The sequence below is a fragment of the Anaerococcus hydrogenalis genome, assembly GCF_002871895.1.
In the GTDB taxonomy this organism is placed as follows: Bacteria; Bacillota; Clostridia; order Tissierellales; family Peptoniphilaceae; genus Anaerococcus; species Anaerococcus hydrogenalis.
Genome location: NZ_PNHP01000002.1, coordinates 230,686 through 288,356 on the forward strand (window position 1 = coordinate 230,686; position 57,671 = coordinate 288,356).

At 28.7% G+C, this 57,671-nt stretch carries 58 protein-coding genes, 1 pseudogene and 1 other annotated feature (2 of these 60 only partly in view); of the genes and pseudogenes, 12 read left to right on the top strand and 47 right to left on the bottom strand.

Translation table 11 applies throughout. The annotated features are described in order from the left end of the window. Together CJ192_RS04075 and CJ192_RS04080 are read left to right on the top strand one after the other, a co-directional pair. Positions 1-907, top strand: the 3' portion of a protein-coding gene (locus CJ192_RS04075) for a sensor histidine kinase (protein WP_004815075.1). Its footprint begins 410 nt before the window's first position; the window shows 907 of its 1,317 coding nt (coding positions 411-1,317); the start codon falls outside the window, past its left edge; its stop codon occupies positions 905-907. Between the two features lie 45 nt (positions 908-952). Beyond that, positions 953-2,350 carry a hypothetical protein gene (locus tag CJ192_RS04080; protein WP_004817359.1) on the top strand — a complete coding sequence of 466 codons (1,398 nt, stop codon included), beginning with the start codon at positions 953-955 and terminating at the stop codon, positions 2,348-2,350. 36 nt (positions 2,351-2,386) lie between these two features. On the opposite strand, the gene CJ192_RS04085 is transcribed toward CJ192_RS04080, so the two are convergent. Both CJ192_RS04085 and CJ192_RS04090 read right to left on the bottom strand, forming a co-directional pair. Continuing rightward, positions 2,387-3,460, bottom strand: coding sequence for a TIGR04086 family membrane protein (locus tag CJ192_RS04085; protein ID WP_004815069.1), 1,074 nt, complete (start codon positions 3,458-3,460; stop codon positions 2,387-2,389). A 136-nt stretch (positions 3,461-3,596) separates the two neighbouring features. Beyond that, complete coding sequence (locus tag CJ192_RS04090) at positions 3,597-4,529, bottom strand: HEPN family nuclease (RefSeq protein ID WP_004815067.1); 933 nt, start codon at positions 4,527-4,529, stop codon at positions 3,597-3,599. Between the two features lie 159 nt (positions 4,530-4,688). Here CJ192_RS04090 and wrbA point away from each other — a divergent pair, with 159 nt between their 5' ends. Further along, a complete protein-coding gene (gene wrbA / locus CJ192_RS04095; RefSeq protein ID WP_004815066.1) occupies positions 4,689-5,279 on the top strand; it encodes an NAD(P)H:quinone oxidoreductase in 591 nt (196 codons plus the stop codon). Between the two features lie 33 nt (positions 5,280-5,312). Here the strand turns inward: wrbA and CJ192_RS09520 are convergent, their stop codons facing one another. Both CJ192_RS09520 and CJ192_RS04100 read right to left on the bottom strand, forming a co-directional pair. Continuing rightward, positions 5,313-5,441: an LDCC motif putative metal-binding protein gene (locus CJ192_RS09520; protein ID WP_004815065.1), complete on the bottom strand. Its 129-nt coding sequence runs from the start codon at positions 5,439-5,441 to the stop codon at positions 5,313-5,315. Between the two features lie 74 nt (positions 5,442-5,515). Beyond that, positions 5,516-6,007: a macro domain-containing protein gene (locus tag CJ192_RS04100; protein ID WP_004817407.1), complete on the bottom strand. Its 492-nt coding sequence runs from the start codon at positions 6,005-6,007 to the stop codon at positions 5,516-5,518. Positions 6,008-6,178: 171 nt separating this feature from the next. On the opposite strand from CJ192_RS04100, the gene CJ192_RS04105 reads away from it, so the two are divergent. After that, complete coding sequence (locus CJ192_RS04105) at positions 6,179-6,451, top strand: YkvA family protein (protein ID WP_004817334.1); 273 nt, start codon at positions 6,179-6,181, stop codon at positions 6,449-6,451. 23 nt (positions 6,452-6,474) lie between these two features. Here CJ192_RS04105 and CJ192_RS04110 read toward each other — a convergent pair whose 3' ends face one another. From CJ192_RS04110 to CJ192_RS04140, 7 genes are all read right to left on the bottom strand, one after another. Next, positions 6,475-8,106, bottom strand: coding sequence for a hypothetical protein (locus tag CJ192_RS04110; protein WP_102197867.1), 1,632 nt, complete (start codon positions 8,104-8,106; stop codon positions 6,475-6,477). Continuing rightward, positions 8,099-8,854, bottom strand: coding sequence for an ABC transporter ATP-binding protein (locus tag CJ192_RS04115; RefSeq protein ID WP_102197868.1), 756 nt, complete (start codon positions 8,852-8,854; stop codon positions 8,099-8,101). Before CJ192_RS04115 ends, CJ192_RS04110 begins: the two co-directional genes overlap by 8 nt. 330 nt (positions 8,855-9,184) lie before the next feature. Continuing rightward, on the bottom strand, positions 9,185-9,826 hold the full coding sequence (gene pcp, locus CJ192_RS04120; RefSeq protein WP_102197869.1) for a pyroglutamyl-peptidase I: 642 nt from the start codon (positions 9,824-9,826) through the stop codon (positions 9,185-9,187). A 53-nt stretch (positions 9,827-9,879) separates the two neighbouring features. Beyond that, positions 9,880-10,887: an alpha/beta fold hydrolase gene (locus CJ192_RS04125; RefSeq protein ID WP_102197870.1), complete on the bottom strand. Its 1,008-nt coding sequence runs from the start codon at positions 10,885-10,887 to the stop codon at positions 9,880-9,882. Position 10,888: 1 nt separating this feature from the next. Next, entirely contained in the window at positions 10,889-11,089 is a 201-nt protein-coding gene (locus CJ192_RS04130) for a cold-shock protein (protein ID WP_102197871.1), read from the bottom strand. 2 nt (positions 11,090-11,091) lie between these two features. Continuing rightward, complete coding sequence (locus CJ192_RS04135) at positions 11,092-11,820, bottom strand: class I SAM-dependent DNA methyltransferase (protein WP_102197872.1); 729 nt, start codon at positions 11,818-11,820, stop codon at positions 11,092-11,094. Beyond that, on the bottom strand, positions 11,820-14,447 hold the full coding sequence (locus CJ192_RS04140; RefSeq protein ID WP_102197873.1) for a valine--tRNA ligase: 2,628 nt from the start codon (positions 14,445-14,447) through the stop codon (positions 11,820-11,822). The genes CJ192_RS04135 and CJ192_RS04140 overlap by 1 nt, the downstream gene beginning before the upstream one ends. A 427-nt stretch (positions 14,448-14,874) precedes the next feature. Here CJ192_RS04140 and CJ192_RS04145 point away from each other — a divergent pair, with 427 nt between their 5' ends. Beyond that, the gene (locus tag CJ192_RS04145) at positions 14,875-15,696 is read left to right on the top strand and encodes a pyruvate, water dikinase regulatory protein (RefSeq protein ID WP_004815046.1); all 822 of its coding nucleotides are present in this window, start codon (positions 14,875-14,877) and stop codon (positions 15,694-15,696) included. Next, a complete protein-coding gene (ppdK, locus tag CJ192_RS04150; RefSeq protein ID WP_102197874.1) occupies positions 15,689-18,319 on the top strand; it encodes a pyruvate, phosphate dikinase in 2,631 nt (876 codons plus the stop codon). Before CJ192_RS04145 ends, ppdK begins: the two co-directional genes overlap by 8 nt. 58 nt (positions 18,320-18,377) lie before the next feature. Here ppdK and CJ192_RS04155 read toward each other — a convergent pair whose 3' ends face one another. The 3 genes from CJ192_RS04155 to CJ192_RS09525 are packed head-to-tail and all read right to left on the bottom strand — an operon-like array spanning position 18,378 to position 20,359. Beyond that, positions 18,378-19,331: a TlpA family protein disulfide reductase gene (locus tag CJ192_RS04155; RefSeq protein WP_102197875.1), complete on the bottom strand. Its 954-nt coding sequence runs from the start codon at positions 19,329-19,331 to the stop codon at positions 18,378-18,380. Then, positions 19,321-20,217, bottom strand: coding sequence for a 4Fe-4S binding protein (locus tag CJ192_RS04160; protein WP_102197876.1), 897 nt, complete (start codon positions 20,215-20,217; stop codon positions 19,321-19,323). Before CJ192_RS04160 ends, CJ192_RS04155 begins: the two co-directional genes overlap by 11 nt. Then, on the bottom strand, positions 20,204-20,359 hold the full coding sequence (locus tag CJ192_RS09525; RefSeq protein ID WP_276772359.1) for a CD1871A family CXXC motif-containing protein: 156 nt from the start codon (positions 20,357-20,359) through the stop codon (positions 20,204-20,206). The genes CJ192_RS04160 and CJ192_RS09525 overlap by 14 nt, the downstream gene beginning before the upstream one ends. 104 nt (positions 20,360-20,463) lie before the next feature. Here CJ192_RS09525 and CJ192_RS04165 point away from each other — a divergent pair, with 104 nt between their 5' ends. Together CJ192_RS04165 and CJ192_RS04170 are read left to right on the top strand one after the other, a co-directional pair. Next, positions 20,464-21,138, top strand: a complete 675-nt coding sequence (locus CJ192_RS04165; protein WP_102197877.1) for a response regulator transcription factor — start codon at positions 20,464-20,466, stop codon at positions 21,136-21,138. Continuing rightward, positions 21,135-22,259, top strand: coding sequence for a HAMP domain-containing sensor histidine kinase (locus CJ192_RS04170; protein ID WP_102197878.1), 1,125 nt, complete (start codon positions 21,135-21,137; stop codon positions 22,257-22,259). The genes CJ192_RS04165 and CJ192_RS04170 overlap by 4 nt, the downstream gene beginning before the upstream one ends. A 136-nt stretch (positions 22,260-22,395) precedes the next feature. Here CJ192_RS04170 and CJ192_RS04175 read toward each other — a convergent pair whose 3' ends face one another. The 24 genes and pseudogenes from CJ192_RS04175 to hpf form a co-directional block, all read right to left on the bottom strand. After that, positions 22,396-23,082 carry an IS3 family transposase gene (locus CJ192_RS04175; RefSeq protein ID WP_102197879.1) on the bottom strand — a complete coding sequence of 229 codons (687 nt, stop codon included), beginning with the start codon at positions 23,080-23,082 and terminating at the stop codon, positions 22,396-22,398. 258 nt (positions 23,083-23,340) lie between these two features. After that, positions 23,341-23,583, bottom strand: a complete 243-nt coding sequence (locus CJ192_RS09555) for a helix-turn-helix domain-containing protein (protein WP_342352380.1) — start codon at positions 23,581-23,583, stop codon at positions 23,341-23,343. Beyond that, the gene (locus CJ192_RS09460; protein WP_244897280.1) at positions 23,556-23,702 is read right to left on the bottom strand and encodes a transposase; all 147 of its coding nucleotides are present in this window, start codon (positions 23,700-23,702) and stop codon (positions 23,556-23,558) included. Before CJ192_RS09460 ends, CJ192_RS09555 begins: the two co-directional genes overlap by 28 nt. Positions 23,703-23,860: 158 nt before the next feature. Then, the gene (locus tag CJ192_RS04185) at positions 23,861-24,676 is read right to left on the bottom strand and encodes a Cof-type HAD-IIB family hydrolase (RefSeq protein ID WP_102197880.1); all 816 of its coding nucleotides are present in this window, start codon (positions 24,674-24,676) and stop codon (positions 23,861-23,863) included. A gap of 14 nt (positions 24,677-24,690) precedes the next feature. Beyond that, positions 24,691-25,308: a dihydroxyacetone kinase subunit L gene (locus CJ192_RS04190; RefSeq protein WP_102197881.1), complete on the bottom strand. Its 618-nt coding sequence runs from the start codon at positions 25,306-25,308 to the stop codon at positions 24,691-24,693. Between the two features lie 6 nt (positions 25,309-25,314). Beyond that, a complete protein-coding gene (locus CJ192_RS04195) occupies positions 25,315-26,328 on the bottom strand; it encodes a dihydroxyacetone kinase subunit DhaK (protein WP_219721368.1) in 1,014 nt (337 codons plus the stop codon). Between the two features lie 5 nt (positions 26,329-26,333). Then, positions 26,334-26,996, bottom strand: a complete 663-nt coding sequence (locus CJ192_RS04200; protein WP_102197882.1) for a class II aldolase/adducin family protein — start codon at positions 26,994-26,996, stop codon at positions 26,334-26,336. Positions 26,997-27,005: 9 nt separating this feature from the next. Next, positions 27,006-28,358, bottom strand: coding sequence for a PTS galactitol transporter subunit IIC (locus CJ192_RS04205; protein ID WP_102197883.1), 1,353 nt, complete (start codon positions 28,356-28,358; stop codon positions 27,006-27,008). Positions 28,359-28,370: 12 nt separating this feature from the next. Next, positions 28,371-28,652 (bottom strand): PTS sugar transporter subunit IIB, encoded by a 282-nt coding sequence (locus CJ192_RS04210; RefSeq protein WP_102197884.1) that lies wholly within the window; start codon positions 28,650-28,652, stop codon positions 28,371-28,373. Between the two features lie 3 nt (positions 28,653-28,655). Then, complete coding sequence (locus CJ192_RS04215) at positions 28,656-29,123, bottom strand: PTS sugar transporter subunit IIA (protein ID WP_102197885.1); 468 nt, start codon at positions 29,121-29,123, stop codon at positions 28,656-28,658. 55 nt (positions 29,124-29,178) lie between these two features. After that, a complete protein-coding gene (locus tag CJ192_RS04220) occupies positions 29,179-31,269 on the bottom strand; it encodes a BglG family transcription antiterminator (protein ID WP_102197886.1) in 2,091 nt (696 codons plus the stop codon). A gap of 224 nt (positions 31,270-31,493) precedes the next feature. Then, the gene (locus CJ192_RS04225; protein ID WP_102197887.1) at positions 31,494-31,823 is read right to left on the bottom strand and encodes an IS3 family transposase; all 330 of its coding nucleotides are present in this window, start codon (positions 31,821-31,823) and stop codon (positions 31,494-31,496) included. Beyond that, positions 31,820-32,011: pseudogene (locus CJ192_RS09585) on the bottom strand (IS3-like element IS1296 family transposase); the annotation flags it as partial. The pseudogene CJ192_RS09585 and the gene CJ192_RS04225, both read right to left, overlap by 4 nt. A 248-nt stretch (positions 32,012-32,259) precedes the next feature. After that, complete coding sequence (locus CJ192_RS04230) at positions 32,260-32,775, bottom strand: helix-turn-helix domain-containing protein (protein ID WP_102197888.1); 516 nt, start codon at positions 32,773-32,775, stop codon at positions 32,260-32,262. 65 nt (positions 32,776-32,840) lie between these two features. Next, positions 32,841-34,091, bottom strand: a complete 1,251-nt coding sequence (locus CJ192_RS04235) for a dicarboxylate/amino acid:cation symporter (RefSeq protein WP_102197889.1) — start codon at positions 34,089-34,091, stop codon at positions 32,841-32,843. Between the two features lie 135 nt (positions 34,092-34,226). Continuing rightward, positions 34,227-35,324 (bottom strand): tryptophan--tRNA ligase, encoded by a 1,098-nt coding sequence (gene trpS / locus CJ192_RS04240; RefSeq protein ID WP_102197890.1) that lies wholly within the window; start codon positions 35,322-35,324, stop codon positions 34,227-34,229. Between the two features lie 45 nt (positions 35,325-35,369). Next, a complete protein-coding gene (gene prfB / locus CJ192_RS04245) occupies positions 35,370-36,479 on the bottom strand; it encodes a peptide chain release factor 2 (protein WP_102197891.1) in 1,110 nt (369 codons plus the stop codon). Further along, complete coding sequence (secA, locus tag CJ192_RS04250) at positions 36,480-39,194, bottom strand: preprotein translocase subunit SecA (RefSeq protein WP_102197892.1); 2,715 nt, start codon at positions 39,192-39,194, stop codon at positions 36,480-36,482. It lies immediately after the preceding gene. Positions 39,195-39,314: 120 nt separating this feature from the next. Beyond that, positions 39,315-39,746 (bottom strand): type II 3-dehydroquinate dehydratase, encoded by a 432-nt coding sequence (gene aroQ / locus CJ192_RS04255; protein ID WP_004818527.1) that lies wholly within the window; start codon positions 39,744-39,746, stop codon positions 39,315-39,317. Continuing rightward, positions 39,727-41,214 (bottom strand): shikimate kinase, encoded by a 1,488-nt coding sequence (locus CJ192_RS04260; protein ID WP_102197893.1) that lies wholly within the window; start codon positions 41,212-41,214, stop codon positions 39,727-39,729. Before CJ192_RS04260 ends, aroQ begins: the two co-directional genes overlap by 20 nt. After that, a complete protein-coding gene (gene aroA, locus CJ192_RS04265) occupies positions 41,215-42,444 on the bottom strand; it encodes a 3-phosphoshikimate 1-carboxyvinyltransferase (protein ID WP_102197894.1) in 1,230 nt (409 codons plus the stop codon). Continuing rightward, a complete protein-coding gene (gene aroB, locus CJ192_RS04270) occupies positions 42,431-43,462 on the bottom strand; it encodes a 3-dehydroquinate synthase (protein WP_102197895.1) in 1,032 nt (343 codons plus the stop codon). Before aroB ends, aroA begins: the two co-directional genes overlap by 14 nt. Continuing rightward, positions 43,462-44,268 (bottom strand): prephenate dehydrogenase, encoded by an 807-nt coding sequence (locus tag CJ192_RS04275; RefSeq protein ID WP_102197896.1) that lies wholly within the window; start codon positions 44,266-44,268, stop codon positions 43,462-43,464. The genes aroB and CJ192_RS04275 overlap by 1 nt, the downstream gene beginning before the upstream one ends. 103 nt (positions 44,269-44,371) lie before the next feature. Further along, a complete protein-coding gene (gene hpf, locus CJ192_RS04280) occupies positions 44,372-44,905 on the bottom strand; it encodes a ribosome hibernation-promoting factor, HPF/YfiA family (RefSeq protein ID WP_102197897.1) in 534 nt (177 codons plus the stop codon). A gap of 115 nt (positions 44,906-45,020) precedes the next feature. Here hpf and CJ192_RS04285 point away from each other — a divergent pair, with 115 nt between their 5' ends. From CJ192_RS04285 to CJ192_RS04300, 4 genes are read left to right on the top strand one after another with little or no spacing between them, the layout of a single operon-like run. Beyond that, the gene (locus CJ192_RS04285) at positions 45,021-46,931 is read left to right on the top strand and encodes an alpha/beta hydrolase family protein (protein ID WP_102197898.1); all 1,911 of its coding nucleotides are present in this window, start codon (positions 45,021-45,023) and stop codon (positions 46,929-46,931) included. Next, positions 46,928-47,803 carry a YihY/virulence factor BrkB family protein gene (locus CJ192_RS04290; protein ID WP_102197899.1) on the top strand — a complete coding sequence of 292 codons (876 nt, stop codon included), beginning with the start codon at positions 46,928-46,930 and terminating at the stop codon, positions 47,801-47,803. The genes CJ192_RS04285 and CJ192_RS04290 overlap by 4 nt, the downstream gene beginning before the upstream one ends. Then, the gene (locus tag CJ192_RS04295) at positions 47,803-48,495 is read left to right on the top strand and encodes a radical SAM protein (RefSeq protein ID WP_102197900.1); all 693 of its coding nucleotides are present in this window, start codon (positions 47,803-47,805) and stop codon (positions 48,493-48,495) included. Before CJ192_RS04290 ends, CJ192_RS04295 begins: the two co-directional genes overlap by 1 nt. Continuing rightward, a complete protein-coding gene (locus CJ192_RS04300; protein ID WP_102197901.1) occupies positions 48,495-49,031 on the top strand; it encodes a 5-formyltetrahydrofolate cyclo-ligase in 537 nt (178 codons plus the stop codon). The genes CJ192_RS04295 and CJ192_RS04300 overlap by 1 nt, the downstream gene beginning before the upstream one ends. A gap of 272 nt (positions 49,032-49,303) precedes the next feature. Here CJ192_RS04300 and serS read toward each other — a convergent pair whose 3' ends face one another. The 9 genes from serS to CJ192_RS04345 form a co-directional block, all read right to left on the bottom strand. Then, a complete protein-coding gene (gene serS, locus CJ192_RS04305) occupies positions 49,304-50,593 on the bottom strand; it encodes a serine--tRNA ligase (RefSeq protein WP_004816226.1) in 1,290 nt (429 codons plus the stop codon). A gap of 38 nt (positions 50,594-50,631) precedes the next feature. Continuing rightward, positions 50,632-50,796, bottom strand: a binding site (T-box leader). A gap of 35 nt (positions 50,797-50,831) precedes the next feature. After that, positions 50,832-51,494 (bottom strand): NAD(P)H-hydrate epimerase, encoded by a 663-nt coding sequence (locus tag CJ192_RS04310; RefSeq protein ID WP_102197902.1) that lies wholly within the window; start codon positions 51,492-51,494, stop codon positions 50,832-50,834. A 9-nt stretch (positions 51,495-51,503) separates the two neighbouring features. Continuing rightward, positions 51,504-52,463, bottom strand: coding sequence for an ATP-binding protein (locus CJ192_RS04315; protein WP_102197903.1), 960 nt, complete (start codon positions 52,461-52,463; stop codon positions 51,504-51,506). Beyond that, the gene (locus CJ192_RS04320) at positions 52,463-53,221 is read right to left on the bottom strand and encodes a DnaD domain-containing protein (RefSeq protein ID WP_004816247.1); all 759 of its coding nucleotides are present in this window, start codon (positions 53,219-53,221) and stop codon (positions 52,463-52,465) included. The genes CJ192_RS04315 and CJ192_RS04320 overlap by 1 nt, the downstream gene beginning before the upstream one ends. After that, the gene (locus CJ192_RS04325) at positions 53,211-53,774 is read right to left on the bottom strand and encodes a GNAT family N-acetyltransferase (protein WP_102197904.1); all 564 of its coding nucleotides are present in this window, start codon (positions 53,772-53,774) and stop codon (positions 53,211-53,213) included. The genes CJ192_RS04320 and CJ192_RS04325 overlap by 11 nt, the downstream gene beginning before the upstream one ends. A 1-nt stretch (position 53,775) precedes the next feature. After that, a complete protein-coding gene (gene dnaB, locus CJ192_RS04330; protein WP_102197905.1) occupies positions 53,776-55,101 on the bottom strand; it encodes a replicative DNA helicase in 1,326 nt (441 codons plus the stop codon). Beyond that, positions 55,101-55,541 (bottom strand): 50S ribosomal protein L9, encoded by a 441-nt coding sequence (rplI, locus tag CJ192_RS04335; protein WP_102197906.1) that lies wholly within the window; start codon positions 55,539-55,541, stop codon positions 55,101-55,103. The genes dnaB and rplI overlap by 1 nt, the downstream gene beginning before the upstream one ends. After that, a complete protein-coding gene (locus CJ192_RS04340; protein WP_102197907.1) occupies positions 55,522-57,528 on the bottom strand; it encodes a DHH family phosphoesterase in 2,007 nt (668 codons plus the stop codon). The genes rplI and CJ192_RS04340 overlap by 20 nt, the downstream gene beginning before the upstream one ends. Before the next feature lies 1 nt (position 57,529). Further along, positions 57,530-57,671 carry the final stretch of a DUF2232 domain-containing protein gene (locus CJ192_RS04345; protein WP_102197908.1) on the bottom strand. 743 nt of this gene lie beyond the right edge of the window, so the window shows 142 of its 885 coding nt (coding positions 744-885); the start codon falls outside the window, past its right edge; it ends in the stop codon at positions 57,530-57,532.

A 57,671-nucleotide genomic window follows, 5' to 3' on the forward strand; every position in this document is an offset into this window, starting at 1 on the left:
GCTTATAACAAATATTAAAACTTCGATTTTTATTGCCATTTTTCTTTCTATTTTTATAGGCCTTATTATAGCCTTATATCTATCAACCAAAATTACAAATCCTATAAAACAAATTTCAGATGCCACCCTTAAAATTAAAGATGAGGATTATGATATTGATTTAAAAGATAGCAAAATTATAGAGCTTGAAAATTTACAAAATAATATTAAATACTTATCTATAAATTTAAAAAATCAAAAATATGTAAGAAAACAATATGCCCAAGATATTTCTCACGAGCTTAGGACGCCAATAACCAACCTTCAACTTTATATAGAAGCTATAAAAGATGGGGTCATAGATGTTGATGATCAAACGCTCAACTCTCTATTGGAAGAGATCCATAGGCTTGAAGGTCTTGTTGTAAATTTAAATAAGTCCTTTAATGATAATTCTGAATATTTAAAAATTAATAAAAAAGAATTTGACTTATCCAATCACATTAAATTAATTTTAAATACTATAAAACCAAGACTTAACAAGCTTGATATTTCTTTAATAGAAGAAATAAAAGATGGTATTATGATTTATTCTGATAAGGATAAGATTAGTCAAATAACCCAAAATTTAATTTCTAATGCTATAAAGGCAATTAAAGATGATGGATTAATTAGAGTAAGTCTTAGTGAGGATAAAAATAATATTTATCTTGTCGTAAAAGATAACGGCGTAGGCATAAGTGATGAGAAAAAAGAAGTAATTTTTGAAAGATTTTATAGGATAGATGATGCTAGAAATACAAAGATAAATGGCCATGGTTTGGGATTGTCTATTACTAAAAATTTTGTCGAAAGTTTGGGTGGAAAAATCAAATTAAAATCGAAGCTTGGAAAGGGATCCACCTTCTCTGTTATTTTTCCCAAATAATTTTGTTTAGGTCCTATTTTTTGATATATTATAATAAGGTGGATTATGAAAAGTAAAAAAAATAGATTAAATAATAAAAATAGGTCTGGATCAAGACACAAAAATACAAAAGTTAGAAAAAAAGATATAAAAATCAGGTCAAAAGATTCAAATATAAGAAAAAGATCGAAAAAAAGACGTAAAAATCAAAGATTAATTTATATGAGAAGGAGAATTATTCTTCTTCTCTTGTTGATTTTTATAATAATTTTTCTTGTAAGTGCAATAAGCAAAAGATTAAATAGATATAAGTCAGATTCTTATCCAAAATTTAGAGACCAGGTAATGGATTCACTTACCAAGGATATTTTTGTAACAAATACAGAAAATAGGTCTCTTACAAGTGCTGAAAAAATATCTGATTTTAACAAATTAAATGATTATATAATTAGAAATTATGCAATTGACAATAATAACGAGGAAAATTATAAAAATTTAATTGACCAAACTGATATCTACAAAAAAAGAGTTAAAAATTCCAAATCTGATCAAGAATTTTATGATATTATTTCATCCTACCTTTCTATATTAAAAGATAATAGGACAAAAATACTTGATAAAAAAACTTACCAACTAACCTTTCCTTACTATAAGGAAAAAAATAAGTCACCTAGAGCAAAAAATTTGGGCGATGCTCAAGTTGTTAATAGGTACAAGAGACTTTTAGGAAGAAAATTAGAAAACACAGGATTGGAAATAAAAGAAAATAAAAATACCTTAGAGATTTATTGGCCAGACTTTGATACGAACACCCTCAATAAAGATAAGGAAAAATTAAAAGAAGTTTTGCAAAAAAATCAAAATATACAAAATATTTTTATAGACTTATCTAATAATGATTCAATAGATGATAAGTATGCAAATGAAATTCTTCCCCTACTAATCCATGAAGATTATACATTAGAAAAGGTGGTTTTTTATAGGGGAAATTTATTAAAACAAAGTTTATCTTATATGAAAAATAATAAGGATAGGCTAAATACTAGGTCATCTTTCATGCAAAATCAGTCTATAAAATTTCCAGAGGAAACAAAGGAAATCAACAAAGATTATTATATGTATTATGATCAAATAAGAATCGATATAAAAAAAGATAAGGATATTGGAAATAAAAAAATATATATTCTAACAAACGATAATACGAAAAATGATCCTATAAGATTTGCTAGTATTTTAAAGGCAAATGCTGATGCTTATATAGTAAAAAATGGCTTTGAGGGAGATCAAAATCAAAACGAAATAATTTATAATTTAAGGTCAGATATATTCAAATTAGATCATTCTGGATTTTTAATATCAATTAATTCTTCAAAAAGTTTAAATGAAGATGATAAATTTATAAAATATAATCAAACAATAAACTCCTCTGACCCCCACAAAGAAGTTTTAAATATGATAAAATAAAAAAATCTTGAGAAAATTTTCTCAAGATTTTTTATTTTATAAACTATTTACGTATCTTTCTCCTATTCTTGCACAATAAATTTCTATTGCAAGACCAACAAGAAGGAATAAAAATACTAAAACAGCTCCTGCTGATGCTTTATTAGTAGCAGATTCTGCCCCATCTTTTGCATCTTTAACCATTTTTTTAGCATCTTTTTTAGCATCTTCTAAAGAATTTTTAGCATTTTCAATTTGCTTGCTAGCTTCTTTTGATGCCTTATCCATTCCATCATAGATATTATCTACAGCCTTGTCACTTTCTTCAGCAGAAAGGGATGAATTTTTGTAAACTTCATCTTTTATTGTCTTCTTATCAACTGAGTCAGTAATATCTTTTGCTTTTTTCTCTAAAGATTTTGATAAATCATCAAAAATCTTGTCAGAATCTTCAGGGTTTGTTAAAAGTTTCTTTCCTGCTTCTAAAACTTCATCCTTAGAATCATCTAATTGAGATTTTAAATATTCTGGTTGTAATTCTTTAACATCAGTCTCACTTAAAGTATCATTGATATTTTTTTCAAGTTCTTTTGTGTCAACTCCACTAATAGAATCAGCAACGCTTGAAAGAACATTTCCTGCCCCGTCAGCTGTTGTACTTGCTACAGTTCCTACAGCATCTCCTGCAGTATTTGCTACAGCTTTTGTTGCAGAACCAACAAGTCCAAGTGCAGATGAAACCATACTAGTTACTAGACCAAATAATAAAATAATTGATAAAGCCCAGCTCATAAATCCATGAAGTAAAGATTGTCCTTTTGAAAAAGCTCCAGAAATAAATCCAGAAACTCCAAAGGAAATAATAAGAATTATAACTGTTGAAATTCCTACTCCTATTCCCATTGATGAAATAGGATTTTCATTATTTGGTGAAAATATTCCAAGTCCTAAAGCTGCAACAATTAAACTTAAAACTGTAAAAACAGCTGCAAAGGAAACAGCCCCAGCTATGATTGATCCCCAAGATATTGTATTATCTCTTGAAAAATCATCTTTGTACCTTTCTCTTCTTTTTTCTCTTATTTCACTAGAGTTTTTTCTAGAATTTTTTTCATTATACTTTTCTGTCATTTTTCCTCCTAAATTTTTATTACATTAGTAACTATACTACGATTCATTTATAAATCAATTTTTTTAAAAATAATATTAAATAATTTGAGAACTATAATTTAAAAATTTAATTTTATATCTTTAATATTTTATAAAATTAAATTTTATTTTTATATTTGTACAAAGTTTGAGCTTGTTCTATTTCACGTATCATATCCCTTCCCTTTAACATTTTTTTGATATTTTTAACATCCAAAATTAAAACATCATAGGCAATTAACTCATTTTTTGATTCTTCTTTTAAAAATGAAGTGTTGATTACAAGAACAGGCCTCACTCTTTCATCTTTTAAATTTTTAAAATTATGGGCAAGCTCTCTGGCAAAGCCCTTGTCTATATCTTTTTTAGACTTATAATTTCTAATTTCAATGGCATATTTTTTCTTATCTTTTTTGGCAAATAAATCAAATTTATTGCTTCTTTCGAAACCTTCTTGGTAAGGTTCCACCCAATATTTTGTATTTTTTAAAGCCTTGGCAATAAGTTTTTGGTTGGTTAAATCTTCATTTAGCATTTTTAGAGCATTTAATAAATTTTTTGGCTTTATCTTAAAAATTGCAGTTGTCTTACTTAAATCTTTACCTACGATTTTTTCATCAAAACCAACCATAAGATCCTCTACAATATTAAAAGATCCATGAGCTATAGCATTTCTTATATGCCTTAATAAAGATTCTGTTTTTGTTTCGCCATCAGACTGTGTCAATATTAATTTTTGTGAATTTGTGCAAATCTTTTTTTTATATTCATCAGCAAGTTTTTCATCAATTTTATCTGTAAATAAACAATCTTCATCTTTTAAATCCATATAGGTCATTATTTCAATAAAAGTATAATAATCGTATTCCATATTTGAAATAAGTTCGTTTGATTTTGATTGGATTGAAGAAATATCTGGCACATACCACAACAAATAAGAAATTGCCTCCCACATATCCCCTGGCATTTTAATAGGAATTTCTTTATGTATAATAGAATATTCTACAGGATTTTTGCATTGGTCTTTTTCAAATTTTTCAGTTAATTCCATATAATCCTCCTTTTCTTTTTATTAATTTACCCAAAAAATAAAATGATTTACTTTACTTCATTAAATAAAGAAGTTAAATAAAAAGTAATTGTTTAAGTTTGTTTGTAATTGGTTATATTTCTAGAGACGATGTAGAAATAAAAATTAAAGGAGTAATAGATGAAACTTGCAATTATATATTATTCACAAACCGGACACAATTTCCAGATGGCTAAATGGGCAAAGGAAGAAGCTGAAAAAAACGGAGCTGAGGTTAGACTTTTAAAGGTTAAAGAATATCTTGATGAAAGTGGAGCCGATAACAATCCTGCTTGGAAAAAATATTTAGAAGATTCAAAAGAAATAAAAGAGGCCACATCTGATGATTTAATTTGGGCTGATGCAATAATTTTTTCAGCACCAACAAGATTTGGAAATATTCCTTTCCAATTAAAGGCCTTTTTAGACGGACAAGGAGGAGTTTGGGCTAAAGGTCTATTGACAAATAAGGTAATTTCTGCAATGACTTCTGCTCAAAATAATAACGGTGGACAAGAAGGAACCATAAAAACAATTTATACAAGCGCTGCTCACTGGGGAGCAATAATTGTTCCAGTTGGATACACTGATGATGCAATTTATGCTCAAGGTGGAAATCCTTACGGAGCAAGTGGAACTGCAACAAATGAAGGGTTTGCAAACCAAATTGAAAATGCAGTCAAAGCTCAAGCAAGAAGAGTAGTAGAAGTTACAAAAAAACTTGTAGATTAAGACACTAAAAAATGACCCACACGGGTCATTTTTTTATTTATATTCTTTTTTGTTCATTGTACAACAATCTAATTTTTGGTCTCCAAAAGATTTTTTATTTTCTTCTGCTAAATTTTTTAAAAACTTCTCCCACCTATTTTTAATTGCTTTAAAAATTTTCATTTAAAAACTCCTAACCTAAATTTTGTAACTTTTCTACACTAGTATTTATACTAGAAGTAAATAAAAAATTCAATCTATCCCATTATTAAAGAAAGCATATCCTTCCCATATGTAGATAAGTAAATATCCATTTTATTTTCTTTCAAAAATTCATCTATAGTATTTTTTGCAATCATAAAAGCCTCCCTGTCGGGATATCCATAAATTCCAGCTGAGATTAAGGGAAAAGCTATAGAATTTATTTTATTTTTCTTTGCAAGTTCTAAGGCATTTTTATAGGCATCTTCTAAAATTTTTTGGCAAGCTTCCTTGTAAATTTCATTATAAATTGGTCCTACTGCATGAATAATATATTTTTGGTAAAGATCAAATCCATCTGTAATTACAGCCTGGCCAGGTTTTATTGGGGATAATTTTTGGCAAGCCTCTTTTAGTTTATCCCTTCCTGCCCTTTCAAAAATTTGTCCACAGATTCCTCCGCCTTCTATCAAATCAACATTTGCTGCATTTACAACTGCATCAACTTTTAATTTTAAAATATCAATATCAACTACTTGTAATGTCATAAAAACTCCTTTATAATATTATAACTTGAAATTTAAAAAAATCATAATATACTAATCTTGTAAGATTTTTTTAAAATTAACTTTAAGATATTTAATTTACAAACAGAGATTTTCTAGTATAATTAAAATGAAAGTTAAAATAATTAATATAAAAAGAAAGTAAGGGAAATAATGAAAAATAAATTTTCAAAAATTACAAATTTTATACCAGTATATTTTAGGGCTATGAAAGATAAAAATACTCCAAAACTTGCAAAACTTTTAGGCCTTGGAGCAATTTTATATGCAATAATGCCTGCTGATTTGATAAATGATATGATTCCATTTTTAGGAATTTTGGATGATGCAATCGTCCTTCCATTTTTAATTTATATAACAAGCAAAATGATTCCTGATTCTGTAATGAATAAAGAAAAATTTGAATATATAGAAGAAAATAAATAAAAAAAGACCCAACGGGTCCTTTTTTATTGCTTAATTTTAAAAGTTTTTGGTGCAAATTTATATATTAAAAAACTTGCAAGTCCTACAAAGGCTATTATAAAAATTGAAATTATTAACATAAATTTAATCTCTCCAATTTTTGTTGCCAAAGCTGGAAGTCCAAATATAAATATATAATACAAAAACATGTTCATTAAAACTAAGACTACAGATTTTTGTTTTCCTTCCTTATCAAAGGGTTGGATTATATAATATTGAAACAAGGGCAAAACTGTAAAAAATATAGCATTTAACAAGATATAAAAAATCGGTAATGTTAAATTTAAATCAGTTTTTGTCAGAAATTTTATTGCAAAGCCTATATAAATTATAAACATGGCTCCCATAGGAATAGACATTAGTTTAAAAATCGAATTAAATCTTAGCCAAAACATTTTCAATAAATTCTTATCTTCCCTATAAAAATTGTAATACAAGAGTGAAGAGTCACAGTTTTTATAAAATGCCATTAGTATTAAATCTTGTTTAAATAAAATATATGAAATTATTGGTATTGCATATATTAAAATTTTATAAAGCTCATTTGCCTTCATTGTTAGACTTGATAAAATAAAAAATCCACCAATTCCAAGGGCAAAAAAGATTCCTGATTTTATTAAAGTTGGTTTTAAAAGATGTCTTTTGTGCCTTTTAAAAAATAACTTATTTAAATAGACAAAGCCTTCTCCCTTTATTTTTTCATTTTTATTTATATCCTTGTTTTTAATTTTTACAACATTATTTTGCACATCTTTTGAATCTTCTACCGCTAGTTTATATACCCTTATTGTTTTTTCAATTATTTTATCATATCCCTTGAAATTTTTAAAATATTTCACAACAAAGGGAAATAAGATTAAATTTATAAAGAAATATCCAAGGCTTAAAACTTTAAAATCAAGTTTTATTATTAAAACTAATAAACTTATCGCCAAATCCAAAATTAAAATCAAAATAATTTGTAAAAATGGTCTATCTTCAAAAAATGGTTTTTCTCTTTTTTCATATATTTTTGTCCAAAATCCCGTAATATTTATATTATAAAAATAAATACCAAGGCTAAATAAAAATGTGTAAATAGGATTTATATTTGCAAAAATTTTACCAAAAATCACAAATCCCAAAGTCCTTCCAATAAAAATTAAAAAAGGCTGTAAATACAAAAATATATGTGCCAAGTCATTTGGAAAAAAATTAAAATTTTTACTCAAATCAGAAAAAGCATTCCCATTATCTGTTAATAATGATGATGTTATCATATTTGTAATATAAAAACTAAAAGGAATACAAGTTAGAAGAACTGCTCCAAGGCTTAAGTCAAAATTTTCCCTAAAAAATAAGGGAGATTTATCAGAAATTTCAAATAAAAATTTCAACATTGTCCTTGAAATAAAAATCGCAAAGCCAAAGGTTAAAATTGATTTTATAAATTGCCAAATTATAGAAAAAATAGGAACAAATGTATTTATGATTTCTTTTAAATCGTAAAAATAATACTTATCTCCCAGGTGCTTTCCAATTAAAGGAATTTTTCTTATTCCATAAACTATCCCATTAAAGACTTTGGTAATTTTTATTCTTTCAATTAAAAGAAATTTTAAAAAATACTTATTCATCTTTATCACCATAATTTTCATAATCTAAATTTATGTCAATATTTTCAACATTTTTACTTGTCAAAAGCCTTATAATTTTATCTTCAAAATACTTATCTTCTGAAACCATCTTATCAACTTTTTGTAAATTTTTATCGTGGAGAAGAACAATATCATCACAAATATCCTTTGCAAGTTGTAAAATATGGGTTGAAAAAATAATTATATGGTCCTTGTGAATATCCCTAATTATTTTTTTCATTTCAAGTTGAACAACTACATCAAGGCTTGTAAGAGGCTCATCCATCAAAATTACCTTTGGTCTTAAAATCAAAAACATAAGCATTTGAAGTTTGTTTTTCATCCCTGTTGAATAATCTTGGATAAGCCTGTCAGCATCTTCCATATCAAAATCTACAAGGGAAAAATATTCTTCTATTGATTTTTCATTCTTAATATTTTCCTTATTGGCCTCTAGGAAAAATTTTATAAATTCTCTTCCTGTTAGAAATTTAGGAAGGTCTGGCTCTGCAACCATGAAAAATACGTCTCTAAAATCAAGTTCTTTCTTTTCGTTTTCATCAATAAGATAAATATTTCCAGAATCTTTTTTAATTTGTTCACTAATCAAAGAAAAAAGCGTAGTTTTTCCAGCACCATTTCTTCCCAAAAGAGCATAAACAACCCCTTGGTCAAAAGTGTAATCTATATTTTTCAAAACTTCTTTTTTTCCAAATTTTTTGGAAAGATTTTTTATTTCAAGTTTCATAAATCCTCCTTTAAGAAAATTTATATTTATTTTATGAATAATATTATTTATTTCATCATTAATATTTTTTATTATAACAAAAAAATAAGCAAGTACAAAACTTGCTTAAACTTTTGACAAAGTATACAAATCCTCACGCTAAGAATATCATACGTAAAAAATTAATTTGATTTCAAATTTGAAAATTCGTCAAAAATCGCACTGTTTGAGCGTTAGCGAGTTTGCGATTTTAGAATTTTGAAATTTAGAAATCAACAATTTTTGAAGTCAGATATTCGTGCTTGAGGGTTTGTATATGCTCTGAGCAAATACAAAACTTGCTTGTAGAATTTATGAAATTTTCCCACCAGAAATTTTTACATCTTGACCATCATAGTTAATTATTGTTTTTATAGCAATATTAATTGCCTTTAAAGAATTTTCCAAATCCATTGAAGGAGTATTTGCCTTATTTATAACTTGTTCTGGCAAATATGGAATGTGAATAAATCCCGCCCTTATATTTTTATATTTTTTTGCCAAATACAAGGACTCATACATCAAATGATTACAAACAAAAGTACCTGCCGAATTTGAAACTTCTGCAGGAATTTTTTCCTTTTTAATTTCCTCTACTATTTTTTTAATTGGTAAATTTGAAAAATAAGCATTATCTCCATCATCTCTTATTTTCTCATCAATTGGTTTTTCTCCTAGATTATCAGAAATTCTAGCATCGTCAATATTAATTGCAATTCTTTCAACAGTAATAGAAGATCTTCCGCCGGCTTGACCTATACACAAAATTACATCTGGTCTTATTCTTTTGATATTTTCTTCTAAAATTTCCCCAGATTTTTTAAAAACTGTTGGAATTTCTAATTTAAAAATTTCAGCATTAGAAATTTTTCCCTCAACTTTTTTTACTAGCTCAATAGATGGATTAATCTTATCTTCTCCAAAAGGATCAAAACCTGTAAGTAATATTTTCATTTTTTCTTCCTCTTATAAAATTATAAATTTACATTAAAAAAATGAGCCTAGGCTCATTTTTTAAAAAACATTTCAATATCTTCAAAAACTTCTAACCTATTATCTTCATTTAAAACATCATGTTTCATATGATCATAAGTTTTAAAATATAAATTTTTATAACCAATAGAAGATAAGATTTTCTTAGTATTCATAAGCCCCTTATCTGATCCAGTTACATCATCATCGACACCATTTAAAGATGCAATTGGTAAATCTTTATTTCTTAATTTAAATTTGTTATTTTTATTTAAATTATTTACAAGATTAAATAAACAAACATTACTTCTTGCCAAAAATCCATCAAGTCTCATTGGATCATTATTTTTAATCCTTACATTTTCCTCATTATAAGAAATCCATGATGGATCTTTTCCTGTTATTCCCGAAAGCGTATCTAAAAGATGAGATCTTCTTTTTTCTCCTAGATAAAAAGTTACTATATTACCAATAAAAATCCCCAACTTTGCAATAGGAATATAGGCTACTGTTCCTGTCAAAACTAACTTATCGATTGTATCATCATATTTTTGTAAATAATTTCTACAAATCAAAGAACCCATAGAATGACCCAACATAAATACTTTTTTGTCCTTATAATACATTCTTATATATTTATTTATTACAAATTGGTCATCAACAAGCTCATCTTTTTCCTTTATAAATCCAGAGGGATGATTTTCAGAAATAGATTTTCCATGTCCTCTATTATCAGAAATAATAACAGCATATCCTCTATCATTTAAAAATTTAATAAATTGTAAATAATTTAGGGAATGTTCAAGCATACCATGGACAATTTGAACAACAGCCTTTGGATTTTCAACATCAAAACGGTTAGCATATATATCAAAACCATCAGAATTTGTAAGAATAACTTTACATCTATTATCATTTATAAAACTTTCTTCTTTTATAAAAAATCTTGAACCATTTTTTATATCTAGATAAGATTTTTTTCTATACAAATAATAAATTTGAGGAAGAAGAATTATAAATAAAATCAAAATAAAATATTTCATCTTAACTCCTTTTTTTCACATTAAAGGCAGTATCTCCCCTGCCCAAATCTTTCACATCAAATTCTACCCTTGCTCCATTTTCAATAGTTTTATAATCCTTATCAGAAATTATCTCAGAATAATGAAAAAAATAGTCACCACTTTCTGATTCAATAAAACCATATCCTTTTTTGTTATCAAAAAATTTAACTTTTCCTTCCATATTCACTCCTTTTTAGCCTTAAATAAAATCCTCAAAGTATCATCTTTGATATCTTGCATTGTATCTTCATCAAAAATTTCAATATCAGAAAAATTATTTTCTTTTAAAATATTTTTCATAAAATCTACAGAATAATATCTTTCAACTTGATTTTCAATAATTCTTTGGTATGACCCATCCTCATTTTCAACAAAAAAGTTTAACTCCATATCAATAATATCATCATCTTTAATATTATCCCAAGTATAAAAAATATCCTCATATTCATAAACATAAGATTTTGAACCAAACACTTCTTCCATTTTATATTCTGAATTTATATCAAAAATTAAAAGTCCACCCTTTTTTAAATTTTTAAAAGAATTTTCTATTAATTTTTTTAAATCATCTGCATCTAAAATATAATTTATAGAATCAAGTAAGATTACAATTAAATCATAGGAATTTTCATTTTCAAAATCTACCATATTATAATTATACAAAGATACTTTTTCTTCTTGAAATTTTTTTGAAAAAACTTCAAGCATAGACTGTGATAAGTCCAAAGCATCAATTTTTTCAAAAAAATCGAAAAAATGATTGGTTAGCATGCCTGTTCCACATGCTAACTCCAACATATTTTCTCTTTTTATATTATTCTTTTCGACTAAATTCTTGATATTATTTGCATATTTTTCATAATCAAGGTCAAAGGATAATTTATCATAAATATAAGCAAAATCTTTATACATTACTTATCTTCTATTTCCTTAAAAGATTCTTGTGTTTTTACAAGTAAGTCTTTATATTTTTCTAATTTTTCACGTTCTTCATTTACAACAGCTTTTGGTGCTTTTGAAACAAAACCTTGATTGTTGAGTTTGCCCTCTGCTCTTTTTATTTCTGATTCTAATTTTTTGATTTCATCTTTTAATCTTTTTCTTTCCTTATCGTAATCAATTAGATTTTCTAAAGGAATATAAATTTTAAAATCATTAAAAATCAAAGATACTGCATCTTCAACTTCTTTATCTTCACTTATAATTGAAATTTCTCCAGATTTTGAAAGATTTACAAATTGACCCTTTAAAATTTCTAGGAATTTTCTAGTATTTTCATCTGATGAATAGATTATTAAATTTTGTCTTGTTTTTGATCCAAGATTTAAAGTTTGTCTTTGATTTCTAATGGCTTTTATAGCCTCAATTGCTCCATCAACAACTCTTGCCTCATCATCAAAATTAAAATCTTCCATAACTTGTGGCCAAGATTCAACTATAAGCATATCTTTTTTATTTGGCAATTGCTTATAAATTTCTTCAGTAATAAATGGCATAAATGGATGAAGAAGTGAAATCATATCCTTTAATACATAAAGTAGAACTTTTTTAACTGTAGATTTTTTATTATTATCATCAGAATTTAATCTTTCCTTTGCAAATTCTATATACCAATCACAAAATTCTTCCCAAATAAAATCTTCAATTCTACTTGCAGCAAGACCAATTTCATATTTATCTAAATTTTTAGAAACCTCCTCAACTACATTATTTAATCTTTTTAAAATCCACTTATCTTCAAGACTTAAATCTAAATCTTTAAATTCGATATCATCATTTTCATCAATATTCATCAATACAAATCTTGTTGCATTCCATAATTTGTTGGCAAAATTTCTGCTTGCTACTATTCTTTTTTCATCATAGCGCATATCATTTCCTGGTGAATTTCCAGTAATTATTGTAAATCTTAGGGCATCTGCTCCATATTTATTTACAACATCAATTGGATCAACTCCGTTTCCTAGAGATTTACTCATTTTTCTTCCTTGAGGATCTCTAATTAGACCTGTGAAAAGTACATGGTCAAATGGTGTTTTATTTGTATTATAAAGAGAAGAAAATACCATTCTTATAACCCAGAAAAATATGATATCATAACCTGTTACAAGAATATCTGTTGGGAAAAAATATTTATAATCTTCAGTTTCTTCTGGCCAACCCAAAGTTGCAAAAGGCCAAAGAGCTGATGAAAACCAAGTATCTAGTGTATCTTCTTCTTGAGTAACTTTTTTCCCATTTAAATATCCATTTTCATCTGGATCATCTTCTGAAACAATAATCTCTCCATCTTCTGTGTAGAAAACTGGAAGTCTATGTCCCCACCATAATTGTCTAGAAATACACCAATCTCTAATATTTTCTAGCCAATTCATGTAGGTTTTTCCTAAAGAATCTGGAATTAAATTTAAATCTCCATTTTTATAAACTTCGATTGCATCTTTTGCCAAATCTTCCATTTTAACAAACCATTGTTTTGAAATTAATGGTTCAATTACAACATTTGTTCTTTCACTGTATCCAACTGCATGTTCAATTGTTTCAGTTTTTACCAAAAGATTTTCTTTTTGTAAATCTTCAATCATTAATTTACGAGCTTCATACCTATCAAGTCCAGAATATTTTCCATATCCTTCCTTTATATTAGCAGATTCATCAATAACTACACATTGGCCAAGATCATGTCTTTTTCCAACTTCAAAATCATTAGGATCATGAGAAGGAGTAATTTTTACACAGCCTGTACCAAATTCCATATCAACATAAGAATCTTCTATCAAAGGAATTTTACGTCCAACAAGTGGTAAAATTAAATTCTTCCCAATTTTATCTTTAAATCTTACGTCTTCTGGATTTACAGCTACTGCCAAATCTCCAAGCATGGTTTCTGGTCTTGTTGTAGCAATAGTTATATATTCATCACTATCTTCAAAGAAATATTTTATATACCATAAATGACCTTCTTGGTCTTTGTGGTAAACTTCTGCATCTGAAAGGGCAGTTTTTGCTTCAGGATCCCAATTTACAATCCTATTTCCTCTATATATTAATCCCTCATCATACATTTTTTTGAAAACTTTTCTTACAGCTTTTGTAAGATTTTTATCCATTGTAAAGGAATCACGATCCCAATCGCAAGAAACTCCAACAGTCCTTAATTGTTTTTTAATTGTTCCACCATATTCTTTTGTCCAATCCCAACATTCTTCCAAAAATTTATCTCGACCTAGTTCATCTTTAGATTTTCCTTCACTTTTTATTTTCCCTACAACTTTTGCCTCTGTAGAAATTGATGCATGATCAGTTCCTGGAATCCAACAAGCTTCATAACCTTGCATTCTCTTATATCTTATAATAATATCTTGAATTGTATTATTTAAGGCATGGCCAAGGTGTAATTTTCCAGTAATATTTGGTGGTGGCATAACTATAGTAAATGGTTTTTTATCCTTATTTACTCTAGCTTTAAAATAACCACCTTCTTCCCATTTTTTATAAATTTCTTTTTCAAATTTTTGTGGTTCATATTTTGTTTGCATAATTTCTCCTTAATTTCAAAATAAAAATTAAAAATAAATAATAAAAAAAGTAATACAATTCTCAAGGACGAGATTATCGCGTTACCACCTATCTTCCTTTTTATTAAAAAAGGCTCTTATTTGCATATATGCATGCTACATTAAACTATTTCAAAACAACCTTCATAGGATTAATTTAAAGATTTTCACCAACCATCTTCTCTCTAATAAATCTCCCCTACTACTCCTTTTTGTCAAAGTTTTATATTCATTTCTTTTATTTATTATATTTTAAATAATATTTTTGTCAATTAGGTTAAAGTTTGAAATTTCAAATTGTAAATTAATAATTATTAGTTTAAATGAGTGAAAAATGTTTTCGAGTCTTGGATTTTTATTAAAAGGTGCTATAATATAAGTAGAATCTTATATAAAACGAGGTGATGGAATGAAGCTTAGTGTAAACATTATTTCTGATACTAGTGGATTTGCAACAGAACAAATTGTAAAAGTATCCCTAAGTCAGTTTGATGTTGAGACAATTACAAATATATATCCAGATGTAAGAAATTTAGATGCATTAAAAGATATATTAAATTTTATAATTGAAACTGGCGATAATTTTATGATCTATCACTCCTTCCAAGATTCAAGGATGAATGTTTATATCAATAAATTTTGTGAGCTAAATAATATTAGCTATGTTGACATTACTGGTTATTCAATTAGGACTATTGCTGAAAAAGTTGGCTTAGAACCAAAAAATACTTTTTCTAGTGAATCCCTATATGAAACTGACCATTTTAAAACATTAAATGCCCTAGATTTTGCCATAAAATATGACGACGGCAAAGATTTTAGGTCACTCAAGGTTTGTGATATAGCTTTAATTGGTGTATCTCGTTCTTCAAAAACACCCTTATCAATTTACATGGCCAGCAGGGGCTATAAGGTATGTAATATTCCTTTACTTTTAAATGCAAGCCTACCAGATGAACTTTTTGAAATTGATAGCGATAAAATTATAGGCCTTACTATCGATAAAAATATTTTAAAATCTTTTAGAGATGAAAGACTAAAAAGTTTGAATTTGTCTGGGAAAAGTCAATATTCAAACCTTAATATTATTCAAAAAGAACTTGACCATGCAAAAGAGATTATGGATGATTTAGGATGTGTGATAATTGATGTTACAAACAGATCTATAGAAGAAACGTCTGATATTATTATCAATCATATTAATAGTAGGAAAGGGGAAAAAAATGACTGAAAAATATGTTTATAATTTCAATGAAGGAGACAAGGAAATGCGCTCTTTGCTTGGTGGTAAAGGCGCAAACTTAGCAGAAATGACAAATATGGGAATTAATGTTCCATATGGCTTTACAGTTACAACTGAGGCTTGTGCAAGATTTTATGAAGAAGATAAAAAATTATGGAATGATTTAAATGATGAAATCACAAGTCATATTAAAGATTTAGAAGAACACAATAAGAAAACCTTTGGATCAACTGAAGATCCTTTACTTGTTTCTGTAAGAAGTGGTGCACCAATTTCTATGCCAGGAATGATGGATACAATTTTAAACCTTGGTTTAAATGATGATGCAGTAATAGGACTTAGCAAAAAAACAAACAACGAAAGATTTGCTTACGATTCTTACAGAAGATTTATTCAAATGTTTGCTGATGTTGCAATGGGAATTAATAAAAACAACTTTGAAAAGGTTCTTAGTGCTAAAAAGGCAGAAAAAAATGTAGAAGAAGATACTGCCCTTGATGCAAACGATTTAAAAGATGTTGTTGAAAGCTACAAAAAAGTTTATAAGGAAATCCAAGGAGAAGATTTCCCACAAGATCCAAGAGACCAATTAGATAAGGCTATTACTGCTGTATTTGCATCTTGGAATAATGAACGTGCAATTTTATATAGAAGATTAAATGACATAGATGATTCTATGGGAACTGCAGTAAATGTTCAATCAATGGTTTTTGGAAATATGGGAGATAATTCTGGTACAGGTGTAGCTTTTTCTAGAAACCCTGCTACTGGTGAAAATAAATTATTTGGTGAATACTTAATGAATGCTCAAGGTGAAGATGTTGTTGCAGGAGTTAGGACACCAAAAGAAATTGCTACTTTAAAAGATTCAATGCCTGATGTTTATAAACAATTCCATGATACTTCAGAAAAACTTGAACAACATTATAAAGATATGCAAGATATGGAATTTACTATCCAAGAAGGTAAATTGTTCTTACTACAAACAAGAAATGGTAAAAGAACTGCTCAAGCAGCTGTAAAAGTTGCTGTAGATTTAGTTCATGAAGGTTTACTTGATGAAAAAGAAGCAATTTTAAGAGTTGATGCAAAAGACCTTGATGGAATCCTCCACCCTACTCTTTCTGAAAAATCTAAAAAAGAAAATCAACCTGTAGCTAAGGGACTTGCAGCAAGTCCAGGTGCAGCTGTAGGTTATATTGCCTTTACTGCAAAAGAAGCTAAGGATAGAGCTGCTAAAGGAATTAATGTAATTCTTGTTCGTGAAGAAACTTCTCCAGAAGATCTTGAAGGAATGGTTTCAGCTTCTGGTATTCTTACTGCAAGGGGTGGTATGACAAGTCACGCTGCTGTAGTTGCTAGAGGAATGGGTAAATGTTGTGTATCTGGTGCTCATGATATTTATGTTGATGAAATCGAAAGATTTGTAAGAATTGATGGCAAAAAATATACTGATAAAGATACAATTTCTATAGATGGTTCTACAGGAAATATTTATATAGGATCCCTTGAAACTGAAAATCCAAAACTTGAAGGAGACTTCGGTGAATTTATGGGCTGGGTTGATAAGTATCGTGATATGAAAGTTAGAACTAATGCCGATACTCCTCATGATGCAAAACAAGCCTTAGAATTTGGTGCTGAAGGAATTGGTTTATGTAGGACTGAACACATGTTCTTTAAGGCTGATAGAATTTTCCAAGTTAGAAAAATGATTCTAGCTCACAACTCTGAAACTAGAAAAGAAGCTCTAGATAAAATTCTACCAATGCAAGAAGATGACTTCTATCAAATTTATTCTCTAATGGGAGAAAGACCTGTTACAGTTAGACTTCTAGACCCACCTCTTCACGAATTTTTACCAAGAGGACAAGAAGAAATTAGAACCTTGGCTGAAGATTTAAATATGGAAATTTCTGAAGTTAAGAAAAGAATTTTAGACCTTGAAGAAGTAAACCCAATGCTTGGATTTAGAGGTCTTAGACTTGGTGTTAGATATCCAGAAATTTCAAAAATGCAAGCTCGTGCAATAATTCAAGCTGCTATGCATTGTCACGAAGATGGAATAAAGGTTGTTCCTGAAATTATGATTCCATTATCATCTGATGTAAAGGAACTTGCTTATGTTAAATCTAAAGTAAGAGAAGAAATTGAAAAAGTTTTTGAAGAAAAAGGAAAGAAAATTGACTATTTATTAGGAACAATGATTGAAATTCCTAGAGCTGCAATTACTGCTGATGAAATCGGTGAAATTACTGACTTCTTCTCTTTTGGAACAAACGACTTAACACAAATGACCTTCGGTCTTTCAAGAGATGATGCCGGTAAATTCTTAGGACTTTATTTAGATAAGGATATTTTTGCAAAAGATCCTTTCCAAGTTTTAGATCAAAAAGGTGTAGGCTTCTTAGTAGAAACTGCTGTAGAACGTGGTAAAAAATCAAATCCAAATCTTCATTTGGGAATTTGTGGAGAACACGGTGGTGAACCTACAACTGTAAAATATTTATATAATGTAGGACTTGACTATGTTTCATGTTCACCATATAGAGTTCCAATAGCAAAACTTGCTGCAGCCCAAGAAGCTATCGAACATCCAAGAAATAAATAATAACTACAAAAATACCAGAGTTTACGCTCTGGTATTTTTCATTTCAAGAAGGATATTTTTATATTTCATCTTTTATTATTTTTTCTATCATTGTCTTTACTTTGTTATAAGTATCTTTTTTGTCTATTGCTCCAACTATTGGATCGCCGACAATATTTCCATCGCTATCTACAAGAACTGATGTAGGATATGACATTATTTGTTCAGCATATTTTCCAAGCTCACTGTCTGGATCAAGGCTTATATTTTTATAAGTTGCCCCTTGTTTTTTTAAGATTTTTTTAGCTTCTTTTATTATTTCTTCATCGCCAACTTTTGCTTCTGTATTTATTCCTATTACTTGTCCACCCATTTTTTCTATTTCATCATTTAATTTTTGTAAATGAGGAATTTCTCCAACGCATGGAGCACATCCATTAAACCAGAAATTTACTAGGGTTAATTTTTTGTCTTTGAAAATTTCCTTTGTTACTTCATTTCCATCAAAGTCTTTTGATTTAAATTCTGGGAATAATTTTAATTCTTTGGTTGAAGCTGATTGTTTTTTCTTACCCTTATTAAATTGCTCATCTATCCCCTTTTTCTTATTTATTATTTTTTCAATTTTTCCAATTTCTTCTACATCCTTTCTTAATAGGTCATAATCTTCTTTTGAAAGTTCGTCTTTTGATTTTTCTACTAAATCTAGGAGATAAGCATCATAAGAGACATCTGGTTCTCCTGCAATTTTGCTCTTATCAGCTTTTGAAAATGCAACTTGCCATTGTTTGTCATGTTTTTGTAAGATATCATTTTGTTTTTGCATTAAATCATCTACTGATTGATCATTTGAATCTGTTGAACTTTTATCAGATGATAAATTGTCTTTTGCATTTTCCTTATCATTTACCTTACTTTCTACACTTGTCTTATTGCTTGTAGAATTTTCTGAATTTTCCTTTTTTCCACATCCTACGAAGGTAAATGCCAAGGCCAATACTAGAGCTGATATTTGTAATTTTTTATTTTTCATTTTTTTCTCCTTTAATTTCTTTTGTCTTATCTAGTCCAAATTCATATTTTAGTGCACAAGTTGGACAAGCCTTGATACACATTCCACACCTTATACATTCAGTGTGGTTTTGATCTTTTCTAACATCTACGTCCATTTTACAAGCTTTTTTGCATTTTTTGCAAGAAATACACTTACTATTATCAAATATTATTTTAAATAGGGATATTTTATTAAATAAGGCATAAAATGCACCCAAAGGACATATCCACTTGCAAAATGGTCTGAAAAATATTATAGAAAGTACTATACTTATTATTAATATTGTTAATTTCAAATTGAATAAGGATCCCAAACTTGCCCTTATTGATGAATCTACAAGAGAAAGTGGTATGGCCCCTTCCAAAACTCCAGCAGGACAAATATACTTACAAAAGTATGGATTTCCCATGCCAAGATTATTTGTAAGAAAAACTGGTAAAATTATAACAGCTACGAGAAGGATTATGTATTTTAGATAGGTTAAAATTTTTAGTTTTTCTGTGGAGAATTTTTTCGTTGGAATTTTATGTAATATTTCTTGGAAAAAACCAAAAGGACATAAAAAACCACAGACTACTCTTCCTAGCATTACCCCAACAAATATTAAAAATCCAGATATATAATATGAAAATTTAAATTTTGATGAGCCAACTACAGCTTGGTAGGCCCCTATCGGACAAGATCCAGCAGCTGCAGGACATGAATAACAGTTTAGACCTGGTACGCAAATCTTTTTAAAATTTCCTCTGTAGATTACTCCTTTCAAAAAATTTGGAAGGTGGATGTTTGTAAGAAGGGTTGCAATAATTTGAATTACAGTTCTATACTTTGCTAAAATAATAGATTTTATTTTACCCAATTCCAACACACTCCAAACATAAGTTTATTGCCTTTGAAAAGACTGTATCAACTTCCCCCCTAAAAGCACCAAGGATTATAAAACAGACTCCCAAAAGCAAAAATCCTATTTGTAAATTTTTCTTTTTTCTAATTTCTATACCAATCACCCCTTTACAAAATTATGATAACAGATTAGGTATAAATTTTCTGTTAAGATTTTCTTAACATCTATTTTATTTTGATTTGATATAATACATATAAAGGAGAAAAAATGAAAATTTTAATTGTAGAAGATGAAAAAATATTAAATGATACCATAAATAAATCCTTAAAAAAAGCAGGATATGAAGTCGAGTCTGCTTTTGATGGGATTGATGCTATGGAAATGATTGAAATTGAATCTTATGATTTGATAATTTTGGATTTGAACCTTCCCCATATGGATGGGATGGAAATTTTAAAAAATTTGAGAAAAGAAGATGAGGAAACCAAAGTTTTAATTCTTTCAGCCAGAAGTCAAATAAAAGATAAGGTTGAAGGCCTTGATGCTGGTGCCAATGATTTTTTGCAAAAACCCTTTCATTTGGACGAATTAAAGGCAAGAGTTAGGTCGTTAACCAGAAGAAATTTTATACAAAATCAAACAAATCTTACTTTTGACAAGATTAAATTTGATAGCAAAAAAAGAACTACCTTTGTTGATGAAAAAGAATTAAAATTAACAAGAAAAGAATCTGGAATTTTAGAATACTTGCTTTTAAACCAAGGTCGTCCTGTAAGTCAAGAAGAATTGATTGACCATGTTTGGGATTCTAGCGTTGATTTGTTGAGTAATTCCATAAGAGTTCACATTTCAGCCCTTAGAAAAAAATTAAAAAGTGAGCTTGGTTATGATCCAATTGAAAATAGAATTGGCATTGGATATCTTTTGAGGAAAATAAAATGAAAAAAATTTCATTAAGGTTTAGAATTGCCATTTTAACAAGTATTTTGATTGCTATTACAAGTTTAACCATGAATTTTTTTATGAACAAAACCGCCTATTTTTATATAGATTCTCTAGGTGGTTATGTTGATAATATAGAAAATAAAAAAGATTTATATATAAATATTGATAAGGATAAAATTGATGATTTTCAAAATACTTTTTCAGACCAAGTGACAAGTTCCAAAGACAATTTTTCAAAAAAAGCCTGGCTTATTACAAGTCTAGTTACTATTTTTGGAGGAATTATCTCATATTTTTTAAGCGGGAAATTTTTGGAACCCTTGGATAAATTTTCCAGACAAATTGAGCAAATCAAGCTTAAAAATATTACAGACTACGAAGTTAAAGAAAATCCAATAAAAGAATTTCAAAAACTAACTACATCATTTAATCAAATGCTTGAAAGGTTAAACGAATCATATAAAAGTGAAAGAGAATTTACAGCTAGAGCCGCCCATGAACTTAGGACTCCCCTTACTATAATTAATTCTCAAATAGATTTATTTGAAGAAAAAAATATGGAGGAAAAAGAAGTAAATGACCTTATGACAATGATAAAAAACGAATCAGATAGGCTATCAAAGCTTGTAACAAGTCTTTTGAATTTAAGCGAATTAAGGTCAGTTTCTAGAAACGAAAAAATTGAGCTTTCATCTTTAATTGAAGAAGCAATTCAAGATTTATCCTTTATTTCCGATAAAAAAGACATAAAGATAGAAAATAATTGCAAGGAAATTTATATAGAAGGAAGCGATATTTTAATTTATAGGGCCTTTTATAATCTAATTGAAAATGCTATAAAATACAATAAAGAATGTGGCTATATAAAAATATATTCAAAAATAAAAGGTGATTTTGCAGAAATTTTTGTTGAAGATAATGGAATTGGGATAGACTTCAAAGAAAAAGAAAATATATTCAAAGCATTTTATAGGATAGAAGGAAACGAAGAAAAAGGATCAGGCCTTGGCCTATCCCTTGTAAAAGAAACAATAAAAATCCACGGAGGAGAGATACAAGTTTTAAATAAAGAAAAAGGCTGCTTAATAAAAGTAAGCTTGCCAATTTCAAATTTATAAATTTATTTAATTTAAAGACAAAAAAACTAGGCACTGACCTGAACCCGTAAACACGGAACAATTTAATAATATTTTAAGCGGAATGTAATCTGTACATAACAGGGGACATTCCGTTTAATTTTGTTTTAATCCTATCCTAATTGTACCATTTGATATATTTTTCGATCTCATTTCTCAAATGATCATAACTATTAAAATATTCTCCATAATACATTTCTTGTTTTAATATTCCAAAGAAGTTCTCCATTGGAGAATTGTCTAGACAATTGCCTTTTCTTGACATACTTTGCCTACTATTCATTTTTTCTAGTTTTTTAGTCCAAGTACTATGTTGGTAATGAAATACTTGGTCTGAGTGTATAGTTAAATTTATAATGTCTTTATTTTCTCCTAATGCTTTTTCTAACATTGTATTTGTTAATTCTAATGTTGGGTGATTGCTTATGGTATAACTTATTATTTCGCTGTTGTATAGGTCTAATATTGGTGATAGGTATAGTTTTTCTTCTTTACCTTTAATTCTAAATTCTGTTACATCTGTTAACCATATTGTATTTGGTTTAGTTTCTGAAAACTGTCTTTTTACAATATTATCTGCTAATTTACCTATTTGTCCCTTGTATGATGAATATTTTCTTGATCTAGTTTTAAATTTAGAGCATAGCAAGGATTCTTCTCTCATTATTCTTAAGACTTTTTTATGATTGATATTAAATCCTTTATTTTTTAATATCATGGTCACTCTTCTATAACCATATCTACCTTTTGATTCTTCTATTATGGTTTTAATTTCATTTTTAACTTCTTTGTTTTTATCTTCCATTCATAGTATGATGATTTTGGTAATTTAGCTATAGCTAACTATTCATTTACTTTGCTTTTATGGTATTCTTTTTGTAACTTGAGGATTATCTTTGTCTTTTCCTTGCTTCTGATTCCTCTTCCATCAGCAAGGCTTGTAGCTTTTTTTCGTATACTATCTTCATTTTGAGAAGTCTATTTTCTTCTCTTAACCTTATTAATTCTTCTCTTTCAGTTTCGTTTATTGGATTATTAAGTTTAGACTTTTTATTTGATTTGGTCAGTCTTTTTTAGGCCTTCCTCTTTTATCTTCCAGCCCAGATAGACTATGTTCTTGATATGCTTTATCCCATATGTATACCATAGATTCATTTACAAGGTTGAAGTGCTCTGCAGGATCTCTAAGCGTAGCATTATTGATTTGCCTATATTGTATTACAGATTGTTTAAATTCACTAGTGAATTTATCGTTTTTTAACTTATTAGATAAGCTCTCTAAACTTCCAGAATTATATATATCCAGTTCCTAAAGGTTGAATGTGGAATATCATATTTTTTAGCTACTCTTTCTTGACCACCTGATTTACCTAATAAGTATTCTAGCACTAATTTTATTTTAAATTCTTTTGTGTATTTTGGCATACAAAAACCCCTCCATCCGTATTCCGGATTTTGGGGTTCAGGTCATTTCCCAGAGCTTTTAAGTTTTTAATCTTCCTCTATCTTTTCAAATACATAATAGGCTGTTTGTTACCTTTACTTTTGAAATATTTTAACTTGTATAAAGATAAGCAGGGAGCCTAATTCATTAATTCAAAGTAATCTATTAAAAACCTTGCTACACCGTCTTCTGAATTAGCTTTAGCTATATAGCCAGCCTTGGATTTAAGGACGTCTTTTCCATTTCCCATAGCAACAGAAACACCAGCGTATTCTATCATTTCTAAGTCATTGACGTTATCTCCAAATGCCATTATTTGATTTCTGTCAATATTTAAATATCTGCTTAGAAATTCTAAGCCTTTTCCTTTACTTGAGTTTCTATTTAATATCTCATAACTAAATATTTCATTCCTCATTGTGGAATATTTCTTCTCGAGAGTATTTAAATTCTCTTTTTGAAAATTATCTAGTAAATCTTCTGGCCCCATTACATTTATTCTACATATAGGTTCATTTTTGTAGGAACCAACATTTTTGCTATCCATCCTCAAGATGTTCTTGTCATGAATAAATGCTTCGTTAGGGCAAGGCTCATCAATGTATAAATACTCATCAGTATAAAATGCTACTTGGAGATTATTATGGTTAGCTGTTAGATTTTTTATGAATAAATAGTCATTTAAATCCATAGCATTGAGTTTAATATTCCCTTCATCGATATTTTCTCTTATAATAGAGCCAGTATTTGTTATTGAATAGTTATCTTTACCCAATGTACCTAACTGTGCTAAAAATCTACTGAATCCAGCATAAGGTCTACCTGTAGCTATAACTATTTTTATACCTTTTTTTATTAACTTTTTTATAGTTCTTATATTATATTCTGATAATTCTCTATTTTCGTTTAATAAGGTCCCATCCAAATCAAAAGCTATCAATTCAATGTTTTTCATCTTATCTTTATATCTTACTTATTGTAATATTTATCTAGAGCTTCGAATAGAAGTTTACCTACATAAGCCCCACCATCCATGTGTCCTAGAGTTTTTTCACCATGGTAGGATGCTCTTCCATGTTTGCTTATCATGTTTTTAGTTTCTTCAGCACCCTTATCAGCCTCTTTGGCCATAGCAGCAGCTAGTTTTTCAATACCTTCAGATTTTACACCCTCTGTATTTTCTACAGCCGAAATTAAAGAATCTAGTATAGTTTTTTCGCCTTCTTTAGATCCCGTTTTACTTACTATATTATCAACTCCTGCTTTAATGGCATCATAAAGTTCTTCGCTTGATAAATTTTCTTTTCCTTTGGTAGCCTTAGCCATTCCAATCATCCCAAAGGATAAAATAGTACCTAGTGACGAAGGAGCACTTTCATTAAAATCTCTCCCCATTTTTATAAAAACTTTTCCAATATCGCTTTCATCACGATTAAAATTTTCAAGAAGTCCTCTAAATCCTTGACACATTGAGATACCAAGATCTCCATCTCCGAACAATTGATCTAATTCTATCAAATATTCCTTATTTTCAATCATCAGTTGTTCAATTATCTCATTTATTTTAAGAATATCTTTAGTATTCATATTAACCTACCTATTATAATTTGTATAGAATGGAGTATTTGAAACTTCTAATAATAATTCTTTTAACTCCTCATCTAGTTTAAACAATGTTATTGAAAGACCAGCCATTTCCATTGAAGTTGCAAAGTTACCTATGTGTGGTTGGATTATATTTATATTTTTCTCTTTTAATGAATCATATAATCTATTGTATACAATATACATCTCATCTAGTGGTGTTGATCCCAGTCCATTAATCATGATAGAAATCTCATCATTTTTTTCAAGTTCTACTTCTGTTAAAAGTTTTTCTAGTAATAAATCTGCTACCTCATCAGCTGTCATCATTTTTTTTACATCAATTCCAGCTTCACCATGGATTCCCATTCCTATCTCGATTTCATCTTCATTAATAGAAAATGTTGCTTTTCCTGCTTCTGGGACAACACAAGCACTCAATGCTACACCCATAGTTCTTATATTTTCTAAGGCTTTATTTGTTATTGATGCTACTTTTTCTAAATCATAACCTTTATCAGCCGCAGCTCCTGCTATTTTATAAGCATATACTATTCCGGCTACACCTCTTCTTGTATCTCTTTTTTCATAAGGTGCACTGGCAATATCATCCTTAACAGCAATTTTAACGGTCTCGATGTCATCAAAATCTGTCATTTCGGTCGCCATATTAAAGTTCATATTATCTCCGCCATAGTTACCATATAAACACAAAACGCCTTTACCAAAATCACATTCTCTAATTAAATCTTCCATTTTAGAGGCAGCTGGAGATGCAAAAACATTACCTACTGCACATCCGTCAAGCATTTTTTCACCAACATATCCTAGGAATAACGGAAGGTGTCCACTTCCGCCAGCTGTTACTATACCTACCTTGTCTTTTTTAGGATTATCCTTGCGGATAAGCATTCTGAAGTCGTCATTTAATAAAGCATATTTATCAGAGTGGGCTTTAACAATACCATCCATAAACTCTTTTGTATAGTCTTCTGGTTTATTAATTATTTTTTTCATTTTCATTAGTTTTAGCCCTCCAAATCTAATTTTTCTGGATATTTCCAAATGTCAAAGTCTTCTTGTTTAAATGAATCTGGTTCTTTTCCATTATTTATCATTAGTACATTAAAATAGATATGAGCGATATCCTCTAAATATTGCATGTTTAGATATGCTTTTTCCAAATCTTCACCTATACCAACAGCTCCGTGTTTTTCCATCAAAAATGCATTTGAAATTTTGCATGATTCTATGACTGTTTTGGCTAATTCTGGTGTCCCTGGAGTTGCAAATGGAGCTACTGGAATTCTTGCTTCTTTAAGTCCCATAGCAGCTAACTCATAGACTATTGCTGGAATTTCTTTACCAAGAACAGCGAAGCTAGTCGCATATTTAGAATGTGTATGGGCTACACCGTTTATATCATCTCTTGTTTTATAAATTTGAAGATGCATCATTGTTTCACTTGAAGGTCTTCTATCATTTTTAGCTTCTATTATATTTCCATCTAAATCAACAACTACAATATCATCAGTTGTTAGTTTCATCCTATCTACTGTTGCAGGTGTTACGACTACATATCCTGTTTCTCTATCTTTTTCACTAAAGTTTCCAGATCCTGGTTGACATAGTCCTTTTAATTGTGCATCTTTTGATATTCTTATAACGTTATTTTTTAATTCTTCTAACATAATATTCTCCTAGTTATTTTCTTCTTCAAGCTGTTTTTTACTCATAGCTTTTTTTACGTATACTATAAACAATCCGACAAACGCTACAAACGAAACAATTCCAACTAAATTGAAAGCAAAAGCTTCTGAAATTGCCCATCTAAATATTGGAGCCTCAACCCCAAAGTAAGTTATAAATTGACCTGCAGGTATATCTATAGTTCCTACCTGCCTTGCTAATGCTGTTACAGCTTCAGCAAATCTACTTGAAACCAATAGATATGTTGGTGTGAAAAGAATTGATAGTATTATCATTTTGATTATATCGCCATTTGTAACTATTAAAGCCGGTACTACTACAATAACATTTACAATTCCTGCTAGTGGTAAAACTGAAGACCATCCAAGCTTAGCAAATAAAAATGCCAAAGCTATTTCAAGTGGTACAAGTATAATTGATACCACCCAAATTTCAGATCTTCCTGCCATAAATGGCCAGTCTAAACCAATTTGAATTTCTCTATCTTTGTATTTGTTTTTCATGTAATTACTTGCATAATCTGATATTGGTTGAAGTGCCTGCATAAACAATTTCGCAACCATTGGGAATAGCACTAGAGATGCTGAAACTTTAATACCTACATTCAATGTATCTGAAACACTATATCCAGCTATTACAGCTAATAATATACCAACTAGAAGACCCATTACACTATTCTCTCCAAATATACCTATTCTATCTTTAAGTCTATTTGAATCTAGTGACTTACCTCCTAAGCCTGGAACTTTATCTAATAGTTTGCTTATAGGCGCCATTAAAGTGCACTGAAATGTCATGTAGTGAGTGCAAGTTACTCCAGGTATGCCTGTTAATTTTTGAATTCTTTCGTGGTTTGCATCAGCCATTTTTAATTCAAATACTATTTGTATAATGGCTGCGACGAAACCAAATATTAAGCTCCCAGATATTGCGTTTACCATGGTAGCTGTAAATATTTTTCCCCAAACATTCCACATATCTACGTTTAGTGTATCTGTCCATTTAAAACCTATGAGCAATAAATTTACAACTATTTGAATAGGAAACATTAATAAAGCATATGGCCACGCCCAAGCAATCGCACTCATTGGAGTCCAACCGACGTCTACAGCATTTAGTTGAAGACCTGTTCTTTCTACTAGAGCTTGCGCTACTGGACTTATTGTCCCAAACATAAAGTCTAATACCAAGCTCATTCCTGTGAATGCTACACCAAGAGTAATACCAGAAATTATAGCTCTTTTAGCAGGCATCTTGAATATCAATCCAATAATAATCATAATTATTGGTAAAAATATGGCTGCCCCTAAATTTAAAATGTAATTAATTATTTGACCTAACATTTTTTATGACCCCTAACTATTTATATATCCTTTTAATTTTTCATATTCTTCATCCATACCCATACCTGTCAAGAATGCTATCCCATTAATCTTTGGTACATTTTCATAATTTTTACCACCTGGCATTATTGATACGTAAACGTCTACTGTATCTATAATGTTCTCAAGTGACTTTATATCTACAGCTTCTACAGTTGCTCTGATTCCATCATCCTCTAACATATTGTTAATTTTAGATGCAACAGTTTGACTTGTTGCTACACCTGAACCACATGCTACTACAATTTTTTTCATTTATTACTCCTTTATTAATTCTTCTAAAATTTGTTTTATTTCATGTTTTGTTTTTGAATCTTTTATTTTTTTTAATAGTTCTTTGTCACTAAATACGCCCATCAATTTAACAAGCAAAGGTACCTGAGCTTCAGGGTTTGCTACCGCTAACATAAATACTAGATCTACATCAATATTTTGATTGGGATCTTCCATATTTTTAAATTCCACTCTGTTTTTTAGTGTTGCTACTGAAATTCCTGCTGAATTGACATGGACTGGATCTGTATGAGGAATTGCAACTTTAATATCTCCTGTATTCAAACCAGTTGGATATATCAATTCTCTTTCAAGTACAGCATTACAATAAGTATCTTTTACTTTACCAACATTCATCATTTGATCAGATATATATTTAATCAACTCTTCTCTGCTATCGCAGTCTAAATCGATAAATATTAGATCTTCTCTTACTTCAATTTGACTTTCCATAACTACCTCCTTTCTGTTTTCATCTATTACATTGTTTACTTAAAAGCATTTTTAACTAATTAAAAATTCTATTATATTTTATTATTTGATTTCTGACTTCTTCCTTTGTTCTGGCCAATTCTAAAGCTCTTTTAAATTCATCTATTTTTAATAAATTAATTAATTCAAATAAAGCTTTTAAATGATCTTTGTTTTCATCAACCGCTAATATACAAACAAACTTAATAGGATCAAAAACTGGAGATCCAAAATTAACAGGATTCCTTAATCTAGCTAAGGCCATACTGGTCTTATTAACTTTTGAAGAAATTTTCCCATGTGGTAAAGCAAAATTTTCACTAATTACAACATAAGGTCCAAATTGTTCTATATTTTCAATCATTTCACTTACATACTCTTGGCTAATATTTTTTTTATTTAATAAAACTTCTGAAGCTGTTTTTATTGAATCTTTCCAATCAGATGCTTCAATATCTAGCACGATATTATCCTCAATAAGGAAGTATTCCAAACTATTACCTTCCTCTGAATTCATTTTTTCTAAAAATATATCCTGATCTTTATAATTTTGTTTTTTTGATTTGTTTTCAATAAAATCAAGGTCATAACCCTTGATTATAGAGCTAGATTTTTCATACACATAATCAGATATTTTTTTATAATCATATTCATTTATTAATGGAGATACTTTTATATACTCTTTATTAATATTATATAAATCAACCGTAGTAATTATGATATCAATATCATCTAAGTCCATATTTCTCAATTGATGGCTTGTTGTGCATCCTACTATCTTAAACTTAAACAATTCTTCCAATTTATGATTTAATAATTGACTAGTTCCTATGCCTGAATTACATACAACAATTGATTTCAATCTCCTGCATGCTCTATCAATCATTCTTTCTAATGATGCATAGACGTATATAACAATATATGATATTTCTATGTCATATATATCTCTATCAAAGTAACTAGATAGTACTTCAGAGTGTTTTTTAACTTTTTCAAATAGGTCTTTCTTTTCATTTGCTATAAGTCTAAGTTCTGGATAATTAACGATATCTTCTATTTTATACTGTTTCATTCTTTCTATGTGTAATGAAAGACTCTCAAATAACTTATAGTCTAAGAATAAAGGAATAGATAATTCTCGTGATAATGAGTCAATTAATTCTCTAGTTATAAAATTTATACTTATTGAATCATTATCATTAGCTCCTACTATTCTGAACTGGAGGTTTAATATTAGTTTAGAAAGATATATACATTCGTCTATATAGTAATTATATTCAAAATGTTCAATGAGCTGTTTATACAAGCTATATGCTATATCTTTATCTAAATTATCTGATATAAAGTCAGATTCTTCAGTAATTTCATAATCGTAAGTAGAACTTAACGACAACATCAATAAATAGTTTGATAAGATATCAAAAGACTTTTCAGAGAATATAACACTATTCCTATATTCAGATTCTCCAATAATGTTAAATATAGTTTTTTTATTTTCCTCAATTCTAAAAGCTATATTTTCATATAAGTTGTTTACAGAATTTATGAACATATTTATAAGGTAATAATTATCACTAACAAGCTCTATTAGAGCCTCTCTTTTATGCTTATGTGACCCATCGATATACAATCCTTTTCCCGGTTTTGTAACAAGCGATATATTTTTTTGTTTTATAAAAATTGCTAAGTCATCAATGTCGGAAGTTACAGTCGATCTAGATGTAAACATAATATCAGCCAATTCTTTTTTTGTAGCATACTCTTTTGATATAAGCAAAATTAAGGTCTCCACGTTTAACCTTTCAGCTTTGTTAAGAGTGTAATCATAAAAGTTTAAGCCAGATAAAAAACTTTTAATCATTTTTTTATCTTCTAATATTATTTCACTATCTCTAACATCAATACTAATACCAGAATACTTAAGCAGATGATTATTTATTATCTTTACATCGTCATTTATAGTTCTAAGACTCACTTTGAAATTTTTCTTCAAATAATCTATTGGTACAAAATCATTCTCATTTAATAAAATACATAAAATTTCATATCTTCTCTTGTTTATACTAACCCTCCTTTCAGTTAAATAGTACAATATAAATAGATTTACAACAAGTTCAAATGTTTTCATAGCTATGAAGAGAAATGTACCATCCTAACAATTAATAGAATTTACAAATTTCTAATCATGTAGAATAAATTGCCCTACATACATAATTTTGAAAATATACATAGTATTTAGGGAATAATATAAAAATATTGTTTGATAATTATACATATAAAATTATATTTATCGAATAAAGTCTAATATAAAAAAGAGCAAAGTTTCCTTTACTCTCTTTATCCGATATATGTTTATTTCCTCTTTTCCATATCTATATTTAAAATTTTTAAAATAAAAAAATCCGCAGACTGTATCTGACCTGAACCCGTAAACACGGAATAATTTAATAATATTTTAAGCGGAATGTAATCTGTACATAACAGGGACATCCCCTTTAATTTTGTTTTAATCCTATCCTCATTGTAGCATTTGATATATTTTTCAATCCTACTTATCAAATGGTCATAACTTTTAAACTCTTCTTCATAAAACATTTCTTGTTTTAATATCCCAAAGAAGTTCTCCATTGGAGAATTGTCTAGACAATTGCCTTTTCTTGACATACTTTGGGTTATGTTCAAATTTTCAACTTATTTGTCCAACAACTGTGTTGGTAGTGGAATCCTTGGTCTGAATGTATTATTAGTTCGCTTGTGTCTCTTGTTTTGCTTAAAGCTTTATCTAGCATAGTATTGGTTAAGTTTATTGTTGGGTGATTACTTAACGTATAGCTAATTATTTCGCTGTTGTAAACATGTAATACTGGTGATAGGTATAGTTTCTTTTACTCACCTTTAATTCTAAATTATGTTATATATGTTAGCCATAATTGATTTGGTTTAGTAGCTGTAAACTGTCTTTTTACAATATTATCGGCTACTTTACCTATTTGTCCCTTGTATGATGAGTATTTTCTTGATCTAGTTTTAAATTTAGAGCCTAACAAGGATTCTTCTCTCATTATTCTTAAGACTTTTTTATGGTTGAGGATTATCTTTGTCTTTTCCTTGCTTCTGATTACTCTTCCATAATCAAGGCTTGTAGCTTTTTTTCGTATATTATCTTCATTTTTATAAGTCTATTTTCTTCTCTTAACCTTATTAATTCTTCTCTTTCAGTTTCGTTTATTGGATTATTAAGTTTAGACTTTTTATTTGATTTGGTCATATCTTTTTTAGGCCTTCCTCTTTTATCTTCTAACCCATATAAACCACGCTGTCTATATGCTCTCTCCCAATTACATATTATTGATCCATTGCTTATATTAAAGTGCTCTGCGGTTTGTCTGAATGAGATATTATTGATTTGCCTATATTGTATTACAGATAGCTTAAATTCACTAGTGAATTTGTCTTGATTTTGCTTTTTTGATAGGTTATCAAATCCACCTGATTGATATTTGATTATCCATTTTTGTAATGTACCTTCGGGTATATCATATTTTTTAGCAACCATCATCCTGCCACCACTAGATTCCCCTGATAAATATTCCATTACTAGTTTAATTTTAAATTCTTTTGTGTATTTTGGCATAGAAAAACCCCTCCATCCGTATTCCGGATTTTGGGGTTCAGGTCACACAGGGCCTAGTTTATTTATTAAATTTCTTTAGCATTTATAATTTCATCATCAAAACCGTCTTTGTAGTCATTATTTTTAACTATATGTTTATTAAATATCTTATCTATACCAACTGAGATTGCTGTATCTCCTGATATATTTGCTGCAGTTCCAAATGAATCTTGTGTTAGATAAAGTGTGATCAATAATGATGCAAGTTCCCCTTCTGAAGGAATTCCTACAACTGGTAAAAATGGTAGGGCACTCATTACAGCTCCACCTGGCGCTCCTGGTGCTGCAACCATAGCTATTCCCAAAATTGCCATATATCTTAACATTAATAAGTAAGAATGATCCATTCCATACATGGTTAAAATAGTAAATGTACAAGCAGTGATTGTAATCATAGAACCTGGCATGTGAACAGTAGCTCCAAGAGGAATAACAAAGTCTCTTATTCCCTTACTAACACTGTTTTGCTTAGCACATTCTAAGTTTACAGGAATTGTTGCAACAGATGATTGGGTTCCAACAGCTGTTAAGTATCCTTTTATTTGGTTTTTGATTAAAACAAGAGGATTTTTCTTTGTATAAACACCATTTATTATAAATAAAGCAGATATATATAATAAGTGAAGGGCAATTACACATAAGAAAATTTTCCAGAATATTGATAAAACTGCAAAAACAGATCCTGTAAAGGCCATTTTTGAGAAATTACCAAAAATGAAAAATGGCAATAATGGAACAATTGCTGTTGATAAAACTTTAGTAATTATTTCATTAAATTCTCCAATAAGACCATAAGAAAATTCTCCTTTGCCGTGTTTTCTTAACCAAGAAATTGAAATTCCCATCATAAAGGCAAAAATAATTGCTGATGTAACATCAAAAAATGGTGTGATAGGCACTTCAAAAAATGGATTAACTTCAATCTTACTTGAAGCTTGAATTTTAGAAACTTGGTCTTGGCTTATAAAAGCTGGGAAAATATTTGAACTCATCAAATAAGATAAGGATCCACCAACTATTGTTGAAGTGTATGCTATAATAACTGTTACTGCAAGTAACCTTCCAGCTCCCTCTCCAAGATCAGCTATTCCTTTAGTAACAAAAGCGATAATCATAAGTGGTATAACAAAGTTTAAAAATGCACCAAAAATAGATGAGAATGTAACTGCAATTCTTACAAACCATTCTGGTAAATATAAACCTGCTAGAGTACCCAAGGCAATCGCTATCAACAATTTAGGTATTAAACCTAATTTTTTCTTTTCAGATTTACTCATGTTTATTTAAATACTCCTTTTTTCAACTATACTATTATGTAAAATTTATATAGCTTTTTTCATGACTACCTTTTCATTATAAGACAAAAAATAAAAAAGTGCAAATAAAATCGCACTTTTTTAACAATTTTTAATTTAATTATTATATTCTTGATCATATTTTTTTTGAAGTTCAGAAGTTAAATTTTTATCATCAAAATAATTTATCCCCATAGCTTCTTTTACTTGTTTTAATTTATTTTGACCATAGGCACTTGCTTCTTTTGAACCATTTTCCATAATTTCAAATAGTTTAGAAATATCTTTAGCGTAATATGCTCTTCTTTCTCTAATTGGTTCTAGAAAATCTTCCAAAACTTTATTTAAGAATTTTTTGATTTTTACATCACCAAGACCACCTTTTCTATAGTGATCTTTCAATTGATCTAAATTTTTATATTCTGGCAAATATTTTTCAAAATGATAATCTTCACAAAAAGCATCAAGATAAGTAAAGACAGTATTGCCTTCAACTTTTCCAGGATCAGATACCTTTATATGATCTGGATCTGTAAACATAGACATTACTTTTCTTTTCACTTCTTTTTTGGAATCTGACAAGTAAATACAATTGTCTAAGGACTTACTCATTTTACTAGATCCATCAATTCCTGGCAGTCTCCTACAAACTTTATTTTCTGGAATAATAGCCTTAGGCTCCCTAAAAATTTCCTTATAAGTATGGTTAAATGACCTAACCAATTCCCTTGCTTGTTCAAGCATTGGCTCCTGGTCTTCTCCTACTGGAACTATATTTGAATCAAATAAAATAATATCTGATGTTTGACTGATAGGATAAATTAAAAATCCAGTTGGAAGACTTGTTTCAAAATTTTTAGATTTTATTTCAGTTTTTACAGTAGGATTTCTTTCAAGTCTTGATAAGGTAACTAAATTAAGTAAATAAAAAGTTAATTCTGTAAGCTCTTTTACATATGATTGAACAAAAAATGTTACCTTATTTGGGTCAAGTCCAATTGATAAGTAATCAAGCATAACTTCTGTAATATTTTCTCTAATATTTTTTGGATTATCAAAATTATCTGTGAGGGCTTGGGCATCGGCAATCATTATATACATTTTGTCATAATTTCCCTCATTTTGAATTTTAACCCTATTTTTCAAAGATCCAACATAATGACCCAAATGAAGTTTTCCTGTTGGTCTATCTCCGGATAATATTATATCTTTCATTTTTTCTCCTTTATATTTTATAATATTAATAGAAATAAGGGAAGCTTACTCACTTCCCTTATTAGCTAAATATGCATCTATAAATCCATCAATATCTCCATCCATAACACTTTCTACATTTCCAACTTCGAAATTTGTTCTATGATCTTTAACCAAAGTGTACGGATGAAAAACATAAGATCTTATTTGACTTCCCCATGCTATTTGGGTGTAGTTTCCTTGAATATCTTCAATTTTTTCTCTATGTTCTTCTTCTTTAATTTGAGTAAGTTTTGCTAAAAGAAGCTTCATAGCAGTTTCCTTATTTTGAGTTTGACTTCTTTCAGCCTGACTTGAGGCAATTACTCCTGTAGGAATATGGGTAATTCTTACAGCAGAATCAGTTTTATTGACGTGTTGGCCGCCAGCTCCACTTGCCCTATAAGTATCAATTCTTAAATCTTTAGGATCAATTTCAACACTCATATCGTCATTTAGCTCTGGAAAAATATCTATTGATGCAAAAGATGTATGGCGTCTTTTAGATGAGTCAAAAGGAGAAATTCTAACAAGTCTATGAACTCCTCTTTCTCCTTTTAAATATCCATAAGCAAAAGATCCTTTGATATGAATAGTTGCAGACTTTATTCCACCGGCTTCTTCATTATTTAAATCTGTAATATCAAATTTAAAATTTCGTCTTTCAAAAAATCTTGTGTACATTCTCATAAGCATTTCTGCCCAATCAGTAGCCTCAAGACCACCTGCGCCTGCATGAATTACCATATAAACGTTATTTCTATCATATTCTCCGTCAAGCTCGGTTTTTATTTTAAAAGATGATATTTCTTTTTTTAACATATTTAAAGAATTTTCTACATCAACTAAACTATCTAACTCTTCATTTGTTTCTTCAATTATATCAATTAGATCTGATTGATCTTTTAATTCTTCTTTTAAACTTATAAAAGTTTTATAATCATCTTTTTTATCTGAAAGATCAGCCATAATTTCTTGGGCTTTTTGACTATCATCCCAAAAATTTTCTTTTAAGGTTTCTTTTTCAATATTTTTTATTTCTTTAAAAAGATTATCAGGATCAAGATGAGCTCCAATCATTTTAAGATTTTTATCAAGTTCTTTAATGATTTCTCTTAACTCATAAATTTCTGCCATCTAATTACCCTTAATATTTCCTTTTTTCGCTTCTCTTTTTAATCTTCTTCTTTCGGCCCTATTAGTAGCTTGGTCAGGACTCTCAGCATTTTCAACACTTTCCTCATCAGGTTTTAAGACTTGTTTTCTTTCAATATTTTGTCTTATTTCAACACCCATCATAAGTCTTACAGTTTCTTCTTGGATAGAATTTGTCATCTCTTCATACATTTCAAATCCAGAGTTTGTATAAGCACGAACAGGATCATCATTTCCCATAGCTCTTACGCCAATCTCTTTTCTCATTTGATCCATTGCATCGATGTGCTCCATCCACTTTGTATCGATTACTCTAAGAAGAACTACCCTTTCAACTTCTCTCATATTATCTTCACCAAATTGTTTTTCTTTTTCTTCATATTTATTTAAGGTTGTTTGGTAAATATAATCTATCAATTTTTCTTGGGTATAATCGTTAATATTTTCAAATCTTAAAAGTTCAACCGGGATTGCTATAGATTTTAAATGGTTTAGTAAAGCTACCATTTCCCAATTTTCTGGTTTAATTTGTGGGTTAGTAAATGAATATACAGCTTGAGAAATTGAATCTTTTATCATTGATAAAATAGAATCTCTCATGTTTTCTCCATAAAGAACTTGTTTTCTTTCGTTATAGATTATTGTCCTTTGTTTATTCATTACATCATCATATTGGAGGACTCTTTTTCTTGTTGCAAAGTTATTTGCTTCAACTCTTGTTTGAGCCTTTTCAATTGATCTTGTAACCATTCTTGATACAATTGGTTCATCTTCTGGATAATTGTAATTTTCAACAAATTTTGAAATTTGTTCTCCTACATTTAATCTAATTAGATCATCCTTTAATGAGATGAAAAATCTAGATTTTCCTGGATCTCCTTGTCTTCCTGAACGTCCTCTCAATTGGTTATCAATTCTTCGAGACTCATGTCTTTCAGATCCAATTATATAAAGTCCACCGACTTCTCTTACCTTTTTAGCTTCTTTATCAATTTCAGGTTTTACAAGTGATTTATAATGTTTATATTTTTTTCTTGCATCTAATATTTCTTGGTTGTCAGTTTCTTGGAAAGAGTCTACTTGTTCTAATAATTCGTCAGAAATTCCTTCTCTTTTAAGTCTTTGTTTTGCCATATGATCAGCATTTCCACCAAGCATAATATCAGTACCACGACCTGCCATGTTTGTAGCGATTGTTACAGAATTAAGTCTTCCTGCTTGAGCTACAATATCTGCTTCTCTTTCGTGATTTTTAGCATTTAATACAACGTGTTTAATTTTTTCTTTTTTAAGAGCATTTGATAATTTTTCAGAATTTTCAATTGAAATTGTACCAACTAGGATTGGCTGACCTGTTGCGTGAACTTTTTTAATTTCTTCAATTATTGCATTGTATTTTCCATTTTCATTTATATAAACATAATCCACATCATCAACTCTTTGGATTGGTCTATTTGTAGGAATTTCTACAACGTCTAGGTTATAAATTTCTGAAAATTCTTCTTCTTCTGTTTTTGCAGTACCAGTCATACCTGATAATTTATCATACATTCTAAAGTAATTTTGGAAGGTAATTGTTGCAAGAGTTTTTGATTCTGATTGAACTTCTACTCCTTCTTTAGCCTCAATTGCTTGGTGAAGACCATCTGAGTATCTTCTTCCTTGCATAATACGGCCTGTAAATTCATCTACAATCATAACCTCGCCCTTGTTTACAACATAGTCAATATCTCTTGTCATAGTTGTATTTGCTTTTAGGGCATTGTTAATGTAGTGAGCAAGCTCTAAGTGTTCAGGATCTGATAGGTTTTCAATTCCGAAGAATTTTTCAGCCTTTGCTGTACCTTGTTCTGTTAGGTTTGATGATTTTCTTTTTTCATCTACTAAGAAGTCTACTTTTTCTACAACAAATTCCCTATCAAAAGGATCTTGGTCTAAGTCTTCATTTGGATCTAAAATTCTTCCTTCAAGTCCTTTTATAAATTCATCAGCTTTTTTATAAGTATCTGTAGATTCATCCCCTTCTCCAGAAATTATAAGTGGAGTTCTTGCCTCATCTATTAAAATTGAGTCGACCTCATCGACTATGGCATAATGAAGTCCTCTTTGAACCATATTATCCTTATAAATTACCATGTTATCTCTAAGATAATCAAAACCAAATTGGTTGTTTGTACCGTAAGTTATATCGCAATTATAATTTTTTTGTCTTTCAGAATTTGTAAGTCCATAAATAATACAACCTACAGTAAGACCTAAAAATGAATAAACTTTTCCCATCCACTCTTGGTCACGTTTTGCAAGGTAATCATTTACTGTAACTACATGTACGCCTTTTCCGTCAAGGGCATTTAAATAAGCAGGAAGAGTTTCAACTAAAGTTTTTCCTTCTCCTGTTTTCATTTCTGCTATTTGTCCATTATGTAGAACAATGCCTCCCAACAATTGCACAGGATAGTGTTTCATACCCAAAACCCTGTCACTTGCTTCTCTTACTGTGGCAAATGCTTCTACCAAAAGATCATCTAAACTTTCTCCGTTTTTTAGTCTTTCTTTAAATTCCTTTGTTTTATTTTGTAACTGTTTATCTGTTAATTTTTGCATGTCTTCATCTAGTGCTAAAATTTTGTCAACTAATTTTTGGTTGTTGGCAATTTCTTTTTGACTAAATGTTTTAAATATATTTAATAACGCCAAATCTTTCACCTCTAATTCACTGTATATCCTACCTTTTTTATTACTTTTATCAATAAGATAGGATTAAATTATCACAAATATAATATTAAATGAAAATCTATCAATTGTAAAATAAATTTACTATTTAAAATTTTCTTTTAAATAATCAATTGCTTCTATATAGCCTTCAAAGCCCTTACCCTTTATAGTTTTTTTTGCAAAATAAGAAACGTAGGATATTTTTCTAAATTCTTCCCTATTATCAACATCTGTCAAATGAACTTCTACTGTTGGAATATTTACAGCTTTTAGGGCATCTAAGATTGCAACTGATGTGTGTGTGTAGGCTGCAGGATTTATAACTATGCCATCATAAAGCTTGTAAGCCTCTTGAATTTTATTGATAATTTGTCCTTCAGAATTTGATTGGTAGATTTCAATTTCTATATCCTTATCATCAGTGTAATCTTTTATGCATTTAATCAAATCCTTATAAGTCTTGTTTCCATAAAGTTCTCTTTCTCTAATTCCGAGCATATTTATATTGGGACCATTAATTACTAATATTCTCATAAAATTTCTCCTCAATTTCTTTTGCACATTTGTCTAAATCTGTATTATATACTTCCAAATCTTTAAACTTATCATATAAATCTTTTCTTTTATTATATAAAAATTCTAAGTCATATTTTTTTGATAGGGGTCTTCCTTCAATTTCTAAATTTTCTAAATCTCTTTTTACATTAACAATTATAGAATTTTCTTTAAGCCTATAATAATTTTCTTCTTTTTCTACAATTCCACCACCACAGCTAATAATTTGTCCTGTTTTTTTTGAAAATTCTTTAAGGATTTGACTTTCCTTATCTCTAAACTTATCTTCTCCATAATTTTTGAAAAATTCTTCTATATTTCCATATTTTTTTTCAAATTCTAAGTCAAGGTCAATAAAATTTCTTTTCATATTTTCTGCCAATATCCTTCCAAGAGATGTTTTTCCAGATCCTGGCATTCCAATGAGGGCTATATTTAGCTGATTTTTCATAAGAGAATTTCTAATTTTTGTTATAAGATCTTGGTCAAAAGTTTTATCCTGAAATAATTCGCTTGCCTTAACAGCTTGGGCAATAAGCATGTCAATCCCACAGGCATATTTTATGTTTTTTAATTTTGCCTCTATTAAAATTCTTGTCATATTTGGATTGTAAATTAAATCCACAAGTCCCTCTAATTTTTTAAAATTATCAAGCTTTATATGATCTAAAAATTCTCCATTATTTGGATACATACCAACAGGGGTTGTATTTACAATAATTTCAAAATCCCTGTAATTTTTTTCATCTTTAAAATAAGGCTTAAATCTTCTTGATAAAAATACAATTTTTTTTGCACCCAAATCTTTTAAAACTGCTTCCACTGTTTTTGATGATGCTCCTTTGCCTAAAATTAGACACTTTTTATCTTTAACATCAATTTTATTTTTTTTAAGATTATATAAAAAACCATAATAATCTGTATTATAGCCGTAAAGTTTTCCTTTTTTATTTACAATTGTATTTACAGCCCCAATCTTTTTTGCCTTATCAGAAACAAAATCTAGGTATTTAATTACCTTCTCTTTATATGGAATAGTAACATTTATCCCCTTAAAATCTTTTTTTTCAAAAAAATCATCTAGGTCTTCTTGGTTTTTTTCAAAATATTGGTAATCATAATAACCGATTTTTTCATGGATTATTTTTGAATAAGAATGGCCTAGTTTTTTTCCTAAAAGTCCATAATTTTCATCATTTCTTTGTAGATTCTTAGATTGGTCCATTATCTCTTGGTAAATTTTTACGAAATATTTTCCGTATTCAGGATTTTTTTCTTGAATTTTTTTTAGAATTTCCTTCTCTCTAATTGGGTCGTAAACTTTTTTATTGTGAGATATCTTGTAGGCCCTCACTTTTTTTGAAAGATCAAATCTTTCCTCCAGTAATTTTATAATTTTATCATCGACTTTGTTTATATTTTCTCTAATATCTTTTATATCGTCCATTTAAGCTCCTAGATATTTAATTCTACCACCAAGTTTTTCAAAAGTTTTGAAAAATGATGGGTAGGACTTATTTACTGCCTTATAATTTCTTATTATTATGTCTTCTTTTGCAAGTAAAGATCCTATACTTGCAGCCATTACTATCCTGTGATCATTATAAGAATCAACCTTGCCCCCACTTATTTTTCCAGAGATTTTAAGACCGTCTCCAAGGATTTGGCAATTTGCTCTCAAATCATTTAACATCTTTGAAGTTGATTCTAACCTGTCACTTTCTTTAAGTCTTAATCTTTCTCCATTAATAATGTAGGAAGTTTTGTCTAAATATGTTAGTAAGATTGCAACTATCGGGCAAAGGTCTGGTATTTGTGAAATATCTATTTTTAATTCTTTGTTTTCTTCTTTACACTTTTTAATTTTTTGACAAATTTCAACAATTTCCCTATCTTTTTGTAGGGAATTTTTATCTAAATTAGATATTTCTATTTTTGAACCAAGTAAATTTGCCCCATAAAAAAAAGCAGCATTTGACCAATCACCTTCAACTATATAGTTTTTTGGCGATTTTATTTCTGGATTTTCGATAATATATGAGTGTTTATCTTTTTTTACATCTACATTAAAGTCCTTTAAAACTTTTCTTGTTATATCAATATAACCAATAGATTCTGGCTTTTCAGATAATTTTATATAAGTTTTTCCCTTTAATTTACTTGCAGCAAGCATAATTGCTGTTATATATTGGCTTGATTTATTTTCCAAAAATTCAAACTGGCCTACTTTTAACTCTCCTTTTATAGTATAGGGAATTTTGTCAGCTGAAATTTCTAGGCCGTGCTTTCTTAAATTATTAATTAGTTCAAGGTTTGGTCTTTGGGCAAGTCTTTTTTCTCCTATTATTTTTGTATTTTTTGAAAAATGAGAAGAAACTCCTGTAAAAAATCTCAAAGAAGATCCAGATTCGTACATATCAATTGTAGCTTGATCAATTTTTTCTTTTGGTGGCATGATTTTTACAAAATCTTCATTTTTTTCAATTCCTACCCCCAAATTTTTAAGTCCGTCTATGGTAACATTTATATCTTTTGAAAATTCATTTATATAAATATTAGTAGGATTATTTGAAAGAGCTGCCATAATAAGGGCCCTATGGGCAAAAGATTTGGATGAAATCGCATCAATTTCTCCAACAAGTTTTGATGGGTGGATTAAAATGTCATCTGTTTTCATAAATTTTCCTCAAATCATTAAAGTTTATCTTTAAAATTTCACAAGTTCCAAGTTTTTTTACAATTATTATATTGATCTTATCTTCTCGGGATTTTTTATCCACCTTGCAAATTTTTATAATATCTTCTGTGTCAAAGTCTATGTCGTAATCTAGGTCATATTTTTCTAAAACTTTTACAAATTCATAGTAAAAATCTTCATAAAAATATTTAACCATAATTTTCATACCAAGGGCAACTGCATGGCCATGGCTTATTTTAAAATTAGATTTTATTTCTATGGCATGGGCGAAGGTGTGGCCATAATTTAAAATTTGTCTGATGCCATAATCTTTTTCGTCTTCTTTTACCAAATCTTTTTTAATATTAAGACATTTTTTTATAATTGATGGAAGGTTTGGGTAAGATTTTGTCACATTTTCCTTTGAAATTTCTTCAAAGATGGACCTATCTCTAATCATCCCATATTTAATTGCCTCTCCCAAACCATCTTTAAAATAATAATCTGATAAAGTTTTTAGGAAATTTGTATCAATAAAAACTTTTTTAGGTTGGTAAAAGGCTCCACACAAATTTTTCCCAGCTTTTAAATTTACTGCAGTTTTGCCACCAACAGATGAATCAATCGCAGATAAAAATGTAGTTGGAACCATTATAAAATCAAGGCCCCTAAGATAAAGGGATGAAAAAAGACCTGAAATATCTCCAACTACTCCACCCCCAAAGGCTATTACTAAATCTGATCTTCTATATTCATTTTCTGCTGCAAATTCTAGGATATCTATCAAATTTTCTGTAGATTTTGACTTTTCTCCATTTTTTAAAATGTACTTATTAAAAGTAAATCCATGAAGCTCTTTTTCGAGTTTTTCTCCGTGAATTTTATAAAGATAATCGTCACTAATTACTAAAATTTTAGAATTTGGATAAAATCCTTTCAAATATGTATTTAATTCTTCTATTACATTCTCCCCTATGTCTATATCATAAGGATTTGCTAAATCGACTCTTAATCTCATTACCACATCTTCTTTCTTATATCATTTCCTTTTTTTAGTTGGGTTTTTAACCTTTCTAGGTCATCATTTTCCAATTCACTTTTTAAATCTTTTAAATTTTTTATCATTATATCTATATCTTCAATCAAAAAATCTTTGTTTAACAAAAACAATTCTGACCACAAATTTTCATCAATTTTTGATACCCTGGTCATATCCTTTAAACTTCCAGCCGAAAATCCATCATGGTTAAGGGATTTTTCATTTAAAACATAGGCATTAGAAATCACATGGCAAAGCTGGGATGTAAAAGAAATCATTTGGTCATGTTTTTTTGGACTTGCCTTTACAAATTTATTAAAACCTATTTTTTTAAACAAGGAAATTTCCTCATCATCTAAGTCATCAAGATAAATCATAGAAGCATCAATGTATAAATCTTTCAAAGAAGACTCAAATCCATAAACTTCTCTCCCTGCCATTGGATGGATAGACTTATAGGTAAAGAAATATTTTTTTGATAAGTCTTTTATATATGGATACAAGTTATTTTTTACTCCAGAAATTTCCATAACTGTATTGGATAAATATTTACAATTTTCTTTGACAAATTTTTTAATACTTAAAGGATTCAAACAAATGATTGTAAGGTCCATATTTTTAAACTCATTCTTATTATCTATTATTTTTATATCTACATTTCGGGCATCTTTTATGGTTTTTTCATTAATATCGTATCCGTAAACTATATTATCACTATACTCTATAAAAGCTTTAGCAAAAGAACCACCCATTAATCCTAAACCTACTATAGCAATTTTTTTCATTATTCTTTCCTTATATTTAAATATTTTTCTTTATATTATATCAAAATATTTTATTTAGTAAAAACAAAAAAACTGCTGCAAAAAATGCAGCAGTGATAATTTTTTATTCTGGAATAATTAATCCGTAATGACCATCTTTTCTTTTATATACAAGTCTTGTTTTCATATCTTGATCATCTAGGTATATAAAGAAATCATGGTTTAAAAGTTCCATTTGCATACAAGCTTCCTCATCGCTCATAGGCCTTAGGAGAATTTCTTTTTCTCTTTTAATTATTGGATTATCTTCTTCTTTCTCTTCATCAATTTTATCAAAGGATTCAAACTTTATAGATTCTCCACTTCTTCTGTTTCTTTGAAGTTTTGTTTTTTGTTTTCTAATTTGACGAACCAAGGCATCTATTACCTTATCAATTCCTGTAGAGAAATCTTCATTTACTTCCTCAGCCCTTAAAATTGTTCCGCCTTTAAGAAAAATTGTTGATTCAACTTTTTTAAAATTACCTTCGGTAGAAAATTTGAGGTCCATTTCTTCTTCCTTGTTAAAATATTTGTCAAGCCTATCAAATTTTTCCTTAGCTTCTTCTTTTAAGCTTTCATAAACATTGATGTTTTTACCTTTAATATTTAGTTTCATAATTGAACCTCCATCATTTTGATATTATATATATACCCCGATAAACCGTAGGTAAACCTTTTATTTTTTCTTTATTAAAAAATTAATGTATAATATATAAAAATGAGGAGGAAGTATGGAGAAAACAAAAATAAATGATATTTTAAAATATGATTTTTATTCAAATCTTGAAATATCAAATGATCAAAAATATCTTGCATTTTTAAAAACAAATGTAAATTTAGATAAAAATAAATATGATTCTTTTTTATATACTTATGATATAGAAAAAAAGAAAAGTTTTAAAATTTCTGATAATAAAGATATTGGACTTTTTATTTTTGATACGGATGATAATATTATTTATAAGGAAAAATCTGATGACGAATTTGATTATTTTTATAAAAAAGATAGGTCAATGGAAATAGGGTCCTTGGATTTTAAAATAGATAAAAATGTTTCCTTTATCAAAGATTTAAAAAACGGATATTTTTTAATCAAGGCTAGCAATAAATTATCAAAAGACCAAATTAAAAATCAAAAAGAAAATTCTTTTTATAAGGAAGTTACAAATCTTCCTTTTTGGTTTAATGGGTCAGGTTATATAAAAGATAAAGTTGAGTCCTTATATTTTTATAAAAAAGATGAAAACAAGCTAGAAAAAATTAGAGAATTTAAAAATGAGACCTTAAATGCCTTTACTATTAACAAAAATTTAGATAAAATCGCCCTTGTTATAGGAAAAAATGATAATAAGCTAACAAGACTAAAAGATGATTTAGTTTTATTAGATTTAAAAAATAAAAAAGAGAAAATTATAATCGAAAATACTTTTTCTTATTATGATTTATTTTTTTCTAGTAATGATGAAATAATCTTTATTGCTACTGATATGAAAAAAGGTGGCATAAATGAAGATGCATTTATTTTTAAAAGTGATCATTCAGGAAATTTTGAGAAAATCTCTCCAGATGATTTTGACAAGTCCTTTGGAAATTCAATAGGAACTGACGCAAGATATGGATCTTGTAGAAGTTTTGATTTTAAAGATGATAAGCTTTATTTTATAGTTACAGAAAAGGAAGAATCTAAGCTTTATTCTATGGATTTAAAGGGAGAATTAAAGCTTGAAATATCTGGATGTGTAGAAGATTTTGTAATAGCTGATGACAATATTTATTATTTTTATATAAGAGAAGATAGGCTTTCCCATTTAAAAGATAAGAAAAATAATTTGATTTTACTTGATAATAAAATAAATTCAAAACTTGGAAAAATTCATGAATTTTTCTATGACTCAAATGGGGATAAAATTCGTGGCTATGTTCTTTTGCCAGTGGATTTTGATAAAAATAAAAAATATCCAACTCTTTTATCAATCCACGGTGGACCAAAAACAGAGCTTTCAAATATTTTCCACCACGAACACCAAGTTTTTGCTAATGATGGCTATATAATTATTTACACAAATCCTCACGGATCAAGTGGAAACGGCGTAAAATATTCTGATATTAGGGGAAAATATGGATCTATTGACTACCAAGATTTGATGAATTTTACAGATAATGCCATAGAAAAATTCCCACAAATTGATAAAGATAATATGGGAGTTTATGGTGGATCTTATGGCGGCTTTATGACAAATTGGATAATTTCACACACTGATCGCTTTAAGGCAGCAAATTCTCAAAGGTCAATTTCAAACTGGACTTCCTTTTATGGGGTTTCAGATATAGGATATTATTTTGGGCCTGACCAAACAGGAGCAAATCCTTGGGATAATTTAGAAAAAATGTGGGACCAATCTCCTATTAAATATGCAAAAAATGTAAAAACTCCAACCATGTTTATCCATTCAGATGAAGATTATAGGTGTCCATTGGAACAAGGTCTTCAAATGTATACAAGGATAAAAGAAAATGGAGTGGAGACAAAAATGTATATATTCCACGGAGAAAATCACGAACTTTCAAGATCAGGAAGGCCAAAAGCAAGAATAAAAAGACTTGAGGCTATAAAAGAATGGTTTGATAGGTATTTAAAATGAAAATAAAATCGTCTAATATTAAAAAATTTATCTTAAATTTGATAGAAAGAATTAGGGACCATGACCTTATGACCCTTGCCTCCTCCCTATCTTATTATTTTTTATCAGCAGCTATTCCCATGCTTTTGGTCTTATTAAACCTTGTTACAAAATATATGAAGGGAAATGAGGATGTGGTAATTGAATTTATAAAATTACTTCCCGATTCAATCAGGGGAGTAATTTTGTTGATTGTAAAATCAATACTTGATTCAGGATCAGCCTCAACAATTTCAACAATTACCCTAATTTTTGCACTCTGGTCTGCATCAAAGGGGGTTTCAAAAATAATTCTTGCCATAAATGTTGCCTATGGACTTGAAGATGACCATTCTATGATAAAAAATAAAATATTTGGATTTTTGTATACCTTTATCCTAATATTTATTTTGATTTTTATGTTTTTATTAAAAATTTATTCAAATGGAATCTTAAGAATAATAGAAGATGTTTTGAAAATTGTAAATTCTTCATCCTCCCTGGATGAATTTACCTGGCTAATAAATTTAATTTCTGGAATTATTCCACCAATAATTTTAATTTTGGGATTAACCTTCTTATACAAGGCTGCCCCATATAATAATTCAATAAAAATAAATTTCAAAGACGCCTTTGTAGGTTCAATTTCTACAAGCCTTATGATTTTTATTACAAGTTTTGGATATTCCTTTTTCCTAAATAACATGAGTAATATGTCAGTAATTTATGGGGCCTTGGCAGGAATAATAGCTCTTTTAGTTTGGATGCTACTATTCTCCCTTACTATAATCTTAGGAGCAGAAATTATTGCAGCTTATATGAAAACTAAAAATAATTATAGGAAGTTAAGATAATGGAAAGATATTCAACTATAGATAAAAAATATAAAAGAGAAATAGTCCTTTTAAAAGCAAGACCATGTAGGTGGGGAAAATGTAGGTTTTGCGATTATATAAAAGATAATGAAATAGATGAAGAAAAAATTGACCAAATAAATAAAGAAATTTTGAAAAAAGTTACAGGCAAATATGGGGTTCTTGAAGTAATAGATTCAGCTTCATTTTTTGAGCTAACAGAAAATACCAAAAAAATGATTAAAGAAATAGTTGATGAAAAAAACATCCATACTCTATTTTTTGAATGTCATTGGATTTATAGGAAAAAAGTCCACGAAATTAGAGAGTATTTTAAAAATCAAAAAATAATTATTAAAACTGGAGTTGAAACTTTTGACAATGATTTTCGTGAAAATTATTTAAAAAAAGGAGCTGGTTTTAAAGATTATAAGGAGGTTTTAAAGTATTTTGATTCTCCCTGCCTCATGGTTGGTATAAAAGGACAAACAAAAGAAATGATTGATAGGGATATGGAAATTATTTTAAATAATTTCCCCTATGCCACCGTAAATGTCTTCAATGAAAATTCAACAGATGTCAAAAGAGATGATAAGCTTGTAAATTGGTTTTTGAAAAAATATCACGACAAATTAAAAGAAAATCCAAAAATTGACTACCTTTATAATATTACAGATTTTGGAGTAGGCTGATGAAAAATGAGCTTAGAAGATATTTTATAAATAATAGGAAAAAAATTAACCCAGATGATAAAAAAAATTGGGATAAAAAAATTAAAGAAAAAGTCATAGAAAGTGATTTTTATAAAAATGCCAAATCAATTTTTATTTATTATTCAACAGATTATGAAATTGATACGAAAAAAATAATTAAAGAGGCTTTTTTAGATAAAAAAGAAGTTTATATTCCAAAAATTATAGGAAAGCATCAAATGATTCCTGTTTTACTCAAATCCTTTGATGACCTTGTAGATGGAAAATATAAAATAAAAACATCGAAACTTGAAAATACTAAAGAAAATATTGACCTTACCATAGTGCCAGGACTTTCCTTTGATCAAAATAAATATAGGCTTGGCTATGGTGGAGGGTTTTATGATTCTTATATAAAAAATCACAAGTCCTTTTATGTAGGTTTGTTTTATCAAATAAATAAGTCTTACAAATTAAATTTCAATGATTTTGACCAAAAATTAGATTTAATAATTACAGATAAAAATATGTATTAAAAAATCCTAGTTTTTAAACTAGAATTTCTTTTTTTAAAAAAGTATTCAAATCCTCATGCAAAGAATATCATACGGAAAAAATTGATATGATTTCAAATTTAAAAATTCGTACAAAATCGCACTGTTCGAGCGTCAGCGAGTTTGCGATTTTAGAATTTTCAAATTTAGAAATCACAAATTTTTGTAGTTCGATATTCGTGCTTGAGGATTTGTTTACCTTCAATATCCTAGCTATTTGGCTGGGATTTTTTTAGTGTTTATTATGAGTTTTTTTATTTATTTTTTGGAACAAGTTTTTCCATTCCACCCATATACATTTGTAATGGTTGAGGAATTTTTACTGATCCGTCTTCTTGTAGTAGGTTTTCTAAAAATGCAATTAACATTCTTGGAGGAGCTACTACTGTATTATTTAAGGTGTGGGCAAAATAATTTCCTTTTTCGCCTCTTAATCTTATTTTAAGTCTTCTTGCTTGAGCATCTCCAAGATTTGAACAAGAACCTACTTCAAAATATTTTCCTTGTCTTGGACTCCATGCTTCAACGTCACAAGATTTCACTTTTAAATCTGCCAAATCTCCAGAACAACATTCGAGTGTTCTTACAGGAATTTCTAAAGATCTGAAAAATTCTACTGTATTTTGCCATAATTCATCATAAAATTTCTTTGAATCTTCTGGTTTACAAATTATAACCATTTCTTGCTTTTCAAATTGGTGGATTCTATAAACTCCACGTTCTTCAATTCCGTGAGCTCCAACTTCTTTTCTAAAACATGGTGAATAAGAAGTCATTTTTAATGGCATATCGCTTTCTTCATTGATTGAATTTATAAATTTACCAATCATTGAGTGTTCACTTGTTCCAATTAAATATAAGTCTTCGCCTTCGATTTTATACATCATATCTTCCATTTCAGCAAAGCTCATTACACCTGTAACAACGTCAGATCTAATCATAAATGGAGGAATGTGGTATTCATATCCCTTGTCAATCATAAAATCTCTTGCATAAGATAAAATTGCTGAATGAAGTCTTGCTATATCTCCTTTTAAATAATAAAAACCAGCACCTGATGTATCTCTTGCAGAATCTAAATCAATTCCATTAAAACTTTCCATAATGTCAACATGGTAAGGTACTTCATAATCTGGAGTTACATTTTCACCAAATCTTTCTATTTCCACATTTTCTGAATCATCTTTTCCTATTGGAACTGAATCATCAATCATTTGTGGAATTACTTGCATTTTTTCTTTTAATTGGTCTTGGAATTTTCTAGTATCTTCTTCAATTTGGACAAGTCTATCATTTATATCGCCTACTTCTTTTTTAACTTCTTCAGCTTCTTCTTTTTTTCCTTGACCCATAAGAGCACCGATTTGTTTTGAAGTTTTATTTCTTTTTGCCCTTAAATTGTCTCCCTCAGTTTTTACATCTCTTAATTTTTGGTCAAGTTCAATGACTTCATCAACCAAAACTAATTTTTCATCTTGGAATTTTTTCTTAATATTTTCCTTAACAAGCTCTGGGTTTTCTCTTACAAATTTTATATCTAACATATTTCCTCCTAAATTTAAAAATAAAAAAATCTCCTCCCAAAAGGGACGAGATTATCGCGGTACCACCCAATTTAATGAAATAAATTCATTCACTTTAATTTATAAGCTCAAAGACGGATTCATTAACTTTCACCAAAGATTTTCACCAACCATCTTCTCTCTAAAGGTTATTTTTAATTACTACTTCTCATCACAGCTCTATTCAATTATTTATAATATACTTTCATTTTATTTTTTTTCAAATTTCTGTAAATTTTTCAATTGCAATTTTTGGAAGGCCTATATCGCAAACAACAGTCTTATCCCTAAAATATCTATCTTCATAAAGACCCTTTTTAAAAATTTGCATACAAACAATTAAATCACTATCAACATAAGACCCATAATTATTTTGCCCATTTGCATCAAAGCCTGATGGCAAATCAATAGAAATTGTATAAATATTTTTCTCATTTATCAAATCAATAATATTTGCATAAATTCCTGAAACAGGCCTATTTAAGCCAGTACCAAAAATTCCATCAATAATTGTATTAACCTTATCAAGATTTTCTCTTAAAAAATCCATATCCTCAATAGTTTCAATTGAATAAATTTCTTTAGTAAGATTTTTACAAGCATTATAATTAATTATAAAATCCCTGCTAGCCTTATTTTTGTTTCCAACAATATAAATATAACAATTTTTTCCAAGGGCAAGTAAATTTCTTGCAAGAGCAAGGCCATCAGCCCCGTTATTTCCACAAGAAACAACAATTGCAAAAGTCTGTCTTATATCAAGATTAATATTATCCATCACAGAAAGAGCTGCCCTCTCAACCAAGCAAAGGGATGGGATTTTAAGCTCATTAATTGCAAAACTATCAATTTTTTGCATGGTTTCACGATCTACTAAAAGCATATTTAACTCCTAAAATAAAAGTCTTAAATCATCTCCAAAAATTTCCATTACATCACTAGAACCAATAATTCTTGAAAAAATCCTTGGTCCATAGACTTCCATTATTTCATCTTCAGAATAATTTGATGAAAAAATTATGGGTTTTTTATTAATTATCCTATCATTTACAATTTCAAAAAGATTTGCTTCATTAGAATTTCTATCATTTTCGCTTCCCAAATCGTCAATTATCAAAAGATCTGAGTCAAATATCAAATCATAGGATTCTTGTAATTCTTGTTTTTTTTCAGAAAAAGCATACAAGTAATCATTCATAAAGGAAAATAATTTTGTAGCCGTAAGGTAGAGGACTGAATAATTCCTATCCAAAATTTCTTTTGCAATAGAGTTTATCAAAAAAGTTTTACCTCTTCCAACTTCCCCGAAAATATATAGGTTTTTATAAACTTTCCCAAAATTATTAACATAATTTTGGGCATCTTTTCCAACCCTAATAATATTTTCATAAGGGCTTATAGGATAGTCCTTATAGAGATTTTTTGAATACAAATTGGTATTAAAGGTCCTAAAATTTTCCCTTTTTAAAAGACTACTTATATTTGATTGGGAATATTTTCTTTCAATAATTAATTTTTTCCTGCACCTACAAGTTTCTGTGTTTACAAAACCAGTATCCTTGCAAATATCACAGTGATAATGGATTTTAAGATAATCTTTTGGGTAAGAATTTTTTACCAAGATTTCTTCTTTTTCCCTATCAAGCTCTTTTAACTTATTTTTGTAATCATCTACATTTTTACCACTTTGGGCTTCAATTGCAGCCCTTCTTCCCAAAGATGCTATTGTATTATCAATCACCCTCATCCTTGGAAATTTTTCATAAATTTCTTTCTTCCTTTTTTCCTGATCTTCCTTATTTTTTATTCTTCTTTTTTCAATTATTCTTGAAATATTGTCATTGGGACTCATTAATTATCCCCTCCTTCAAGAATTCTCCTAAATCTTTCATCTCTTGCTTTTTGAGCGAAAGTTTTTGCATCAGAATTTTTATTTTTTGACCTATAAACTTTCTTGGCACTTTTGTATTTTCTAGGAGATTTTTCCCTTAATAATTTTGCTCTTTCTTCTTTTATTTTTAAATCATTTAAAGAAAAAACACTTTGGTCTCTCCAAGTTTTCAAAAATCCCATAACATATTTTACATCAACATTATTTACTTCTTTAGCCTGCCTAAAGGCTTCTGTAACAAGTTCTGGGTCTTGCTTATATTCATCCAAGGTTTCATGAATTCTTCTAATATCTTGAGGGGTAAGTTGCCTTTGAATGATTCTTTCAACTTGGTCAAACATAACAGACTTTCTTTTAGAAATATCTAGCATGGATTCAGACTTATTATCACTAGAATTTCCAAAATAAGCCTGTCTTAGGGAAATTATTTCTAGATAAACTTCACCATCGCCCCCATCTTTTTTTCTAAATACTCCCATATTAGTCCAATATGAAATAATTTTTTCCATCTTTTCATCATCAAAGGCAAGTTGCCTTTTTATTTTTTCTAAATCAACTTGGCCTAGGGATTTTAAATCCTTGTATATTAGTAAAAAAGCTTTTAGGCTATCACCATCTGCCATGGGTACATATGTATTTAAAAACATATTTTCAAAGGAAGTTTCCCCCATATCAAGACTTAAATTTTGAATTTTAAATTTCAAATTATTACCTTCCATCTTTTCTTATTCTCATTTTTGTAATTACACTATAAACTTTGCCATTTCTATAAAAAAAATTTTCACCATCAGGATTAATTTCTTGATTTTCAAAAACTTCAGCAGTTTTTCCTGTTTTTTTAAATCCTAATTTTTCATAAAGGTTTAAAGCCCTCTTATTAAAATCATTTACATCAAGGTCTAGTTGGTAGAATTTTAAATCATTAAAATAATAATCTAGTAGAATTTTCATAGCCTTGTAGCCATATCCTTTTGATGTATATCTAGGATCAAAAACTATGCCCAATTCACTTTTTCTTAAAATAGGATTAAAATTTTTAAGTCCAATAAAGGCAATTAAAGAATCATCTTCTATTTTTTTAACTGCAAAATATCTTTTTCTATAAATATTTACATTCATAAACCAAACTTCACAATCAATTTGGGAAAAATTTCCGTAATTATAGCCTTTGAGTCTTTCATCCTCATTCATATCCCATTTTCTTAAATCATAAGCATCGTCTAAGTCTAATTTTTTTAAATATATATGATCATCTTTTCCAATTATTTTCATCTTATTCTTCTTCATGGCTTAGGTCTCTAAAGGTTGTACATTGCTTGTGGAAAAATAATTCCATAAGTCCTGTCGGACCATTTCTATGTTTTGCCAAAATTACTTTTGCCACATTTGGATTATCATCCTCATCATAATAATCTTCCCTATATAAAAGCATAACCACATCTGCATCTTGCTCAATCGCTCCAGATTCACGAAGGTCTGATAAAATTGGTTTGTGGTCTGATCTTTTGTCGGCCTCACGAGATAATTGGGCAAGTGATAAAACGGGACAGTTTATTTCTTTTGATAAAGATTTTAATCCCCTAGAAATTTGGGCGATTTCTTGTTGCCTATTATCAAATCTTCCCTCCCCTGTCATAAGTTGAAGATAATCAATAACAATTAAATCTAATCCTTCTTCAGCCTTTAATCTTTTACACTTACTTCTAAGCTCTGACAAAGTTATTCCTGCAGTTTCATCAACATAAATTTCTTTTTCTTTAATTTTTGTGATTGCATTTATAATTTCTATCCATTCATCAGCTTCCAAATTTCCTGTAATTATTTTTTCAAGATCAATCATAGAAACCATTGAAATTAATCTTTGATTTAATTGGTAGGTTGACATTTCTAAAGAAAAAAACGCAACAGATTTGCCAGTATTTGCTGCATTCCATGCCATTGTTAAACCAAGGGCAGTTTTTCCCATAGCAGGCCTTGCTGCAAGTAAAATTAATTGGGAAGATTGAAGGCCTGATAATTTGTCATCAACACTTGAAATTCCTGTAGTAACTCCAGTAATTTTTCCTTCATTTAAGCTTAAAAGTTCTAATTGTTTTATAGTTTCATCCATTGTTTCAGAAACTCTTACCAGACCATTATCAAGATTTTTTTGACTTATTTCAAAAATTCTTGATTCTGCCATCTCTATTACTTCCTTGGCATCCTTTTTTTGCTCGTAAGATTTTCCAACAATATCATCGCAAGCTGTGATTAAGGCTCTTAAAAGAGCTTTTTCTTTGACATTTTCACAGTATTGGTCCATATTTGGAGTATAAAATGAGGAGAGTGTTATTTCTACAATGAACTCCTCTCCTCCAACTTCTGTCAAGATGTTTTCTGATTTTAATTTTGATATAAGACTTACTTCATCTATTTTTATATCTTTTTGATACATATTTACTAAAGTCTTATAAATTCTTTGGCATCTTGAATCATAAAACTCATATGGCTTTACTAATTGTATAGCCTGGTCTATGGTTTCACTTTTTTTAAGTATACAACCAATTATGGCCATTTCTGAAGAAATATCACTAGGCATTTGCCTAAGAGATTCTTCCATTATTCAGCCTCAACATTCACTTTTAATTTTGCAGAAATTTGTTGGTAAAGCTTTATTGTAACTTCATATGATCCTAAAGAATCAATATCAGCCTTGTCAATTTTTTTCTTATCTACTTCAATTCCTTTTTCATCTAGAGCTTTTTTGATATCCATATTGGTGATTGAACCAAATAATTTACCATTTTCTCCTGCTTTTACCTTTATTGTTACATCAGTTTTTTCAATTTTTTCTTTATTTTCTTTAGCTTCTTTGATGTTTTTATCTTCTTCTTTTTTTAATTCTTCTAAGTGTTCATTAAGTTTAGCTAAATTTTCTTTATTTGCTTCTACTCCAAGATTATTTGGTAAAATAAAGTTTCTAAAATATCCTTGTTTTACATTTACAACTTCGCCTTTTTTTCCAATTTTTTTAACATCATCAGTTAGTATTATCTTCATAATCTTCTAATTCCTCCTCTAGATATTCTTTTATTGCTTTTTTTAGCATAATTTCTGCTTCTTCTATACTCATATCAAGTTGGGTAGCAGCTGAGGTTAGATGGCCTCCTCCACCAATTCTTTCAAGAATTAATTGAACAGAAATATCTCCTAAGCTTCTTCCTGATATGTGAATTTTATCATTTGATCTTGTTAGAACAAAACTTGCCCTAACTCCTTTTATATTTAACAAATCATCTGCTGCTTGGCTAGCTATAAGGGTTGACCCATCCATTTCCCTATTAAAATGGCCAATGGCTATAAAGTCATTTACAACAGTTGAATCTGCTATTACCTCTGATTTATATTTTACTATTTGAAAATCATCTTTAAACATTCTTTTTATTATTATAGAATCTGCTCCCCATCTTTTTAAAATTGATGCAGCTTCAAAAGTCCTAACTCCAGTTTGGTAAACAAAATTTTTCGTATCAACAGTAAGTCCTGCCAGAAGGGCTTCTGCAACTGGGACTCTTGCCTTGAATGATTCATCAAAATAATTTAAAATTTCTGTTACAAGCTCACTTGCACTTGATGCATAAGGTTCGATGTAAGAAATTGTTGCGTTTCTTATATAATCATTTCCCCTCCTGTGATGGTCTATTATAACAATTTGATCGGTTTTATCAAGAATAGCAGGTGCTTCTGTGGAATTTTTTCTGTGGTTATCTGTAACAATTACCAAAGATCCTTGGTCCATCATTTCTAAAGCTTTAATTTCTGTAACAATATCTTCCCTAAATCCTTCAAGATCTTCAATAGTTCTATTATAAATATTTTCAATTGGTTTATTTATTCCATTTAAAACAAAATAACAATCTTTTCCAATACTTTTTATTCCCTCATAAATTCCAAGGGCTGAACCAAAAGAGTCCATATCAGGATTATTGTGACCCATCACAAAAACTTTTGAAGAATTTTCTACCATTCTTTTTAGGGCTTGAGAAATTACACGGCTTCTTACTTTAGAAATTTTTTCTGTAGCCTTTGATTTTCCTCCAAAATATTCGTAATTGTCCCCTTCTTTAATTACAACTTGGTCCCCACCACGAGATAAGGCTATGTCTATAGAAACTCTAGATTCTTCATAAATATCTATTGGTTTTGATCCAGAAAGGCCAACCCCTATTGAAAGAGTTGGTTCTATTGAATTACCTTTTTTAACTTCCCTAACCAAATCCAAAATTTTAAATTTACTTTCATAAATTTTTACATAATCATCATAATGAATCATTACCATGTACCTATCATTTTCATATTTTCTAACCATGGCTCCATATTGTTCAAAATAATTCATTATAATTTTATCAATTTCACCTGTAAGCGATGACCTATCACTTGCTTTTGTTGATTGTCTTAAATCATCATAATTATCTATATACATTGAAAGTACTACAAGTCTTCGGTCTTTAAATATTTTTTTAATATTTTCATCACTTGTATTATCAATTCCATATACAAAGGTCAATTCCTTACCATATTTTTCTCTTTTTATTGTAGAGTAATAAAACTCATAGACCTTATCATATATATTTACGCTTATAGCCTTATCAGATTCTTTGGTAAAATCTATATCATTAAAATCTGGGACAAAACTATTAATGCTTTTTCCTATCAAATTTTTGGCTTCAAAAAGTTCCTTAAAATTTGAATTGTGCCACTTTATTGTTTTTCCCTCTTCCAAAATTACAATTGGAAATGGCATTTGAAAAACTACATTTTTAGTAATTTCATCAAATGAATAATCCATCTCGTCTATATAGGCTTGGAAGAAATCTTCATTATTCTCATCTATCTTTTTTATGTAAAAATACAGTAAAGCTACAAGGATAAGACCTATAGTTGCAAATATTTTTTCATAAAAAAATAAAATTATAGATATAAGAAGGGGTAGGGCTAGGATAAATATATAATTTTCTCTAGTAAAATATTTTAATTTTTCTTTCATGCTACCTCACTTTTTTCCTTAAATTAATAAATACATCTATTATACCAACCAAGGCTATAGCCTCAGAAATATAGGCAAACAGTAAAAATATAAATAGGTAATTTAAAAATTTTGAAACTTTATTTCTCCTAAATGAAATAAAA

Bases quoted from the DNA above. Each gene is read 5' to 3' on its own strand.
- CJ192_RS04080 (WP_004817359.1), top strand. From the start codon at position 953: ATGAAAAGTAAAAAAAATAGATTAAATAATAAAAATAGGTCTGGATCA.
- CJ192_RS04085 (WP_004815069.1), bottom strand. From the start codon at position 3,460: ATGACAGAAAAGTATAATGAAAAAAATTCTAGAAAAAACTCTAGTGAA.
- CJ192_RS04090 (WP_004815067.1), bottom strand. From the start codon at position 4,529: ATGGAATTAACTGAAAAATTTGAAAAAGACCAATGCAAAAATCCTGTA.
- wrbA (WP_004815066.1), top strand. From the start codon at position 4,689: ATGAAACTTGCAATTATATATTATTCACAAACCGGACACAATTTCCAG.
- CJ192_RS09520 (WP_004815065.1), bottom strand. From the start codon at position 5,441: ATGAAAATTTTTAAAGCAATTAAAAATAGGTGGGAGAAGTTTTTAAAA.
- CJ192_RS04100 (WP_004817407.1), bottom strand. From the start codon at position 6,007: ATGACATTACAAGTAGTTGATATTGATATTTTAAAATTAAAAGTTGAT.
- CJ192_RS04105 (WP_004817334.1), top strand. From the start codon at position 6,179: ATGAAAAATAAATTTTCAAAAATTACAAATTTTATACCAGTATATTTT.
- CJ192_RS04110 (WP_102197867.1), bottom strand. From the start codon at position 8,106: ATGAATAAGTATTTTTTAAAATTTCTTTTAATTGAAAGAATAAAAATT.
- CJ192_RS04115 (WP_102197868.1), bottom strand. From the start codon at position 8,854: ATGAAACTTGAAATAAAAAATCTTTCCAAAAAATTTGGAAAAAAAGAA.
- pcp (WP_102197869.1), bottom strand. From the start codon at position 9,826: ATGAAAATATTACTTACAGGTTTTGATCCTTTTGGAGAAGATAAGATT.
- CJ192_RS04125 (WP_102197870.1), bottom strand. From the start codon at position 10,887: ATGAAATATTTTATTTTGATTTTATTTATAATTCTTCTTCCTCAAATT.
- CJ192_RS04130 (WP_102197871.1), bottom strand. From the start codon at position 11,089: ATGGAAGGAAAAGTTAAATTTTTTGATAACAAAAAAGGATATGGTTTT.
- CJ192_RS04135 (WP_102197872.1), bottom strand. From the start codon at position 11,820: ATGTATAAAGATTTTGCTTATATTTATGATAAATTATCCTTTGACCTT.
- CJ192_RS04140 (WP_102197873.1), bottom strand. From the start codon at position 14,447: ATGCAAACAAAATATGAACCACAAAAATTTGAAAAAGAAATTTATAAA.
- CJ192_RS04145 (WP_004815046.1), top strand. From the start codon at position 14,875: ATGAAGCTTAGTGTAAACATTATTTCTGATACTAGTGGATTTGCAACA.
- ppdK (WP_102197874.1), top strand. From the start codon at position 15,689: ATGACTGAAAAATATGTTTATAATTTCAATGAAGGAGACAAGGAAATG.
- CJ192_RS04155 (WP_102197875.1), bottom strand. From the start codon at position 19,331: ATGAAAAATAAAAAATTACAAATATCAGCTCTAGTATTGGCCTTGGCA.
- CJ192_RS04165 (WP_102197877.1), top strand. From the start codon at position 20,464: ATGAAAATTTTAATTGTAGAAGATGAAAAAATATTAAATGATACCATA.
- CJ192_RS04170 (WP_102197878.1), top strand. From the start codon at position 21,135: ATGAAAAAAATTTCATTAAGGTTTAGAATTGCCATTTTAACAAGTATT.
- CJ192_RS04175 (WP_102197879.1), bottom strand. From the start codon at position 23,082: ATGGAAGATAAAAACAAAGAAGTTAAAAATGAAATTAAAACCATAATA.
- CJ192_RS09460 (WP_244897280.1), bottom strand. From the start codon at position 23,702: ATGCCAAAATACACAAAAGAATTTAAAATAAAATTAGTGCTAGAATAC.
- CJ192_RS04185 (WP_102197880.1), bottom strand. From the start codon at position 24,676: ATGAAAAACATTGAATTGATAGCTTTTGATTTGGATGGGACCTTATTA.
- CJ192_RS04190 (WP_102197881.1), bottom strand. From the start codon at position 25,308: ATGAATACTAAAGATATTCTTAAAATAAATGAGATAATTGAACAACTG.
- CJ192_RS04195 (WP_219721368.1), bottom strand. From the start codon at position 26,328: ATGAAAATGAAAAAAATAATTAATAAACCAGAAGACTATACAAAAGAG.
- CJ192_RS04200 (WP_102197882.1), bottom strand. From the start codon at position 26,996: ATGTTAGAAGAATTAAAAAATAACGTTATAAGAATATCAAAAGATGCA.
- CJ192_RS04205 (WP_102197883.1), bottom strand. From the start codon at position 28,358: ATGTTAGGTCAAATAATTAATTACATTTTAAATTTAGGGGCAGCCATA.
- CJ192_RS04210 (WP_102197884.1), bottom strand. From the start codon at position 28,652: ATGAAAAAAATTGTAGTAGCATGTGGTTCAGGTGTAGCAACAAGTCAA.
- CJ192_RS04215 (WP_102197885.1), bottom strand. From the start codon at position 29,123: ATGGAAAGTCAAATTGAAGTAAGAGAAGATCTAATATTTATCGATTTA.
- CJ192_RS04220 (WP_102197886.1), bottom strand. From the start codon at position 31,269: ATGAAAACATTTGAACTTGTTGTAAATCTATTTATATTGTACTATTTA.
- CJ192_RS04230 (WP_102197888.1), bottom strand. From the start codon at position 32,775: ATGCCAAAATACACAAAAGAATTTAAAATTAAACTAGTAATGGAATAT.
- CJ192_RS04235 (WP_102197889.1), bottom strand. From the start codon at position 34,091: ATGAGTAAATCTGAAAAGAAAAAATTAGGTTTAATACCTAAATTGTTG.
- trpS (WP_102197890.1), bottom strand. From the start codon at position 35,324: ATGAAAGATATAATATTATCCGGAGATAGACCAACAGGAAAACTTCAT.
- prfB (WP_102197891.1), bottom strand. From the start codon at position 36,479: ATGGCAGAAATTTATGAGTTAAGAGAAATCATTAAAGAACTTGATAAA.
- aroQ (WP_004818527.1), bottom strand. From the start codon at position 39,746: ATGAGAATATTAGTAATTAATGGTCCCAATATAAATATGCTCGGAATT.
- CJ192_RS04260 (WP_102197893.1), bottom strand. From the start codon at position 41,214: ATGGACGATATAAAAGATATTAGAGAAAATATAAACAAAGTCGATGAT.
- aroA (WP_102197894.1), bottom strand. From the start codon at position 42,444: ATGAAAACAGATGACATTTTAATCCACCCATCAAAACTTGTTGGAGAA.
- aroB (WP_102197895.1), bottom strand. From the start codon at position 43,462: ATGAGATTAAGAGTCGATTTAGCAAATCCTTATGATATAGACATAGGG.
- CJ192_RS04275 (WP_102197896.1), bottom strand. From the start codon at position 44,268: ATGAAAAAAATTGCTATAGTAGGTTTAGGATTAATGGGTGGTTCTTTT.
- hpf (WP_102197897.1), bottom strand. From the start codon at position 44,905: ATGAAACTAAATATTAAAGGTAAAAACATCAATGTTTATGAAAGCTTA.
- CJ192_RS04285 (WP_102197898.1), top strand. From the start codon at position 45,021: ATGGAGAAAACAAAAATAAATGATATTTTAAAATATGATTTTTATTCA.
- CJ192_RS04290 (WP_102197899.1), top strand. From the start codon at position 46,928: ATGAAAATAAAATCGTCTAATATTAAAAAATTTATCTTAAATTTGATA.
- CJ192_RS04295 (WP_102197900.1), top strand. From the start codon at position 47,803: ATGGAAAGATATTCAACTATAGATAAAAAATATAAAAGAGAAATAGTC.
- CJ192_RS04300 (WP_102197901.1), top strand. From the start codon at position 48,495: ATGAAAAATGAGCTTAGAAGATATTTTATAAATAATAGGAAAAAAATT.
- serS (WP_004816226.1), bottom strand. From the start codon at position 50,593: ATGTTAGATATAAAATTTGTAAGAGAAAACCCAGAGCTTGTTAAGGAA.
- CJ192_RS04310 (WP_102197902.1), bottom strand. From the start codon at position 51,494: ATGCTTTTAGTAGATCGTGAAACCATGCAAAAAATTGATAGTTTTGCA.
- CJ192_RS04315 (WP_102197903.1), bottom strand. From the start codon at position 52,463: ATGAGTCCCAATGACAATATTTCAAGAATAATTGAAAAAAGAAGAATA.
- CJ192_RS04320 (WP_004816247.1), bottom strand. From the start codon at position 53,221: ATGGAAGGTAATAATTTGAAATTTAAAATTCAAAATTTAAGTCTTGAT.
- CJ192_RS04325 (WP_102197904.1), bottom strand. From the start codon at position 53,774: ATGAAAATAATTGGAAAAGATGATCATATATATTTAAAAAAATTAGAC.
- dnaB (WP_102197905.1), bottom strand. From the start codon at position 55,101: ATGGAAGAATCTCTTAGGCAAATGCCTAGTGATATTTCTTCAGAAATG.
- rplI (WP_102197906.1), bottom strand. From the start codon at position 55,541: ATGAAGATAATACTAACTGATGATGTTAAAAAAATTGGAAAAAAAGGC.
- CJ192_RS04340 (WP_102197907.1), bottom strand. From the start codon at position 57,528: ATGAAAGAAAAATTAAAATATTTTACTAGAGAAAATTATATATTTATC.